Annotated in this window: 55 protein-coding genes, 2 tRNA genes and 1 pseudogene (2 of these 58 cut by a window edge); 21 read left to right on the plus strand and 37 right to left on the minus strand. The window is 66.6% G+C overall.

Annotation, left to right across the window (positions count from 1 at the left end):
• From ACN0T5_RS02815 to ACN0T5_RS02830, 4 genes are all read right to left on the minus strand, one after another.
• A protein-coding gene (locus ACN0T5_RS02815) for a CarD family transcriptional regulator (RefSeq protein ID WP_417767099.1) crosses the window boundary here: on the minus strand, positions 1-160 show its 5' end (the start). The gene continues 440 nt to the left of window position 1, outside the view; only the first 160 of its 600 coding nucleotides appear in the window; the start codon lies at positions 158-160; its stop codon lies beyond the left edge, outside the window.
• A 401-nt stretch (positions 161-561) separates the two neighbouring features.
• On the minus strand, positions 562-900 hold the full coding sequence (gene fdxA, locus ACN0T5_RS02820; RefSeq protein ID WP_417767100.1) for a ferredoxin FdxA: 339 nt from the start codon (positions 898-900) through the stop codon (positions 562-564).
• Positions 901-1,180: 280 nt separating this feature from the next.
• Positions 1,181-1,663 (minus strand): RNA-binding S4 domain-containing protein, encoded by a 483-nt coding sequence (locus ACN0T5_RS02825; RefSeq protein ID WP_417767101.1) that lies wholly within the window; start codon positions 1,661-1,663, stop codon positions 1,181-1,183.
• Positions 1,664-1,721: 58 nt separating this feature from the next.
• Positions 1,722-4,874, minus strand: coding sequence for a helicase-related protein (locus ACN0T5_RS02830; protein ID WP_417767102.1), 3,153 nt, complete (start codon positions 4,872-4,874; stop codon positions 1,722-1,724).
• Positions 4,875-4,927: 53 nt separating this feature from the next.
• Between ACN0T5_RS02830 and ACN0T5_RS02835 the strand changes: the two genes are divergently transcribed.
• From ACN0T5_RS02835 to ACN0T5_RS02845, 3 genes are all read left to right on the plus strand, one after another.
• Positions 4,928-5,056: a hypothetical protein gene (locus ACN0T5_RS02835; protein ID WP_417767103.1), complete on the plus strand. Its 129-nt coding sequence runs from the start codon at positions 4,928-4,930 to the stop codon at positions 5,054-5,056.
• A gap of 690 nt (positions 5,057-5,746) precedes the next feature.
• Positions 5,747-9,217: a pyruvate carboxylase gene (gene pyc / locus ACN0T5_RS02840; protein WP_417767104.1), complete on the plus strand. Its 3,471-nt coding sequence runs from the start codon at positions 5,747-5,749 to the stop codon at positions 9,215-9,217.
• A gap of 7 nt (positions 9,218-9,224) precedes the next feature.
• A complete protein-coding gene (locus tag ACN0T5_RS02845) occupies positions 9,225-10,433 on the plus strand; it encodes a winged helix-turn-helix domain-containing protein (protein ID WP_417767105.1) in 1,209 nt (402 codons plus the stop codon).
• Between the two features lie 27 nt (positions 10,434-10,460).
• Here ACN0T5_RS02845 and ACN0T5_RS02850 read toward each other — a convergent pair whose 3' ends face one another.
• Complete coding sequence (locus ACN0T5_RS02850) at positions 10,461-10,913, minus strand: host attachment protein (protein WP_417767106.1); 453 nt, start codon at positions 10,911-10,913, stop codon at positions 10,461-10,463.
• Between the two features lie 160 nt (positions 10,914-11,073).
• The gene (locus ACN0T5_RS02855; protein ID WP_417767107.1) at positions 11,074-11,514 is read right to left on the minus strand and encodes a low molecular weight protein-tyrosine-phosphatase; all 441 of its coding nucleotides are present in this window, start codon (positions 11,512-11,514) and stop codon (positions 11,074-11,076) included.
• A 194-nt stretch (positions 11,515-11,708) separates the two neighbouring features.
• Between ACN0T5_RS02855 and ACN0T5_RS02860 the strand changes: the two genes are divergently transcribed.
• Entirely contained in the window at positions 11,709-12,002 is a 294-nt protein-coding gene (locus ACN0T5_RS02860; RefSeq protein WP_417767108.1) for a 4a-hydroxytetrahydrobiopterin dehydratase, read from the plus strand.
• Between the two features lie 30 nt (positions 12,003-12,032).
• Here ACN0T5_RS02860 and ACN0T5_RS02865 read toward each other — a convergent pair whose 3' ends face one another.
• Positions 12,033-12,269 (minus strand): sulfurtransferase TusA family protein, encoded by a 237-nt coding sequence (locus tag ACN0T5_RS02865; protein WP_417767109.1) that lies wholly within the window; start codon positions 12,267-12,269, stop codon positions 12,033-12,035.
• A gap of 136 nt (positions 12,270-12,405) precedes the next feature.
• On the opposite strand from ACN0T5_RS02865, the gene ACN0T5_RS02870 reads away from it, so the two are divergent.
• The 6 genes from ACN0T5_RS02870 (at position 12,406) to ACN0T5_RS02895 (ending at position 16,767) form a co-directional block, all read left to right on the plus strand.
• Positions 12,406-12,957: a DUF924 family protein gene (locus tag ACN0T5_RS02870; protein ID WP_417767110.1), complete on the plus strand. Its 552-nt coding sequence runs from the start codon at positions 12,406-12,408 to the stop codon at positions 12,955-12,957.
• A 368-nt stretch (positions 12,958-13,325) separates the two neighbouring features.
• Positions 13,326-13,664, plus strand: coding sequence for a P-II family nitrogen regulator (locus ACN0T5_RS02875; protein ID WP_417767111.1), 339 nt, complete (start codon positions 13,326-13,328; stop codon positions 13,662-13,664).
• A 25-nt stretch (positions 13,665-13,689) separates the two neighbouring features.
• Positions 13,690-15,030: an ammonium transporter gene (locus tag ACN0T5_RS02880; protein WP_417767112.1), complete on the plus strand. Its 1,341-nt coding sequence runs from the start codon at positions 13,690-13,692 to the stop codon at positions 15,028-15,030.
• Positions 15,031-15,250: 220 nt separating this feature from the next.
• Positions 15,251-15,679: a hypothetical protein gene (locus tag ACN0T5_RS02885; RefSeq protein ID WP_417767113.1), complete on the plus strand. Its 429-nt coding sequence runs from the start codon at positions 15,251-15,253 to the stop codon at positions 15,677-15,679.
• A 20-nt stretch (positions 15,680-15,699) separates the two neighbouring features.
• Positions 15,700-16,239, plus strand: a complete 540-nt coding sequence (locus ACN0T5_RS02890; protein ID WP_417767114.1) for a GNAT family N-acetyltransferase — start codon at positions 15,700-15,702, stop codon at positions 16,237-16,239.
• 192 nt (positions 16,240-16,431) lie between these two features.
• Positions 16,432-16,767 carry a hypothetical protein gene (locus ACN0T5_RS02895; protein ID WP_417767115.1) on the plus strand — a complete coding sequence of 112 codons (336 nt, stop codon included), beginning with the start codon at positions 16,432-16,434 and terminating at the stop codon, positions 16,765-16,767.
• Between the two features lie 97 nt (positions 16,768-16,864).
• Here the strand turns inward: ACN0T5_RS02895 and ggt are convergent, their stop codons facing one another.
• A complete protein-coding gene (gene ggt, locus ACN0T5_RS02900; protein ID WP_417767116.1) occupies positions 16,865-18,457 on the minus strand; it encodes a gamma-glutamyltransferase in 1,593 nt (530 codons plus the stop codon).
• A gap of 226 nt (positions 18,458-18,683) precedes the next feature.
• Between ggt and ACN0T5_RS02905 the strand changes: the two genes are divergently transcribed.
• Positions 18,684-19,118: a GlcG/HbpS family heme-binding protein gene (locus ACN0T5_RS02905; RefSeq protein ID WP_417767117.1), complete on the plus strand. Its 435-nt coding sequence runs from the start codon at positions 18,684-18,686 to the stop codon at positions 19,116-19,118.
• A gap of 83 nt (positions 19,119-19,201) precedes the next feature.
• Here ACN0T5_RS02905 and phaR read toward each other — a convergent pair whose 3' ends face one another.
• Positions 19,202-19,813, minus strand: coding sequence for a polyhydroxyalkanoate synthesis repressor PhaR (gene phaR / locus ACN0T5_RS02910; protein WP_417767118.1), 612 nt, complete (start codon positions 19,811-19,813; stop codon positions 19,202-19,204).
• A gap of 339 nt (positions 19,814-20,152) precedes the next feature.
• Here phaR and ACN0T5_RS02915 point away from each other — a divergent pair, with 339 nt between their 5' ends.
• Positions 20,153-21,334 (plus strand): acetyl-CoA C-acetyltransferase, encoded by a 1,182-nt coding sequence (locus ACN0T5_RS02915; RefSeq protein WP_417767119.1) that lies wholly within the window; start codon positions 20,153-20,155, stop codon positions 21,332-21,334.
• Between the two features lie 150 nt (positions 21,335-21,484).
• Entirely contained in the window at positions 21,485-22,213 is a 729-nt protein-coding gene (gene phbB, locus ACN0T5_RS02920) for an acetoacetyl-CoA reductase (protein WP_417767120.1), read from the plus strand.
• Positions 22,214-22,355: 142 nt separating this feature from the next.
• Here phbB and ACN0T5_RS02925 read toward each other — a convergent pair whose 3' ends face one another.
• From ACN0T5_RS02925 to mtgA, 3 genes are all read right to left on the minus strand, one after another.
• Complete coding sequence (locus ACN0T5_RS02925; protein ID WP_417767121.1) at positions 22,356-23,588, minus strand: hypothetical protein; 1,233 nt, start codon at positions 23,586-23,588, stop codon at positions 22,356-22,358.
• A gap of 246 nt (positions 23,589-23,834) precedes the next feature.
• Positions 23,835-24,020, minus strand: a complete 186-nt coding sequence (gene rpmF, locus ACN0T5_RS02930) for a 50S ribosomal protein L32 (RefSeq protein WP_417767122.1) — start codon at positions 24,018-24,020, stop codon at positions 23,835-23,837.
• Positions 24,021-24,186: 166 nt separating this feature from the next.
• Positions 24,187-24,924, minus strand: coding sequence for a monofunctional biosynthetic peptidoglycan transglycosylase (mtgA, locus tag ACN0T5_RS02935; protein ID WP_417767123.1), 738 nt, complete (start codon positions 24,922-24,924; stop codon positions 24,187-24,189).
• A 376-nt stretch (positions 24,925-25,300) separates the two neighbouring features.
• Between mtgA and ACN0T5_RS02940 the strand changes: the two genes are divergently transcribed.
• Entirely contained in the window at positions 25,301-26,152 is an 852-nt protein-coding gene (locus ACN0T5_RS02940) for a polyprenyl synthetase family protein (RefSeq protein ID WP_417767156.1), read from the plus strand.
• A gap of 6 nt (positions 26,153-26,158) precedes the next feature.
• On the opposite strand, the gene ACN0T5_RS02945 is transcribed toward ACN0T5_RS02940, so the two are convergent.
• The 10 genes from ACN0T5_RS02945 to ACN0T5_RS02990 form a co-directional block, all read right to left on the minus strand.
• Positions 26,159-26,872, minus strand: a complete 714-nt coding sequence (locus tag ACN0T5_RS02945; protein ID WP_417767124.1) for a hypothetical protein — start codon at positions 26,870-26,872, stop codon at positions 26,159-26,161.
• 16 nt (positions 26,873-26,888) lie between these two features.
• A complete protein-coding gene (locus ACN0T5_RS02950; RefSeq protein WP_417767125.1) occupies positions 26,889-28,109 on the minus strand; it encodes an argininosuccinate synthase in 1,221 nt (406 codons plus the stop codon).
• Positions 28,110-28,275: 166 nt separating this feature from the next.
• Positions 28,276-28,722, minus strand: coding sequence for a cupin domain-containing protein (locus ACN0T5_RS02955; protein ID WP_417767126.1), 447 nt, complete (start codon positions 28,720-28,722; stop codon positions 28,276-28,278).
• A gap of 23 nt (positions 28,723-28,745) precedes the next feature.
• Positions 28,746-29,537, minus strand: coding sequence for a hydroxyacylglutathione hydrolase (gene gloB / locus ACN0T5_RS02960; protein ID WP_417767127.1), 792 nt, complete (start codon positions 29,535-29,537; stop codon positions 28,746-28,748).
• A gap of 97 nt (positions 29,538-29,634) precedes the next feature.
• Entirely contained in the window at positions 29,635-30,675 is a 1,041-nt protein-coding gene (locus ACN0T5_RS02965; protein ID WP_417767128.1) for a LacI family DNA-binding transcriptional regulator, read from the minus strand.
• Positions 30,672-31,529, minus strand: a complete 858-nt coding sequence (locus tag ACN0T5_RS02970) for an ABC transporter permease (protein ID WP_417767129.1) — start codon at positions 31,527-31,529, stop codon at positions 30,672-30,674. The genes ACN0T5_RS02965 and ACN0T5_RS02970 overlap by 4 nt, the downstream gene beginning before the upstream one ends.
• Positions 31,526-32,347, minus strand: a complete 822-nt coding sequence (locus ACN0T5_RS02975; RefSeq protein WP_417767130.1) for an ABC transporter permease — start codon at positions 32,345-32,347, stop codon at positions 31,526-31,528. The genes ACN0T5_RS02970 and ACN0T5_RS02975 overlap by 4 nt, the downstream gene beginning before the upstream one ends.
• Before the next feature lie 91 nt (positions 32,348-32,438).
• On the minus strand, positions 32,439-33,575 hold the full coding sequence (locus ACN0T5_RS02980) for an extracellular solute-binding protein (protein WP_417767131.1): 1,137 nt from the start codon (positions 33,573-33,575) through the stop codon (positions 32,439-32,441).
• Positions 33,576-33,608: 33 nt separating this feature from the next.
• Positions 33,609-34,766: an ABC transporter ATP-binding protein gene (locus ACN0T5_RS02985; protein WP_417767132.1), complete on the minus strand. Its 1,158-nt coding sequence runs from the start codon at positions 34,764-34,766 to the stop codon at positions 33,609-33,611.
• 303 nt (positions 34,767-35,069) lie between these two features.
• On the minus strand, positions 35,070-35,684 hold the full coding sequence (locus ACN0T5_RS02990) for a TetR/AcrR family transcriptional regulator (RefSeq protein WP_417767133.1): 615 nt from the start codon (positions 35,682-35,684) through the stop codon (positions 35,070-35,072).
• Between the two features lie 127 nt (positions 35,685-35,811).
• Between ACN0T5_RS02990 and ACN0T5_RS02995 the strand changes: the two genes are divergently transcribed.
• A complete protein-coding gene (locus ACN0T5_RS02995) occupies positions 35,812-37,275 on the plus strand; it encodes an MFS transporter (RefSeq protein ID WP_417767134.1) in 1,464 nt (487 codons plus the stop codon).
• Here ACN0T5_RS02995 and ACN0T5_RS03000 read toward each other — a convergent pair.
• Complete coding sequence (locus tag ACN0T5_RS03000; protein WP_417767135.1) at positions 37,267-37,647, minus strand: LysR substrate-binding domain-containing protein; 381 nt, start codon at positions 37,645-37,647, stop codon at positions 37,267-37,269. The two genes, ACN0T5_RS02995 and ACN0T5_RS03000, sit on opposite strands and share 9 nt — an antisense overlap.
• Here ACN0T5_RS03000 and ACN0T5_RS03005 point away from each other — a divergent pair.
• A pseudogene (locus ACN0T5_RS03005) lies at positions 37,599-37,784 on the plus strand (amidase family protein); the annotation flags it as partial. The gene ACN0T5_RS03000 and the pseudogene ACN0T5_RS03005 overlap by 49 nt on opposite strands.
• Here the strand turns inward: ACN0T5_RS03005 and ACN0T5_RS03010 are convergent.
• From ACN0T5_RS03010 to ACN0T5_RS03025, 4 genes are all read right to left on the minus strand, one after another.
• A complete protein-coding gene (locus ACN0T5_RS03010; RefSeq protein WP_417767157.1) occupies positions 37,724-37,876 on the minus strand; it encodes a hypothetical protein in 153 nt (50 codons plus the stop codon). The pseudogene ACN0T5_RS03005 and the gene ACN0T5_RS03010 sit on opposite strands and share 61 nt — an antisense overlap.
• Positions 37,877-38,067: 191 nt before the next feature.
• Positions 38,068-39,279, minus strand: a complete 1,212-nt coding sequence (locus ACN0T5_RS03015; protein ID WP_417767136.1) for an HlyD family secretion protein — start codon at positions 39,277-39,279, stop codon at positions 38,068-38,070.
• Entirely contained in the window at positions 39,276-39,758 is a 483-nt protein-coding gene (locus ACN0T5_RS03020; RefSeq protein WP_417767137.1) for a hypothetical protein, read from the minus strand. Before ACN0T5_RS03020 ends, ACN0T5_RS03015 begins: the two co-directional genes overlap by 4 nt.
• 535 nt (positions 39,759-40,293) lie before the next feature.
• Positions 40,294-40,370: transfer RNA gene (locus ACN0T5_RS03025), tRNA-Arg, on the minus strand.
• 491 nt (positions 40,371-40,861) lie between these two features.
• Between ACN0T5_RS03025 and ACN0T5_RS03030 the strand changes: the two genes are divergently transcribed.
• The gene (locus ACN0T5_RS03030; protein ID WP_417767138.1) at positions 40,862-44,101 is read left to right on the plus strand and encodes an EAL domain-containing protein; all 3,240 of its coding nucleotides are present in this window, start codon (positions 40,862-40,864) and stop codon (positions 44,099-44,101) included.
• A 129-nt stretch (positions 44,102-44,230) separates the two neighbouring features.
• Here the strand turns inward: ACN0T5_RS03030 and ACN0T5_RS03035 are convergent.
• Positions 44,231-44,305, minus strand: a tRNA-Gly gene (locus ACN0T5_RS03035).
• A gap of 263 nt (positions 44,306-44,568) precedes the next feature.
• Between ACN0T5_RS03035 and ACN0T5_RS03040 the strand changes: the two genes are divergently transcribed.
• The 4 genes from ACN0T5_RS03040 (at position 44,569) to ACN0T5_RS03055 (ending at position 47,468) form a co-directional block, all read left to right on the plus strand.
• On the plus strand, positions 44,569-45,072 hold the full coding sequence (locus ACN0T5_RS03040) for a prolyl-tRNA synthetase associated domain-containing protein (RefSeq protein ID WP_417767139.1): 504 nt from the start codon (positions 44,569-44,571) through the stop codon (positions 45,070-45,072).
• Between the two features lie 171 nt (positions 45,073-45,243).
• A complete protein-coding gene (trxA, locus tag ACN0T5_RS03045; protein ID WP_417767140.1) occupies positions 45,244-46,284 on the plus strand; it encodes a thioredoxin in 1,041 nt (346 codons plus the stop codon).
• A gap of 171 nt (positions 46,285-46,455) precedes the next feature.
• A complete protein-coding gene (locus ACN0T5_RS03050; RefSeq protein ID WP_417767141.1) occupies positions 46,456-47,136 on the plus strand; it encodes an LON peptidase substrate-binding domain-containing protein in 681 nt (226 codons plus the stop codon).
• A 92-nt stretch (positions 47,137-47,228) separates the two neighbouring features.
• A complete protein-coding gene (locus tag ACN0T5_RS03055) occupies positions 47,229-47,468 on the plus strand; it encodes a Trm112 family protein (RefSeq protein WP_417767142.1) in 240 nt (79 codons plus the stop codon).
• Positions 47,469-47,566: 98 nt separating this feature from the next.
• Here ACN0T5_RS03055 and leuB read toward each other — a convergent pair whose 3' ends face one another.
• From leuB to ACN0T5_RS03100, 9 genes are all read right to left on the minus strand, one after another.
• On the minus strand, positions 47,567-48,679 hold the full coding sequence (leuB, locus tag ACN0T5_RS03060; RefSeq protein WP_417767143.1) for a 3-isopropylmalate dehydrogenase: 1,113 nt from the start codon (positions 48,677-48,679) through the stop codon (positions 47,567-47,569).
• 102 nt (positions 48,680-48,781) lie between these two features.
• Positions 48,782-49,744 (minus strand): threonine/serine dehydratase, encoded by a 963-nt coding sequence (locus ACN0T5_RS03065; RefSeq protein ID WP_417767144.1) that lies wholly within the window; start codon positions 49,742-49,744, stop codon positions 48,782-48,784.
• Positions 49,745-49,786: 42 nt separating this feature from the next.
• Positions 49,787-50,569 carry a sulfite exporter TauE/SafE family protein gene (locus ACN0T5_RS03070; RefSeq protein WP_417767145.1) on the minus strand — a complete coding sequence of 261 codons (783 nt, stop codon included), beginning with the start codon at positions 50,567-50,569 and terminating at the stop codon, positions 49,787-49,789.
• 12 nt (positions 50,570-50,581) lie between these two features.
• Positions 50,582-51,376 (minus strand): helix-turn-helix domain-containing protein, encoded by a 795-nt coding sequence (locus ACN0T5_RS03075; RefSeq protein ID WP_417767146.1) that lies wholly within the window; start codon positions 51,374-51,376, stop codon positions 50,582-50,584.
• Between the two features lie 220 nt (positions 51,377-51,596).
• On the minus strand, positions 51,597-52,766 hold the full coding sequence (locus ACN0T5_RS03080) for a M20 aminoacylase family protein (protein WP_417767147.1): 1,170 nt from the start codon (positions 52,764-52,766) through the stop codon (positions 51,597-51,599).
• Positions 52,767-52,922: 156 nt separating this feature from the next.
• The gene (locus ACN0T5_RS03085; RefSeq protein ID WP_417767148.1) at positions 52,923-53,591 is read right to left on the minus strand and encodes a class I SAM-dependent methyltransferase; all 669 of its coding nucleotides are present in this window, start codon (positions 53,589-53,591) and stop codon (positions 52,923-52,925) included.
• A complete protein-coding gene (locus tag ACN0T5_RS03090) occupies positions 53,588-54,010 on the minus strand; it encodes an EVE domain-containing protein (RefSeq protein WP_417767149.1) in 423 nt (140 codons plus the stop codon). The genes ACN0T5_RS03085 and ACN0T5_RS03090 overlap by 4 nt, the downstream gene beginning before the upstream one ends.
• A gap of 3 nt (positions 54,011-54,013) precedes the next feature.
• Entirely contained in the window at positions 54,014-54,301 is a 288-nt protein-coding gene (locus ACN0T5_RS03095; protein ID WP_417767150.1) for a YciI-like protein, read from the minus strand.
• Between the two features lie 99 nt (positions 54,302-54,400).
• Positions 54,401-54,478, minus strand: the end of a protein-coding gene (locus ACN0T5_RS03100; RefSeq protein WP_417767151.1) for an NAD(P)H-dependent glycerol-3-phosphate dehydrogenase. 939 nt of this gene lie beyond the right edge of the window; 78 of the gene's 1,017 nt are visible here — the last part of the coding sequence; its start codon lies off the right edge, out of view; the stop codon is at positions 54,401-54,403.

Consider the following 54,478-nt stretch of genomic DNA (forward strand, 5'->3'; position numbering starts at 1 on the left):
TGTCCTGTTCGAAATTGATCACCAGAAGTTCAAGCGCGTATCCCGCGACGTTCTGTTCCTCGATTGCGGTGATCTGTCCAACGCCGTGTGCCGGGTAGACAATGTATTCACCAGTCTTGAAACCCTGTCTCTGCGCGGTCTTCTTCATCGTTGTTGCCATACGCCTATGCTACTCCTGCGCAGTTGCGGCCAGAAGCCGAATGGTGACGCCGGGGCGGCGTCGACCTGTCTACGGAGAAACGCACGTCCGCCAGCTCGTGGTCCACCACAAGCCGCCGGAGTCCGCTATTCGATGATCAGCCGACCGAACTCTAGCCTCGGATTCAGATCCTGGAGGGATGCCGCCTCCCTTCGCGGGAGGCGAAGGGTCCGCAACCATAAAAAAACCTCCGCTCGGAGGGGGAGACCGATGGTTCGATTACTGAGGAAAAGACTGTACCACAAAACTTGTGGATTTCCAAATATTGCAGCGCGGCCACGCACGACGCAGCGTCACCGCGGCCATGGCGGCCGCGATGCGGACGGGGACAGGCTCCGGGCGCCCGGAGCGGTCCGTCGGTTTCAGTCGCCGCTGCCGGGTTCGACCGAAAAATACTCTTCGTACTTGTTCGGCTTGCCGTCGAACGCTTCGGCTTCGGGCAGCTGCTCCTTCTTGACCGTGATGTTCGGCCATTTGGACGCGTACTCGGTGTTGATCTCGAGCCATTTCTCGAGACCCGGCTCCGTATCGGGCTTGATTGCGTCGGCCGGGCATTCCGGCTCGCAGACGCCGCAATCGATGCATTCGTCGGGATGAATGACGAGCATGTTCTCGCCTTCATAGAAGCAGTCGACCGGACAGACTTCGACGCAATCGGTGTACTTGCACTTGATGCAGTTGTCCGTGACGATATAGGTCATCGCAGTCCTCTCGCGGCAGTCCACCCGCTGCCGGTATCCGGCAGGCGGACGGTGCCCAACACAGTTCTGGCCTGGAGATCGGTCCGTTGCGCGGGGGGAAGGCGGGCGCAGCGGTCTGGCATCCGGGCAGGTCGTGGAAACTGGGTAACGGGTTTGCCAGCCCGCTTCAAGTTCGGAATATGTTGTCAATCATAGTACCCGGAGAACAATTTTCTCCTTCGCAGCGCGCAGGCGGGCGCGGTCCCGTGCAACGCCGGCCGCCGAATTTCGATGTCGTTTCCTACTCGTCGCCGCGTAACCGGTCGAGTTCGCGCCGCTGCCGCTTGGTCGGACGGCCGCTGCCGGGCTCGCGCCGGGCGGGTGCCGGCAGGTCGGCGCCAATCGTCGCAGCGGCACGTCCGGCCGGCGTCGCGGCATCTTGCGGGGACGTTGCGGCGGACGGGTCGGGCCGGGGTTGCAGGTCCTCGTAGAGCTGTTGGGCCTCCGGTGCGGGGCCGCGTCTGGCGCCCGGCGCTTTCACACGCAGCAGCCGCACATGGCCCGCCACCGCGATGGTCAACACATCTCCGGCCCGCACCAGCTTGGCAGGCGCGGTGGTCTTGTCCCGATTGACCCGCACATGCCCGCCGCCGACCAGCTTCTGCGCCAGGCTGCGCGACTTGACGATGCGGGCAAACCACAGCCACTTGTCGAGACGCTGGGGGGGACCATGCGCCGCGCCGGGTGCCGTTTCCGCATCCGGGCCGGGATCCTCGTCGCTCACCGTCCTCGCGCCTCCGCCATCCGGAGTTGCCGGCTCCGCCCGCGACGGAGCACGGCCGTCAGGTCTTGGGCTTCTTTTCGCCCGGCTTCTTCTCGAGATCGGCCTTCAGGGCAGCCAGCTTGGCAAAGGGCGAATCCGGATCGATGGCGCGTTCCGGCTTCGGTCCGCGTCCCCGGTTGCCGTCGGCCCTGTTGTTCTCCGGCCTTGGCCGCTCGCCGCGATTGCCGGGACCCTTGGGGCCGCGTGGCGCGCCGCGCTGGTCGCCGCCACGCCCCTGCTCCGGCCGGCCGTTCTGGCGGTTGCCGCCCTTTCCGTGACCGCGTCCCTTGCCCGCGCCACGGGGTGCCTGGCTTTCGCCTTCCCGTTCAGCGCCATCGCCGCGCCGTGTCCGCTGGCCGGCAGCCTGCGGGCGCCTGTCGCGGCGTCCCGGACGCCAGATCTCGATGGTGACGGTCTCCATGACCACATCGGGTGTGGCGGGGGATGCGTCATCCGCTCCGGCTTCGGCCTTCCCGCTTGCCTCGGCGTTGCCGGTTTCGGCGTCAAGCTCGGTGCGTGTCGCCGGGGGCTCGGCCTGTTCGTCCTGCGCGGTGGCGGCCGGCGTTGCCTCGGCTTCGGCGGCGGCGACCTCGGCGACGAGCGTCTCCGCGACGGGAGGCGCATCGGCCAGCGGTTCGGCGGCAACCTGAACGGCGCCCTCTTGCGGCGCGTCGTCACCGCCGGGCCCGGCATCGGCGGGCGCGGCTTCGACCGGCACCGGGCGCTGGATCTCGCGGGCCTCGACCCGGTATCCGAGTGATTTCAGCACGGCGGAGAAATCTTCGCCGGCGCAGCCGAGCAGCGAGGTCATCGCCACGGTGACGGTGAACCCGCCGCCCTCGGCAATCGCCCCTTCCGGGGGTTCGACACTGGCGTCGAGCGGCTTCCAGGAAAGCAGCGGCCGGATCAGGTCGGCGAGCCGCTCGAGAATGTCGATGCGCACCGCGCGCGGGCCGCAGACGCGGAAGCCGACGACCTTGTAGAGGTCCTTCGAGATCTCCGGATCGACGGTGATCGAGGTGCGTCCCGACGCCGACAGCTGCGGCAGCTCGGCAAGGCCCGGCATGTCCGGGGTGCCGTGCTTCAGTGCCCAGAGCTGCGCCAGCAGGCGGCTCGGTGCCGGCTTCAGCAAGGCGGGCACGAAGATGTGGTAGGCGCCGAAGCGCACGCCAAGGCGGCGCAGGCCGGCGCGCATGGTCTGGTCGAGCTGGCGCACGTCCTCGCCGATCTCGGAACGCTCGAGAATGCCGAGTGCTTCCACCAGACGGAAGGCGACGCCGCGCGCGAGGCCTTCAAGCCCCTCGCCCGTCTCCAGGTCGCGCAGCGGCTTCAAGGCCGTGTCGACATGGGTCTTCAGCCACAGGGTCAGGCGCTGGTCGACCTTTTCCCGGTCGGCCGGCTCCAGCGTTTCCTCGCAGAGCAGGATGAGGCCCGGGGCCAGCACGCTTTCGCCGGGGATCACCCGGGCGACGATTTCGCCGTGCCAGCGCAAGGCGCCGTCGGAGGCGAGGGCGAAGTCCTCGTTGGGACTGCGCGACAGCCTGTCGGCCCGCTGGGTCAGCTCGCTTGCCAGTGCCTTTTGCGCAGCGGCGCGCAAGGCCTTGACGTCGGGTCCGTCCGCGGCCGGGTCCGGCGCAAAGCGGAAGCCCTGTAACTGGCCGACATGCTGTCCTTCGACAAGCACGTCTCCTGCCGATGTGATTTCCGCTTCAAGCATCGCATTCTCTCTCAGCCGTCGCATCAATACGCTGGTCCGTCGGTCGACGAAGCGCTGTGTCAGCCTCTCGTGCAAGGCATCCGACAGACGGTCTTCTACGCCGCGCGTCACGCCTTGCCAATGGGCGGGATCCGCAAGCCAGTCGCTGCGGTTGGCAACAAAGGTCCAGGTGCGGATGTGCGCCATCCGGTTGGACAGGGTGTCGATGTCGCCGTCGACACGGTCGGCATAGGCCACCTGGCGGGCGAACCACTCGTCGGGAACAGTGCCGTCGCGGGTCAGGTGGCCGTAGATTCCGGCGATCAGGTCGGCATGGTTGGCCGGCGCGATCTTGCGGTAGTCGGGCACCTGGCACACGTCCCAGAGCAGGCGCACCCGCTCCGGCGTCGTGGTCACGCGGCGGATCGCCTCGTCCCGCACGGCATGGTCGAAGGCGGTTTCGTCGGCCGACGGCGGGGAGCGCGTCAGCCCCTGTTCGCGCGGCGGCTCGTCGAGCGAACGGCGCAACGTCTCGATCTGCGAGAAATCGAGCGCCCGGTTGCGCCACTGCAGCACTTTCAGCGTGTCGAAGCGGTGCGCCTCCAGTGCTTCCACCAGTTCGTCGTCGAACGGATCGACGCGGCCGGTGACGCCGAAGGTGCCGTCGCGCGTGTGCCGGCCGGCGCGGCCGCCGATCTGGCCCATCTCCGCCGGCGTCAGCATCCGGTACTGGTAGCCGTCGAACTTCCGGATGCCGGCGAAGGCGATGTGGTCGACATCGAGATTGAGGCCCATGCCGATCGCGTCGGTGGCGATCAGGTGCTGGACGTCGCCGTTCTGGAACAGCTCCACCTGGGCGTTGCGGGTGCGCGGGCTGAGCGAGCCGAGCACCACCGCTGCGCCGCCGTGCTGGCGGCGAATCAGCTCGGCGATCGCGTAGACCTCGGAGGAGGAAAAGGCGACGACGGCGGAGCGCGCCGGCAGGCGGGTGATCTTTTTCTGCCCCGAATAGGTCAGCATCGACATGCGCGGTCGGGTCACCACGTTGAGGCCCGGCAACAGGCGTTCCAGCAGCGGGCGGGCGGTCGCCGAACCGAGCAGCAGCGTTTCCAGCGTGCCGCGCATGTTGAGGATGCGGTCGGTGAAGACGTGGCCGCGCTCCAGGTCGCCGGCAAGCTGGACCTCGTCGATGGCGACGAAGTCGGTGCGAAGGTCGAGCGGCATCGCCTCCACGGTCGACACCCAGTAGCGGGCGCCGGCGGGAATGATCTTCTCCTCGCCGGTGACCAGCGCCACCTTCTCCTCGCCGATGCGGGCGGTGATGCGGCCGTAGACCTCGCGCGCCAGAAGGCGCAGCGGCAGGCCGATGACCCCGCTCTCGCGGGCGATCATCCGTTCGATGGCGAGATGCGTCTTGCCGGTGTTGGTCGGCCCGAGAACGGCCGTCACCGTCCGCGCACGCACGGAGGGCGGCAACTGCGCAGGGAAATCCTGCTCCGAAAGGGGCTGCGAACGTGAGGATTGGACCATTGTCTGGCGACGACGCTGTGCGGTTCCTGGCGACGGCGATACACGGTCCGGCGCGGGAGGGTGCGGCGGATCGCTGGCGTGTGCCGGCGGGCCTTGGCCTTGCCGGCGAGCAATGCCTTGTCTGGTAGCACAGACAGCGCCGGGCTGTCGCGCCCTCTTTTGCGACGCTCCGCAACCCTGGCGGGCACCGGCGGTCCCGGGCCGCCACGGGCGAATCGGACGCGTCGCCGAGCTGTGGTCCGGCCTGCGGGGCGGGGTTTCGGAGGGAGAACAGAACGAGTCCTGAACAAAGCCGGACCGAATCGACGACCTGCAGGGATTCAGGTTTCGTTCCCTACGACATGTTGTGTCCGGGCGGGAAGGCATGGCGAAATCGTGAATCGGCTCAATATCTTGGCCGGGCGCTGCCGCCGATTCGGCCGGGTGCGCCGGCCCGGCAGGATGTTTCGATAAGGTTAACCGGATGAATTGATTTCTATCGGTGGCGTTAACGTTTCGGCGAAACCGGGAACGAAGCCTGTCCGAATCGCTGATACGGCAATGTTTTTGTTTTGTTCCTGCGAGATGTTGTGCTTCCCTGCCACCATGCGTCCGTATGGTGGACGCGGATTCGATCGGGTCTTGCGCGCTCGCATAACGGATTTACCGCTGCGTGCCATTCTGGCACGTCGAACGGCCAGGCAGGCCGGGCAGAGGATGCGCCTATGGCCATGTCCGCCTGCTGCCACCTTCACATGCGGGGCTCTGGCCGCTAGAAGGCGGTGACGTTGAGGCACTGACGGGGGATGTGTTGCCCGGCAGTTTGAGGAGGGGTGCATTTGGCCATTCGCAAGATACTTGTCGCCAACCGGTCCGAGATCGCGATCCGCATTTTCCGTGCGGCGAACGAGTTGGGCATGCGTACGGTTGCAGTCTATGCCGAGCAGGACAAGCTGGCGCTGCACCGGTTCAAGGCTGACGAGGCGTATCAGATCGGACGCGGACCGCATCTTGCCGAGCCGCTCGGCCCGATCGAGGCCTATCTGTCGATCCCCGAAATCATGCGGGTGGCAAAGGCCGCGGGCGTGGACGCGATCCATCCCGGCTACGGCTTCCTTTCCGAAAGTCCCGAGTTCGCCGAGGCCTGCGCCGAGGCCGGCGTCATCTTCATCGGCCCCTCTCCGGAGACCATGCGCCGGCTTGGCAACAAGGTGGCGGCGCGCAACCTGGCGATCGAGGCCGGCGTTCCGGTGATGCCGGCGACCGATCCGCTGCCCGACGACATGGCGGAAGTCCGCCGCCAGGCCGCAGCGATCGGCTATCCGGTGATGCTCAAGGCCTCCTGGGGCGGCGGCGGACGCGGCATGCGCGTCATCCGCGACGAGGAGACGCTCATCCGCGATGTCGACGCGGCCAAGCGCGAGGCGAAGGCCGCCTTCGGCAAGGACGAGATCTATCTGGAAAAGCTGGTCGAGCGCGCCCGCCATGTGGAGGTGCAGATCCTTGGCGATGCGCATGGCAATCTCGTCCACCTGTTCGAACGCGACTGTTCCATCCAGCGCCGCCACCAGAAGGTGGTCGAGCGGGCGCCGGCTCCGTATCTGTCGGCCGAAGAGCGCACGCGGCTCAGTGACTATGGTCTGAAGATCGGCCGCGCCTCGGATTATCGCGGTGCCGGCACCGTCGAGTTCCTGATGGATGCGGACACGGGCGACTTCTATTTCATCGAGGTCAATCCGCGCGTCCAGGTCGAGCACACGGTGACGGAGGAAGTCACCGGCATCGACATCGTCAAGGCGCAGATCCGCATCGCGGCCGGCGCGATGATCGGCGATGCCGGCTCGGGCGTGCCGGCACAGGGCGACATCCGCCTCAACGGCCATGCGCTGCAATGCCGGATCACCACCGAGGATCCGGAACAGAACTTCATTCCCGACTATGGCCGCATCACCGCCTATCGCGGCGCCACGGGCTTCGGCATCCGGCTTGACGGGGGCACGGCCTATTCGGGCGCGGTGATCACCCGCTTCTACGATCCCCTGCTGGAGAAGGTGACGGCCTGGGCGCCCTCGGCGGAAGAGGCCGCGCAGCGCATGGACCGGGCCCTGCGCGAGTTCCGCATCCGGGGCGTTGCCACCAATCTCGTCTTCCTGGAAAACGTCATCGGCCATCCGGATTTCCGGGCGAACAGCTACACCACGCGGTTCATCGACGAGACGCCGGCCCTGTTCGAGCAGGTCACCCGCCGCGACCGGGCGACGAAGCTCCTCACCTATATTGCCGACGTGACCGTCAACGGCCATCCGGAGACCAAGAACCGGCCGCGTCCGGCGCAGGACGCCCCGGTGCCGCGCGCGCCGATCTACGACGGCGAGGTGAAGAAGGGCACGAAGCAGCTTCTCGACGAACTCGGGCCGTCGGGGTTTGCCGACTGGATGAAGGCGGAGCGGCGCGCGCTCGTCACCGACACGACCATGCGCGATGCCCACCAGTCGCTGCTGGCCACCCGGATGCGCACCTTCGACATCGCGGCGGTGGCGGAGGCCTATTCGCGCGGGCTGCCGCAGCTCTTCTCGCTCGAATGCTGGGGCGGGGCGACCTTCGACGTGGCCATGCGCTTCCTCACCGAGGATCCGTGGGAGCGGCTCAGGCTGGTGCGCGAGCGGGCGCCCAATGTCCTGTTGCAGATGCTTCTGCGCGGCGCCAACGGCGTCGGCTACGCGAACTATCCCGACAATGTGGTGCGCGATTTCGTCGCCCGCGCTGCGGAGAACGGGGTCGATCTCTTCCGCGTCTTCGATTGCCTCAACTGGGTGGAGAACATGCGCGTCTCGCTCGATGCGGTGATCGAGGCGGACAAGCTCTGCGAAGGCACGATCTGCTACACGGGCGATCTCAATGACAGTGCCCGGCCGAAATACGACCTGGCCTATTACGTCAGGCTGGCGAAGGAGCTGGAACGCGCCGGCTGCCACATCCTCGGCGTCAAGGACATGGCCGGGCTGATGAAGCCGGAGGCGGCGCGGCAGCTCTTCACCGCGCTGAAGCGCGAGGTCGGCCTGCCGATCCATTTTCATACCCACGACACGTCGGGCATTTCCGCCGCGACCGTGCTGGCCGCCGTCGAGGCCGGGGTGGATGCGGTCGATGCCGCGATGGACGCCTTCTCCGGCCTCACCTCGCAGCCGGCGCTGGGCTCGCTTGCCGCTGCCCTTCGCGACGGGCCGCGCGACACCGGGCTCGATCCGAAGGTGATCCGCGAGATCTCCTTCTACTGGGAGGCGGTGCGGGCCCAGTACCGGGCCTTCGAAAGCGATCTCAAGGCGCCGGCCTCGGAGGTCTACCTGCACGAGATGCCCGGCGGCCAGTTCACCAACCTGAAGGAGCAGGCGCGCTCGCTCGGCCTCGAGACCCGCTGGCACGAGGTGGCGCAGGCCTATCACGACGTCAACATGATGTTCGGCGACATCGTCAAGGTGACGCCCTCCTCCAAGGTCGTCGGCGACATGGCGCTGATGATGGTGGCGCAGGGGCTGTCTGTCGCCGATGTGCTGGCGCCGGACAAGGACGTCGCCTTCCCCGACAGCGTGGTGCAGATGATGCGCGGCGATCTCGGCCAGTCGCCGGGCGGCTGGCCGGCGGACATCCAGGCGCGGGTGCTGAAGGGCGAGAGCCCGATCACCGTGCGTCCGGGTTCGCTGCTTGCCGATGACGATCTGGAAGCGCGCCGCGCGGAGGCCGCCGAGAAGATCGGCACGGAGGTCGGTGATGCCGACCTTGCCTCCTATCTCATGTATCCCAAGGTGTTCACGGACTTTGCCGCCGCCCGCGATCTCTACGGTCCGGTCAGCGTGCTGCCGACCCCGGTCTATTTCTACGGGTTGCCGGCCGGCGAGGAGATCATGATCGACCTGGAGCCCGGCAAGACGCTTGTGGTGCGCACCCAGGCCGTCGGCGAGACGGACGAGAACGGCGAGCGCAAGGTGTTCTTCGAGCTGAACGGCCAGCCGCGCATCATCAAGGTGCCCGACAGGGCGCATGGCGCGGCCGGGGCGGCGGCGCGGCGCAAGGTGGAGGCAGGCAATGCCACCCATGTCGGCGCGCCGATGCCCGGCGTCATCTCCACGGTCGCGGTGAAGGGCGGGCAGAGCGTTGCCGCCGGCGACGTGCTCGTCTCCATCGAGGCGATGAAGATGGAGACCGCGCTGCATGCGGACCGGGCCGGCACGATTGCGGAAGTGCTGGTGACGCCCGGACAACAGGTCGACGCGAAGGACCTGCTGGTCGTCTTCGAGGCAGGCGGGGACTGAGCGCGGCATGGTGCTCAGGATCGCCGCCGCCGACCTGCGACGGGTGTTCCTGCACCTGCAGGGATTGTCCGACCCGCCGGCGCGGCGGGTCGGTCCGGGCGAGCTTTGCGATCTTGTCGACCGTCTCGGCTTCGTCCAGGTCGACAGCATCAACACCGTTACCCGCGCCCATCACCAGATCCTGTTCTCGCGCAACCAGACCTATCGCGAGAACGGGCTCACCCGGCTGCTGGAGCGCGACCGGGCCCTGTTCGAGAACTGGACCCATGACGCGGCGGTGATCCCGTCAAGCGCCTGGCCCTACTGGCGCCACCGTTTCGAGCGCCAGCGCGAGCGGCTGAAAGCGCGCTGGACCAACTGGCAAGGGGGCGACTTCCACGACGAGATCGACCGGGTGCGCGACCACATCGTCGAGAACGGTCCCTCGCGCGGGCGGGATTTCGACGGCGAGCGGGAACGCAAGGAGCCGGGCTGGTGGAACTGGCAGCCGGGCAAGACGGCGCTGGAATATCTCTGGCGCACCGGCGAGATCGCCGTCACCGCGCGGGAGAATTTCGCCAAGATCTACGACCTCGCCGAAAGGGTCATTCCGCGCGAGCATTTCTCCCGCGAGGTCAGCCACGCGGATTTCGTCGACTGGGCCTGCCGCGAGGCGCTTGCGCGGCTCGGCGTTGCGACGCCCGGCGAGATCGCCGCTTTCTACGATCTGGTCAAGCCGGAGGAGGCGAAGGCCTGGTGCGCAGCGCGGGTCGGCGACACGGTCCTGCCGGTGGAGGTCGATTTCGGCAGGGACATGCCCCGGCGGGCGGGCTTTGCCCGTCCCGATATCGAGGCGCTGGTGGCGGAGGCTCCCGAGCCGCCGGCGCGGGTGCGGACGCTCAGTCCCTTCGATCCGGTGCTGCGCGACCGCAAGCGGGCCGAGCGGCTGTTCGGCTTTTCCTACCGGATCGAGGTCTTCGTCCCGGCGCCGAAGCGCACCTATGGCTATTACGTTTACCCGATGCTGGAAAAGGACCGGCTGATCGGCCGGATCGACATGATCTGCCGGCGGGCGGAGGGCGAGCTTCTCGTCACCGCCTTCTGGCCGGAGCGCGGCATTCGCCTTGGCGAGGGCCGGCTTGCCCGGCTGGAGGCCGAGCTTGCCCGCATGGCCCGCTTCACCGGCATGGACCGCGTGCGCCTGGCCGATGGCTGGCGACGCGACCCCGCCGGCTGAGACGGGTCTTCCGTCAGTTCCTGCCCGTCAGTTTTTCGTGGTCAGGATCCGCTCGATTTCCTCGGGCGGGTGTTTGGTCAGCGTCTTGTCGACCTCGGCGACAACGCGCGAGGCGACCTCCTTGTGGAACTCCTTGCGCAGGTCTCCAAGGGTCATCGGCGGTGCCACGACGATGAGCTTGGAGAAGCGTCCCTTGTGGGCTTCCTTGTAGAGCACTGCGGCGATCCTGCCGGCGAAGCGATGCTTCTCGATCAGGTGCCAGTCGGTCGGCTCCATCGCGCTGCGGTTCGGACCGGGGCCGTCACTGCGCCGTCCGGGCGCGTCCGTGCCCTGCTCCGATGTCGCCGGGTTGTCCTGTTCCAGGACCCGGAGAACCTCGAGGTTGGGATAGTCGGCATCGCCCTGGTTGCGGAAGAACAGGGCTTTCTCGCCGTCTCCCACCAGTACCCAGCTGTCGTGCTCGATACGCAATCCGCTCATGATCGGGTCTCCTTCGCGAGTGTCGCCGATGCCGTGCGGCACCGGGTGCGCCTGCGAGCCAAAGCGCGTCGCAAGCGCGCGCCCCCGTCACTCCACGTAGGTATGCCTTCGCGGCTTTTGAATGGCTGTCGGTGAAAGGCTGGCGATGAAGGGCTGCCGGTCAGCGTCTGCCCGCGAGCTCCGCCAACAGCGCCGCGCATCCGCGCTCCAGCATCTCATGGACATCGGCGAAGCCGTCCGCGCCTCCGTAATAGGGGTCGGGAACGTCCCGATCGAGGAACCGGCGCAGCCGGGCGGGCGCACCGGCGGGCGCCAGGGCCTCCAGGTCCGCAAGGTTGGCGGCGTCCATCGCAAGGATCAGGTCGAAGCGCGAGAAATCCTCGGTGCAGACCTGACGGGCGCGCAGGGAGGAAATATCGATGCCGTGGCGCGCGGCGATGGCGATGGAGCGCGGGTCGGGCGCCTTGCCGACATGCCAGGCGGCGGTGCCGGCGCTGTCGACCTCCATGTCCGGCCGGTCGCCTGCCTGGGCGCGCAGGATGCCCTCGGCCAGCGGCGAGCGGCAGATATTGCCAAGACAGACGAAGAGGATGCGTGTCACCTTCGTGAGCTCCCTTGTCGTGCCCCTCGGGGCCGTGGTTGCGTTGCCGCCTCCGGCGGCGGTGGCTGTGTAGCCGCCTCCGGCGGCGGTGGCTGTATAGCCGCCTCCGGCGGCGGTGGTTGTCTTGCCGCGTCCCGCGTGTTCCCATCGCGGCGTCCGGATATCCCGGTGAAACGGAGGCAAGGAGACCGCTGATGACCGAGAAACTCGCCGGCAAGGCCCGCGCCGATGCCCTTGCGGCACTGCCCGGATGGCAGGAGGCGGAGGGGCGTGACGCGATCGCCCGAACCTTCACCTTCAAGGACTTCAACGAGGCCTTCGGCTTCATGACACGGGCGGCGCTTGTCGCGGAGAAGATGAACCACCACCCCGAATGGTTCAATGTCTACAAGACCGTCGAGGTGGTGCTGACGACCCATGATGCCGGCGGCCTCAGCGATCTGGACCTGCGTCTTGCGCGGGCCATGGACCGGATCGCCGGGGTCTGACAAGGCGCGTTTGACGCGGCGGCGAGGTTCTCAGCCGCGCTCAAGCGTGAAGACGTGGACCTCGTCGGGCCCCGTCTCGCGGGACACGAGCCGGTGGCCGGCTTCCTGGCAGAAATGGGGAATGTCGATCACCGACATCGGGTCCGTCGACAGGATGCGGACGCGCGCGCCGGGCTTCATCGCCGTCATCGCCTTGCGCGCCTTGAGCACCGGCAGCGGGCATTTCAGCCCCTTCAGGTCCAGCTCGTGGTCGACATCTTCGGTCATGCGGGGTCTCCGGCCCGGTTCTCGCGTCATTTTCCCGCCCCGCGTCGTATCCGTGGCGGCGGGAATTGTGCGGGTGTCGCAAGGGATGCAATGATCCGGTTCCCGAACCAAGTCCCGACAGGAGCATATGTCCCCGATGACCAGCGGCAAGCCCGATGCGACCGATATACTCGATTTCTGGTGGATGGCGGGACCGCCCAGGTGGTTCGCCCGCAGCGATGCGTTCGACGAGGAGATCCGAGACCGCTTCGGCACGCTGGTCGCGGCAGCGCGCGAGGGCGAGCTGGACGGCTGGGCGGAGGCACCGCACGGGGCGCTGGCGCTCCTGCTGCTGCTCGACCAGTTCCCCCGCAACATCTACCGGGGCGACCCGTTGGCCTTTGCCTCCGACGCGCGTGCCCGCACGATTGCCGGCAAGGCGGTCGAGAGCAGGTTCGACCGGGCTTTTCCCAAGCAGGCGCGCCCGTTCTTCTACCTGCCCTTCGAGCATGCCGAGGAGATGGCGGCGCAGGAACGCAGCGTCGACCTGTTCCGCCGTCATGGCGAACAGGAGGCCTATCTCTACGCCCTCGTCCATCTTGACGTGATCCGGCGCTTCGGCCGGTTTCCCCACCGCAACACGGTGCTCGGGCGGGTGTCGACCGAGGCGGAGAAAGCCTTCCTCGCGGATGGTGGTTTCAGCGCCTGAGCGGCGACTGCACAAAATATGTGCACATAATTTAGCCACATTCGGTCGCCGGATGTGGCTATTTTTTGTGCAATTAGGTGGGCGCCCCGACCGACTGTCACTCGGGTGCGGACGGTTCTCGGACACTTCGATCAAGCTTCTGTTTTTATTTATTTAATCGCAAATTTTCTGCCGCTTTCCGTGCCGCTTTCCGCGGCGCAACACGAGTTGGCACGCTCCTTGATACCTATGACCCGGCGTTAACCGGACCGGTCGTTTGCGCGGCATCACCGCCGTCGGGGTCCGCCGGCACAAGCCAGCAGCTGCTGACCGACGCGTTTGCGCGGCGGACCGGTGAAAGCGAAACAGGGAAAGGAACGGAAACGAGCATGAAAATCGTGATGGCGATCATCAAGCCGTTCAAGCTCGACGAGGTGCGCGACGCCCTCACGAGCCTCGGCGTCCAGGGTCTGACCGTGACCGAGGTCAAGGGCTATGGCCGGCAGAAGGGACATACGGAAATCTATCGCGGCACCGAATACGCCGTCAGCTTCCTGCCGAAACTGAAGATCGAGGTCGCCGTGGCCTCAGACCTCGCCGACAAGGTGGTCGAGGCCATCGCAGGCGCTGCCAAGACCGGCCAGATCGGCGACGGCAAGATCTTCGTCTACGCGCTCGACCAGGTTCAGCGCATCCGCACCGGCGAAACCGACGCCACCGCGCTTTGATCGATTCCGAGCAGAGGAAACCCCGATGAACACTCGTTTCAAGATCGCCGGAACGGCTTCGCTTGCGCTTCTCGCGGCGACCGGTGCGGCTCTCGCCCAGGACACCACGGCCGCGGCCGAAGCGCCGCAATACGCGCTCGCTTCCGAGACGGCCTATATCTTCAACACGCTGCTGTTTCTTCTTGGCGGCTTTCTGGTCATGTGGATGGCGGCAGGCTTCGCCATGCTCGAGGCCGGCATGGTGCGTTCCAAGAACGTCTCGATGCAGTGCCTGAAGAACATCACGCTCTACTCGACCGCCGGCCTGATGTTCTGGATCACCGGCTACAACCTCATGTATACGGGCGTTGACGGCGGCTACATGGGCTCCTTCGGCCCCTACGCGATGGACGCGGTCGGCGGCAATGCCCTCGACACCGGCTACTCGACGGCGTCCGACTGGTTCTTCCAGATGGTGTTCTGCGCCACCACGGCGTCGATCGTCTCCGGCACCCTGGCCGAGCGCATCAAGCTGTGGCCGTTCCTCATCTTCACGGTCATCCTGACCGGCATCATCTACCCGATCGCCGGCTCGTGGGAGTGGGGCGCGGGCTGGCTCGACGGCATGGGCTTCTCGGACTTCGCCGGCTCCACGCTCGTGCATTCCGTCGGTGGCTGGGCGGCGCTCGCCGGTGCCCTGGTGCTTGGCGCGCGTACCGGCAAGTACACGGCCAACGGCGTGCATCCGATGCCCGGTTCCTCCATGCCGCTTGCCACGCTCGGGACGTTCATCCTGTGGCTCGGCTGGTTCGGCTTCAACGGCGCCTCGCAGCTTGCCATGGGCACGATCGGTGACGTCACGGACGTGTCGCGCATCTTCGTCAACACCAACATGGCTGCTGCAGCCGGCGTCGTGGTCGCGGTGATCCTCACCCAGATCATGTACAAGAAGGTCGACGTGACGATGGCGCTCAACGGCGCGCTGGCCGGCCTGGTGTCGATCACCGCCGAGCCGCTGGCTCCGTCGGTGTGGCAGGCCGTGTTCATCGGTGCCGTCGGCGGCGTGATCGTCGTCTTCACCGTGCCGCTGCTCGACAAGCTGAAGATCGACGATGTCGTCGGCGCCATCCCGGTCCACCTCGTGGCCGGCATCTGGGGCACGCTGATCGTGCCGCTGACGAACTCCGACGCGACCTATGGCGTGCAGTTCATCGGCGTCATCGCCTACGGCGTCTTCACCTTCGTCTTCAGCCTGGTCATCTGGCTGGTGCTGAAATCGACCATCGGCATCCGCGTCACGCCCGAGGAAGAGGCGCTTGGCCTCGACAAGGTCGAGGTGGGCGTCGAGGCCTACCCGGAATTCGGTCAGGGCAGCCAGCGCGTCTGAGCCCGGCCGGCAAGTCTCCCGAAGCAGCCGTCGTGACCGGCGGCTGCACCTTGAAGCCCGGGGTTCGTCCCCGGGCTTTTTTTGCTTGGCCGACGGCCATTGCCGTTTGTGCCGCAAGGCGGCATCCTGCACCCCGCTTCGGGCGGCATGCACCTGCCCGGGCGTCCGGACATTTTTGATCCCGCCCGTCAGGCCAAGGGCAGAACGCAAGGACCATGGCATGCCGCTGATCGTCTCCTTCCCGCTCACCGTGGCGCCGCTTCTCGTCTACAACGTGCTTGCCTTCTCGCTGCTGGGCGATGCCGGCGGGGATCCGTGGCAGGCACCGGTGCTGACGCTGGAGCTTGTCTCCGGTGCCCGCTTCACCCTGGTGGTGGGCGACCTGATGATCATCGCCGGGCTGGTGCTGCTCTTCATCGAACTGCTCAAGGCGACCCGCACGGGCGTCGTCGCGCTCACCGACCACATCCTGTCGACGCTGGTCTTCATCGCCTATCTGGTCGAGTTCCTGACCGTGCGCGAGGCGGCGACCTCGGTGTTCTTCATCCTGATGTGCGTGACGCTGGTCGATGTCATCGCCGGGTTCTCGATCACCATCACCGGTGCGCGCCGCGACTTCGGCGTTTCCAACGGCGACCATCTGCGCTGAACCACCGGGCGGCTGTCGCCATGTTGCCGGACCTCTCGACCAGGCGGCTTTTGCTGCGGCCCCGGACGATGGCCGATCTTGATGCCTGCATCGCCATGGATCGCGACCCGGAGGTGACGCGGTTCATTCCCGGTCCCTGGGCGGATGCGCAGGCGCATGAGGCCTTCGTGCGGAACCGGGTTTTGCGCAACTGGGGGCCGGGGCTCGGCTACTGGTCGATCTTCGCAAGCGCCGCGCCGGGCTGTTTCCTTGGCTGGGTCCTGCTGCTTCCTGTTGATGGGGAGAAGAGAGGGGATGGCGATGAGGTCGAGATCGGCTGGCGGGTGGTGCGCGCCGCCTGGGGCCTTGGCTATGCCTCCGAGGCCGCCCTTGCCGTCGTTGCCCATGCCTTCGACACGCTCGGGCTTTCGCGGATCCTTGCGGAAATCGATCCCGGCAATGCCGGCTCGATCCGGGTCGCGGAAAAGATCGGCATGCGGCGCGATGGCGCTGTCCCAACCAGGGCCGGCGATGCCGTTTTCGTCATGACCCGGGACGATCTGCGCAGGACCCGCTTCTGAAACAGGGGCGGGTCTGGCCGCTCCGATCCCGCATCCCCTGTGTATTCCTCCCTGCAGAAACCGTGGAAAACCGGGCTTTTCGCGCGCTCTTCACCCAAAAGTTAACAAAACCTTACTCGCTGGCATGGCATTTGCGCTAAATTCTACGGCAACAAGGCCAATGTTCCAAATTGGCACGCCGAGGAGGCGAAGATGCGGATCGAACAGGGATATCGTCCCGCGAGGGGACCTGGAGAGACAGCGCGCAGGGCCCGCACCGAAACCGGTGCGGCATCTCAGGCCGACGCGTCGGCCAGCCGTGAGGTCGTTGCCGTCGATCCGGTCGCCGCTGTCAGGTCGGACCGCTTCTACGGCTTCCACCGGCCGAACGCCGCCTTCATCGCCCAGCTGATCGCCGCGCGCGAGCACCTGCCCCAGTCGCGGGCGCGGCGCCGCGCGGCGCCGACCGAGGCCATTGACGCCTATCGCGCCGTCGAGCGCCAGCCGCGCAAGCTGCATGCCGGCCGCGTCCTTGCCGTCAGCCTCTGAGCCAGCCGGCCAGCTGTCTGTTCGCCGCCAACGCAAAAACCCCGCCCGGCAGGCCGCCGCGCGGGGTTTCGTGTTTCGGGAAACGGTGTGAAACGGCTCAATAGCCGATGGCGCAGCCGTCCTTGCGCGGGTCGGATCCGCCGATGAGCATGCCGTTTTTCCGGTCGATGAGGATCGCCTGGGCACCGCCGATCGGTTCGTTCGACGGTGTCACCTTGTGGCCGAGTGCGCGCAGGCCCGCCACGGTTCCCTCCGGCACCCAGCGCTCGGCCTGCAGCACATGGGTCGTCTCGTCGAAGAACATGCGCGGCGCGTCGATCGCCTGCTGCGGGTCCATGCCGAAATCCACCATGTTGGTGAGCACATGGGCATGGCCGCAGGGCTGGTAACCGCCGCCCATCACGCCGAAGGAGAGGAACGGGCGTCCCTCCTTCATCACCATCGCGGGAATGATCGTGTGCAAGGGGCGCTTGCCCCCGTCGATGCAGTTGGGATGGCCCGGCTGCAGGCGGAAGCAGGCGCCGCGGTTCTGCAGCAGCACGCCGCTCCCGGGCGCGCAGATGCCGGATCCGAAATCCTTGTAGACCGAGTTGATCAGCGACACGGCCATGCCGTCGGCGTCGACCACGGACAGGTAGACCGTGTCCGAGGAGGGGCCGAGCAGGGCCGGGGGAATGTCGGTCATGCGCGCCGTCGGCGACATGCGGGCCGCGAGCCTGTCGAGATAGCTGTCCGCCAGGAAGGCGTCCGGGCCATGTTCCATATGCGCCGCGTCGGCGAGGAACAGGTCGCGCACCGAATAGGCGATCCGCCCGGCCTCAAGTTCGAGGTGGAAGCGCTCGGCGCCGACGGGATTGAGCGGGGCGAGGTCGAAGCGCTCCAGCAGGCCGAGCATGACCAGCGCGATGAAGCCCTGGCCGTTGGGCGGCAGCTCGACCACGTCGACGCCCCGGTAGTTGCGGCTCACCGGGGTCATCGGCAAGGCGGTCATGCCGGCAAGGTCGTCGAGCGTCATCAGCCCGCCCTTGGCGGCCAGCGTGTCGACGATGTCGCGCGCCACGTCGCCCTCGTAAAAGGCGGCCGCGCCCTCGGCGGCGATCTTCTCCAGCGTGCGGGCAAGGGCGGGATGGCGCATCACCGTGCCGACCTTCGGCACCTGGCCGTCAACGAGATACTCGGCGGTGGCGCCGGCATCGGCCGAGAGTTTCTCCCTGTTGCGGGCCCAGTCATGGGCAACGCGCGGGGCGACCGCGTAGCCGTCGCGGGCATAGGAGATCGCGCGCTTGAGGACGTCGGCAAGGGACCGCAGGCCGTGGGCGGCAAGGAGATCCTGCCAGGCTCGCACCGCGCCGGGCACGGTGACGGCATGCGGCCCGTGCGGATCGATCGCGGTGACGCCGAGTTCGGCAAGCCGGGCCGGGGTGGCGGCCTTGGGCGCGGGGCCGGAACCGTTGATGCCGGCAATCGTGCCGTCGGGCTTTGCGACGATGGCGAAGCAGTCGCCGCCAATGCCGGTCATCTGGGGTTCGACCACGGCGAGCACGGCGGCGGCGGGGACGGCCGCGTCGACCGCGTTGCCGCCGCCCTGCAGCACTTCAAGCGCGGCGGCGCTGGCCAGCGGATGAGAGGTCGCCGCCATCGCGTTGGGCGCGTAGGCGGTCGAACGTCCGGGGGCGTGGAAATCGCGCATGCTGGGCCTTCCTTCTTGGTGGCGGCTTGCCGGCAGGAAGCAGGCGGACCGCAAAGGCGGGAGGTGACGGGTGGTCCGGGCGACGAGGGCCGGGACGGAAGGTGGCGGGACCTATTGTTTCCGCATCAGAATGAGTGCTTATCGTTTTTGTCCGTTGGTTGGCAACCGGGACGCTGATAGCCATTTCACGGAACAGTACCGAAAGCCGACCGGGAGACCATATCCAATGAGCAAACTCACTCTTGCCCAGGCGGAAAAGATCATCGCCTCCGCCTTCGCCAAGGGGGCGGAGCTGTCCCTCAAGCCGCTCACCGTCGCGGTGCTGGATGCGGGCGGCCACATGGTGGCGCTGTCCCGCCAGGACGGCTCCTCGATCCTGCGTCCGCAGGTGGCCAGCGGCAAGGCCTTCGGCGCGGTTGCCGTGGGCGCCGGCTCGCGCTGGCTCGACGACAACGCCAAGACCCGGCCGCATTTCGTGCAGGCGCTGAACGGGGTGGCCGGCGGGGCCATCGTGCCGGTGCCGGGCGGCGTGCTGATCCGCGAATCGAAGGGCGGCGAGATCCTCGGCGCGGTCGGCATCACCGGCGACACGTCCGACAATGACGAGGCCTGCGCCATCGCCGGCATCGAGGCAGTCGGCCTGACGCCCGACCAGGGCTGATCCTCGCGGCCCGGCGTGCCGCCCGCAGCGGGCGACGGGTCAGGATCGTGGCGGGTTCCGGCGACCGGAGCCCGCCTGCCTGCTCAGCCCTTGCCGCCGTCGGCGATGGAATCGATCTTCTTCTGCATGTCGGCAAGCTGCCGCTTCAGCGCGTCGAGGTCGTCGGCGCTCGCTGCGGCCGGGCCCTTTGCCGGCTCGGCCGGCCGGGCCTGTCCTGCCTGCCCGTTTTCCTCGCCCTCCTTGCCCGCGCCGAAGGGCAGGAACATGCGCATCGCCCGGTCGAAGATCTCGGCGTTGCGCTTGACCTGGTCCTCGATCACGTCGAAGGCGGTGGTGCCAAGGGCATTGGACATCTGCTCGCGCATCCGGTCCTGTTCCCTGGTGAGCGAGGAGATGGAGAAGTCGAGATAGCTCGGCACCACGTTCTGCATGCTGTCGCCATAGAAGCGGATGAGCTGGCGCAGGAACGTGATCGGCAGCAGGTTCTGCCCCTTGTTCTCCTGTTCGAAGATGATCTGGGTGAGCACCGAGCGGGTGATCTCGTCCCCGCTCTTGGCGTCGAAGACCACGAAATCCTCTTCGGCCTTGACCATCAGGGCGAGGTCTTCCAGCGTCACATAGGTGCTGGTGCCGGTGTTGTAGAGGCGGCGGTTCGCGTATTTCTTGATGATTGTCGGCTCGGTCGTCTTTGCCATGTCGGTTTTCGGATCCCGGCTTTGCGCACCGTTCAGGACCCGGTGCGTCTTTCCTCCCAGCGGCGCCCGCGCGTGAACGCGCGCGCAACGTCTCCTGCACTGCACGATAAGCCAATCGTGGCCGGGCGCACCACCGTTTTGTCGACGGCGCCCGCGCGCGCCCTGTCCCGACGAAAGAATGACCCGCCGTGCGCCGGTTTTGCCCGGTGCGGCCGGGGGTCCCGGTTGACTACGGTCGCGCGGGCGTCTCTAGTTCGGGAGAAAGCGCGCGCGTGAAGCCAACGACAAAAGAGGGGACGCGCGCCACGGGAGGTCCGGATAGTCTCGGGAGATCATGAAATGAGCGCAGCCACCGACGTCGTCATTGTCAGCGCCACACGCAGCGCAGTCGGGTCCTTCAACGGAGCCTTCGCCAACACCCCCGCCCACGAGCTCGGCGCGGCCGTCATCCGCTCCGCGCTGGAGCGTGCCTCCGTCGCGGCGGCCGATGTGGACGAGGTCGTCTTCGGTCAGGTCCTCACCGCCGGACAGGGCCAGAATCCCGCCCGCCAGGCCGCCATCCTCGCCGGCATTCCCGACAGCGCCACTGCCTGGGTGCTGAACCAGGTCTGCGGTTCGGGCCTGCGCACCGTCGCCATCGCCATGCAGCAGATCGCGGCGGGCGATGCCTCGGTGGTCGTCGCCGGCGGCCAGGAGAACATGTCGCTGTCGCCGCACTGCGCCCATATGCGCGCCGGCTACAAGATGGGCGACTACAAGATGATCGACACGATGATCAAGGACGGCCTGTGGGACGCCTTCAACGGCTACCACATGGGCCAGACGGCGGAAAACGTCGCCGAGAAGTGGCAGATCTCCCGCGACCAGCAGGACCAGTTCGCCGTCGCCTCGCAGAACAAGGCGGAAGCTGCCCAGAAGGCCGGCCGCTTCAGGGACGAGATCACGCCCTTCACCATCAAGGAGCGCAAGGGCGAGCGCGTTGTCGAGGACGACGAGTACATCCGCCACGGCGCCAGCCTCGACGGCATGGCGAAGCTGCGCCCGGCCTTCACCAAGGACGGCACGGTGACCGCCGGCAATGCCTCGGGCATCAATGACGGCGCCGCCGCGCTGGTGGTGATGAGCGCCGCGGAAGCCGCCAGGCGCGGCCTGACGCCGCTGGCCCGCGTCGCTTCCTGGGCGACCGCCGGCGTCGACCCGACGATCATGGGCTCCGGCCCGATCCCGGCCTCGCGCAAGGCGCTCGACAAGGCGGGCTGGAAGGTCGAGGACCTCGACCTGGTGGAAGCCAACGAGGCCTTCCCCGCCCAGGCCGGCGCGGTCACCAAGCACATGGGCTGGAACCCGGACATCGTCAACGTCAATGGCGGCGCCATTGCCATCGGCCATCCGATCGGCGCCTCGGGCGCCCGCGTCCTGGTCACCCTTCTGCACGAAATGGCGCGCCGTGACGTGAAGAAGGGCCTTGCGACGCTTTGCATCGGCGGCGGCATGGGCGTGGCGCTCTGCGTCGAGCGCTGAGCGGGAAGCGCCGGTCCGGTTCGGAGGGACCGGACGCTTCTTGACACGGATCATGGCGGGAGACGACCGAACCGCCATGATCCATCGCATACCGGAAGAACAGGCCGCCGCCAGAGGCATCGGCGGCCTGCAACACGCGGGAGGAAATGCATGAGCAATGTGGCAATCGTGACGGGCGGAACGCGGGGCATCGGGGCGGCGATCTCGAAGGGCCTGAAGGACGCCGGCTATACGGGCGCGGCGCCCTGTGCGGGCCACGCCGCGGGGGGCGAGGCGCCCGAGGGCGAGGCGGGCAGGCATGTCTACAAGTGGGATGTTGCCGATGCCGCCGCCTGCCAGGACGGCGTCACCCAGGTCGTGTCGGATCTCGGCGCGGTCTCGGTGCTCGTCAACAATGCCGGCATCACCCGCGACGGCTGGTTCCACAAGATGGACTACGAGCAGTGGTCGGCGGTGATCCGCACCAATCTCGATTCCATGTTCACCATGACCCGCCCGGTGATCGACGGGATGCGCGAGCGCGGCCACGGCCGGATCGTCAACATCTCCTCGATCAACGGCCAGAAGGGCCAGCTCGGCCAGACCAACTATTCGGCGGCCAAGGCCGGCGTCATCGGTTTCACCAAGGCGCTCGCCTCGGAAAACGCCCGCAAGGGCATCACGGTCAACGCCATCTGCCCCGGCTATATCGACACGGACATGGTCGCGGCCGTGCCGGAGAAGGTGCTGGAGGGGATCATCGCCGGCATTCCGGTCGGGCGTCTCGGCCAGGCGGAGGAGATCGCCGCTGCGGTCGCCTATCTTGCCTCGAAACAGGCGGCCTTCATGACCGGCGCGGTGCTCACCATCAATGGCGGCCAGTATTACGCCAACGGCTGAGCGAGGCAGACACAGCCCGCACGAGCCGAGTTTCAGGGCTTCCGGTACGCCGGGAGCCCTTTTCGTTCCAAAGGCGGCAGACGACCGGGGGGCGGGCCGTCCTTGCAGGAAGGGACAGGCCGTCAGCCCTCGGCCGCCTTTGTCAGGGCAGCGATCGTGCCCAATGGCAGAGTTGCCGGGCCGCGGGCAGCGGCCCAAGCGTGAGCCGGTAGAAATCGAAGAGATCCGCTCGTTCGGACGCAAGAAAATAGCAGAAATGCAGCTTGAAGAAACGGAACCGCAGATGGCGGTAGCGCTCTGCCGACATCCGGTCCGGCACCTTCACGCTGAAACGCCTCGGCTCGCGGACATGGGGCGCCAGATGTGGTGCATAGGTCGCCACCGGCTCGGTTCTCCCGCAGCAAAGAACATCGTGGGGGGCGTAGACGTCGGTCCAGTCGAGATGTTTTGCCTGGGCCAGGCTCGCGACCGTGGCGCCGAAACCTCGATGCGCGCCGAAGCCGCCGACATAGGCGAATGCCGAACCCATTGTCAGAACGGTGACCTTGCCCTGTGTCGAACCGAAGTCCGGTCTGCGTTTCAGCACCACCTCCAGCGTGTAGAGCAGGACGAAGGTTCCGGAACTGTGGGCGACCAGGACGAGTTCCTCGTCCGGCTCGCATCGGCGGGCAATCTGGATGATCCGGTCGGCGAATTCGATGATTCGGGCCGTCATCTGCGGGTCTTCGTCGCGCGCCAGACGGCCGATGGAATACCAGTCATGGATCAGGTACCAGACGTAGGTCCAGCGCTCCACGAACCGGGTCGTCCAGTAAAGCAAGGCCATCCAGGCCAGACCGGACGCAACGCTCAGGACCGCGTGCAACGGGCCGGTTCCGGGAAGAATGAAGGGCAAAAGCAGCGTTGGCACGACCGACAGGATCAGGAAAACGAGGATTGCAACCATCGGATAGAGAAAGAAGAGGCCGTTCATCCAGTTGGCGCGCAGCCGTTCGCTGTAGCCGCCAGCCCGCGCGAACAGCGTGAGTGTACGCAAGGCCCCGGCAATAACAGCCCACAAGGGGCGCTGAAAATCGCGCCTGCCCAGATCCCGCCAACCCAGTAGCGAAAAGTCTGTCGTTACCGTGCCTTCGGGCCATGCGACCCTGCCGGTCCAGTCGAGGGACGATTCTCCCGATCCCGGCCTTGCGTCGGAAAACCCGCCCTCTACCGACCGGAGTGCACAAAAACGGGCCAGTTCTTCCCTGAGTTGACTGAGCACTGTCTCAGGCCGGCGCAGGTCGTAGCCTGGAATATAGACGACCCTGCGTTTGCGGATCGCCGGACTTCTACTGCTTTCCTGATCCATGCGGCCTTGGCAAACCGTGCTGATCATGCCGGCGAGAACCGTGCATGCGAATGAATCCGCTCAACGTCCAGAATTTGTGTCTGTTTTGCAAGGTGTTCCACCGTGTCTCCGGAACCTCCCGCAGGAGTGCGCAATGCCCGCGTGTCGTGGAGACCGTTGCCGGATGGAGCAGCTTCAGACGGCAAAAAGGCCGGTGCTTGCGCGCCGGCCTCTTCAATTCGCATGCTTGTCGCCGCGTGCGACGTCAGGCCCGCAAGGGCCGAGACATCACGCTCAGACGTCGTCCTTCGGCGCCAGGATCTGACGGCCCCGGTACATGCCGGTCTTCAGATCGACGTGATGCGGGCGGCGAAGCTCGCCCGAATCCTTGTCCTCGACATAAGTCTGCTGCCTCAGGGCGTCCGTGGAGCGACGCGCGCCGCGCTTCATGCGCGAGGTTTTTCTCTTCGGAACGGCCATTGTTCTTCTCTCCGTCGTGCAATAACCATCGGAACCCGGACCGGGTCAGCCCGGGGCGTGGGTCCGCACGGTGTGCAGGAATGGCGGGCTTATACCGAACCTTGCGCCGCTTTGCCAGCCCGAATGGCAAAAAATTTGGCCTGCGCGGAGCGATTCTTTTCCGCCCTCACGAGCCGAAACCCGGCAGGCAGCCGAGATGGGCGTCGATGGCCGACGCCCGGCCCCGGTTGATGCGCGCCAGCCGGTCGTGCCCGGGGCGCGGGCGGGCCGGGTTGCGGGCCAGCGGATTGGGCAGCGCGGTGGCAAGCCGGGCGGCCTCCGTGCGGCTGAGGTCGGCGGCCGGCTTGCCGAACCAGGACTGCGCGGCGGCCTCCGCGCCGAACACCCCCTCGCCCCACTCGGCGATGTTGAGATAGATCTCCAGGATGCGCCGCTTGGTCAGCATGGCGTCGAGCATCAGGGCGAGCGGCAGCTCCATCGCCTTGCGGACATAGTCCCGGTCGTTCCACAGGAACAGGTTCTTGGCGACCTGCATGGTCAGCGTCGAGGCGCCGCGCGGGTTCTCACCCTCGTTCAGCGCCTCGATCTGCTTGTCGAGCGCCTCCCAGTCGATGCCGTTGTGCTGGCAGAAGCGGGCGTCCTCGGACGCGATCACCGAGCGTATGAGATGCGGGGAGATCGCGTCGAGGCGCACATAGGTCCGCTCGACCCAAAGCCCGCTCACATAGCGGCCGAGCATCAGGGTGCTGACCGGCGGCACCACCGCATAAAGCAGCGTCAGCACGGGCGGCAGCAGCAGCAGGGCCAGCAGCCCCCGCAGCGCCCAGCGGCGCACCTGTCGTGCCAGCGAGATCCGCCTGCCCGTGTCCGCCTCTTCAGGGCCGGTCCGCTTGCGGCTCCTCATCGGCAGGGCGCCTGTGTCCGGCGCCGCGTCATGATCCTCGACTGTCCCGCCATCACGGTTCGCAAGCTCCCCGGCCACGTCTGCGCGCTGCGCCGCCCTGTCGGCCCCGCTTTCGTCCAGGGAGCCTTCGCAAGATGCCCTTCTGGTCAATACAGGCAGTGGCGGGAGCGCACAACTCGCCGCGCCGGATTGGAGCGTGAGGACATCCGCCCGGTCGATCCACCGGTTGACCTGCGGCCGGATTTTCGACACTGAAACCGGCAGGGGTGCCGCCCCGCCCGTATCGTTCCCGTCCAGCCGGAGCCCGAGCGTGACCGCCGACCTTGCCACACAACTTGCAACACAGCTCGCCGCGGATGCCGAACGGGTGGAGGCGATGCTCGCGGCCGTTCTCGTCGCGGAGCCGGGAGACGGGGAAAGCCCGCGTCCGGCACGGATCATCGAGGCAATGCGCCACGCCTGCCTTGGCGGCGGCAAGCGCCTGCGTCCGGCCCTGGTGCTGGCAGCGGCGCGGCTGTTCGGCCGCGACGACGAGGGCGTGGCGCTGGCCGGCGCGGCGCTGGAATGCATCCATTGCTATTCGCTCGTTCATGACGACCTGCCGGCCATGGACGACGACGACATGCGCCGTGGCCGGCCGACCGTGCACAAGGCCTTTGACGAGGCGACCGCCATCCTTGCAGGCGATGCGCTTCTGACGCTTGCCTTCGACCTGATCGCCGACCCGCGTGTAGATGCCTCGGCGGAGGTGCGGCTTGCCGCCTCGCGGGACCTTGCCCGCGCCTCCGGATTCGGCGGCATGGCGGGCGGGCAGATGCTCGATCTTGCCTCGGAACATCGCGAGCGCAGCGAGGCGGAGATCCGCCTGCTGCAGGCGATGAAGACGGGCGCCCTGATCCGTTATGGCGCGCGCACCGGTGCACGCCTTGCCGGTGCCGATGCGGACGACATCGAAACCCTGACCCGGTTCGGGGAAATCGTCGGTCTTGCCTTCCAGCTCGCCGACGACCTTCTCGACGTGGAAGGCGACGTGGCGCGGCTCGGCAAGGCGGCGGGCAAGGACGCGGCCGCCGGCAAGGCGACGCTTGTGGCGCTGAAGGGCGCCGACTGGACGCGGGCCGAGCTGCAACGGCTGGTCGGAGAGGCGGAGGCGCTGCTGGCGCCCTTCGGCACGCGGGCGGCGCCGCTTGTCGCGCTCGCTCGCTACGTGGCGGTGCGCGACCGCTGAGTCTGTTCAGCCGAGAAAGGCGGCCATGTGCAGGGCCGCGACCTCGGCGGACTGGGCGTGTTCGCGGCCAAAGGGGCAGGCGCGGCGGGCAAGGCAGCCCGTGTGGCAGGCGGCATCCGGCGTGGCCCGCAGATGGGCAAGGCAACGCGGCACGTCATAGCTTGCCGGCGGCAGGGCATCGGCCAGCGCACCCGCCGGACAGGCAGAAATGCAGGGTTTTTCCAGGCAGGTTTCGCAAGGGCCGGGCTCGGTGGCCGACGCGGTCGCCTCAATCGGCTCGGCCGACAGAAGCGCGGCGCGCAGGCCGATCCAGGGGCCGAACGCGCGATGCGCCAGGACGCCCATCGGCGAGGGCGAGAAACCGCCCGTTCGCAGCGCCCAGCGCTGGAATGGAAAATAGGGCGGTCCCTCGAAGGGAAAGACGATGCCGAGCCGGAACTCCGAGGCCAGGGCGGACAGCACCCGCCGCGTGTAGCGGTCGAGCGGGTCGGGCCTGTCGTCCGCCGCCTCCGGGCTTTTGCGAAACGGCGTGAAGAGCTCGTCGGAGAGCGAGCCGACGAGGGTGAGCGCGCGGGCCGGCCGGCCGTCCGCGACGTCGGGCAGATGATCGGCCGGGGTCGCTGCGAACCGGCCGAGCAGGCGGAAGCCGGCGCGGGCGAGGGCCGCGCCGGGATCTTCCCTGCCGTCCCCATCCCCGGCCCTACCCCGCGCCCCGCTCATCTTTCAGTGCATCGGTTCAGCGCAGGCGGTCGCGCTTGGCCAGGGTCCTGAGGCGCAGGGCGTTCAGGCGGATGAAGCCGGCTGCGTCCTTCTGGTCATAGGCACCGCGGTCGTCCTCGAAGGTGACGAGTTCCTCCGAATAGAGCGAATAGGGCGACTGCCGGCCGACGACGATGACATTGCCCTTGTAGAGCTTGAGGCGGACCTCGCCGGCGACCATTTCCTGGCTCTTGTCGATCAGCGCCTGCAGCATCTCGCGCTCGGGCGAGAACCAGAAGCCGTTGTAGATCAGCTCCGCATAGCGCGGCATCAGCTCGTCCTTGAGATGCGAGGCACCCCGGTCGAGCGTGATCGATTCCATCGCCCGGTGGGCGGTGAGCAGGATGGTGCCGCCGGGCGTCTCGTAGACGCCGCGCGACTTCATGCCGACGAAGCGGTTCTCGACGAGATCAAGCCGGCCGATGCCGTTGTCGCGGCCATAATCGTTGAGCTTCGCGAACAGGGTTGCCGGGGACATTGCCTCGCCGTTCAGCGAGACGGCGTCGCCCTTGTCGAAGCCGATGGTGATCTCGGTGGCGACATCGGGGGCATCCATCGGCGAGAGCGTGCGCTGGTGCACGTATTCCGGCGGCTCGACCCAGGGATCCTCCAGCACCTTTCCTTCCGAGGAGGAGTGCAGCATGTTGGCGTCGACCGAGAAGGGCGACTCGCCGCGCTTGTCCTTCGGCACCGGGATCTGGTGCTTCTCGGCGAAGTCGATCAGGTCGGTGCGCGACTTGAACGTCCAGTCGCGCCAGGGCGCGATCACCTTGATGTCGGGATCGAGCGCATAGGCGGACAGCTCGAAGCGGACCTGGTCGTTGCCCTTGCCGGTGGCGCCATGGGCGATGGCGTCGGCGCCGGTCTCGTGGGCGATCTCGATCAGGCGCTTGGAGATCAGCGGCCGGGCGATCGAGGTGCCGAGCAGGTAGACGCCCTCATAGACGGCATTGGCACGGAACATCGGAAAGACGAAATCGCGCATGAACTCCTCGCGCAGATCGTCGATATGGATTTCCTTGATGCCAAGCAGCTCGGCCTTCTTGCGTGCCGGCTCCAGTTCCTCGCCCTGGCCGAGATCGGCGGTGAAGGTCACCACCTCGCAGCCATATTCGGTCTGCAGCCATTTCAGGATGATCGAGGTATCGAGGCCGCCGGAATAGGCGAGCACCACCTTCTTGATGTCTTTGTGTGCCATGGGCTCCGTGGTCCAGTCCTGGGCAGGTTGTGGCGGGTCGCGGCGATCCCGCGCGCCATGAGGCGCCGGCGGGCCTTGAGCAGGCCGCCGGCGGGTTGAAATCCGGGCGCACTGTAGCCCTTGCGCGGCGGAGCGCAAGCGGGGAAACCCGCCTTTTCGGGCGGTATCAGCCGCGCGGAAGGGGACGCCAGCCAGGTGGCGCCATCTCGAAGCCGGCGAACTCGAACCCCGGCGCCACCGTGCAGCCGACGAGGGTCCAGCGGCCGAGGCTTTCCGCCGTTTGCCAGGCGCCGGCCGGCACGATCCCTTGCGGGCGCTGATGCGCGGCAAGGTCCGGCCCCAGATGCAGGGAACGGGCATCGTGGCCGTTTTCCGAAATCGTCAGCGCCAGCGGGCCGCCGGCATGCCAGTGCCAGATCTCGACGGCGTCCACCCGGTGCCAGGCCGAAAGTTCGCCGGCTTCCAGAAGGTAGTAGATCGCGGTCGAGCGGGCGCGGCCGTTGGCGTCGACCTCCGGGTCTCGAAACGTCTCGCGATAGTGGCCGCCCTCGGGATGGGGCTCGAGGCCGAGCAGCGCGATGATATCGGCGGCGGAAAGCGAGGCGTCGATCATCCGTCTTTCCTCTTTCGGGCCTGTCAGAAACTGTCCTTGCGGCGACGGATCTCGGCAAAGACCTCCGCATCGCTTGCGTCCGCCATGCCGAGGCTGGCGCGGACCGCCGGGTCGGCGGCGCGCAGGAAGGGGTTGGTGGCGCGCTCCGCCGCCATGGTCGTCGGCAGGGTGGGCAGACCCTTTTCGCGCAGTCCCTCGACCTCGCTGGCACGCGCGGCGAGCGCGTTGTTGTCGGGGTCGATGGTGAGCGCGAAACGGGCGTTGGAGAGCGTGTATTCGTGGCCGCAATAGATCCGCGTGTCGTCCGGCAACAGGCGGGCGAGCTTGTCCATCGAGGCCCACATCATTGCCGGGTCGCCTTCGAAAATGCGGCCGCAGCCAAGCGAGAACAGCGTGTCGCCGGTATGGGCGAAACCGATCGCCGGCGCCCACCAGGAAATCTGGTCGAGCGTGTGGCCGGGCGTTGCGATGGCCTTGAATTCGAGTCCGCCGATGACGACCTTGTCGCCGTCGGCAACGCCCTCGTCGACACCCTCGATGTCTGCCCGCGACAGGTCCGGGCCGATCACCTTCGCGCCGGTCCCGGCCTTCAGCTTCGAAAGCCCCTGGACGTGGTCCCAGTGGTGGTGGGTGACAAGGATATGGGTCAGCCGCCAGCCGGTTTCCTTCAGGACGGCCAGATACGGGTCCGCGTCCGGCACATCGATGGCGATCGTCGCGCCGCCGCCCTCGCCGGGCAGATGCAGGATCACGCCGAAATTGTCGTCGAGACAGGAAAACTGCCGAATATCGACGGTCGGGTTGGTGTCGCTCATCGTCTGTCCTCGTCCGCTGCCCGGGTCTTGTCGGGGCATGGTTAGCATCTTTCGCAGAACGATGGCAGGTGCGGGAACGTTCCCTCCGGCGGCCCGGTCAGCGGCTTCGCGTCGTGCCGCGCTCGATGAAAGCCGCCTCCAGGCGCAGCAGTCCGGGCGGCGCGTCCGGGTCGGCCAGGCGGCGTTCCAGGTGGGCAACGGCCGCCTCGGCCATCTTTTCCGGATCCTGGCGGAAGGTGGTGAGCCGGTAGGCGTCCCAGGCGGCCTCGGGGATGTCGTCGAAACCGATCACGGCGACATCATCCGGGATGCGCAGGCCGTAACGGTTGCGTGCCCGGTCGATCAGGCCGATCGCCATCAGGTCGTTGACGCAGAAGACCGCGTCTGGCCGGTCTCCCCGGTCCAGCCGGTCGAACAGTGCGTCGGCGGCCGCCTGGCCGCCGGCATAGGTGGCATCGCGTTCATGAGCGGCGGCGACCGTCATGCCGAGGGCGCGCGCTTCCCCGGTGAAAGCCTCCTCGCGCTCGGCCAGGCTCGGGGTGGCGCGGGCGACGCCGGCAAGCGCCAGATGCCGGTGGCCGCGCTCGACAAGGATCCGCGCGGCCATGCGTGCCGCGCCGGAATTGTCGATGCGCACGTGGTCGCAATCGGTTTCGGCGCGGCCGATCATGATCAGCGGCTGGCCGTTGCGGCGGGCCAGATCGACGAAGGTGGCGGGCGGCGAACCGGACAGGATGATCGTCGCCTCGGCGCGGTAACCGAACAGCGCCGCCTGGGCGGCGTGCAGCTCCTGTTCCAGGCTGCCGGTGTTGATCACCAGCGGCACGCTGCCGCGCAGCACCAGCGCCCGGGTCAGGGCCGAGACGAGATGGGCGCGAAAGCCCACTTCCGGTTTCGTGACGACGAGACCGACCAGGCGGCTGCGATTGGCGAGCAACCCGCGCGCCAGGTCGTTGACGTGATAGCCGAGCTCCAGCGCGGCCTGCATCACCTTGTCGCGCGTTTCCGGTGCGATGCTGGCGCCGGGGGTGAAGGCGCGCGACACGGCCGAACGCGACACGCCGGCCTTCTTCGCCACTTCCTGCGCGCTGGCGAAGCGGCGCGCAGCAGTGTTTTTCTCGCTTTTTTCGCGTTTCAATGGCCGACCTTCGACAGCACGTCGGATTTGAGGAACCGTTCGACGACAAGCATGAAAACAATGGACGGCACAAGGAGCAACAGCGCGGTGATGGATGCAACCTGATAATTTCCGCCGGCTCCGGCGGTGTAGAGCAGCAGCGGCAGCAGGTTGACGTCCGGCGCGCCGACGAAATAGCTGCCGGTGAACTCGTCGAGCGATTCCAGGAAGACGAAGACGGCGCTGGCGAGCAGCCCGGGCGCGGCAAGCGGCAGGGTCACGTCGCGAAAGCTGCGCAAGGCGCCGGCGCCGAGTGAGCGGGCCGCCTCCTCCAGTTCCCTGTCGACGGCGGAAAAGGCGGCGGTCGCGATCCACACGGCATAAACAAGCCCGTGGGTCACATGCACCAGCACCACGCCGGCGACCGTTCCGTTGAGGCCGATCTGGTAGAAGAGCCGGGCGATGTTGACGTAGACCGGCAGGTTGGGAAAGGCCTGCGGGATCAGGAAGGCGAGCAGGACGAGCGCCCGGAACGGCAGTTTCAGCCGGGCGAGCGCATAGCCGGCAGGAACCGCCAGCGCCAGCGCCAGGACCACCGTGAGGCTCGCCACCAGCACGCTGTTGGCCAGCGATTCCATGGCATTGCCGCGCGGCGAGAAGACCTTTGCCCAGTAGCTGACGCCGTATTCGAGCGGCAGGGTATGGGGGAAATACCAGCGTTCGGCGACGGTCCACAGAACGAGATTGGCGAGCGGCCCGAAGATGATGAAGGCCAGCAGCCCCAGCGCTAGGGCGCGCGGGATCCACCACAGGCCGGAGAGCGAAACGGCGAGGAGGTCGGGCGATGCCGTCGCCGGGCGGTGATCGGCGGTCATCCGCGGTCCCTCATGCTCTGGCGCAGGTAGAACCAGGCGACGCAGGCGGTCGCGGCGAGCGAGATCAGGCCGAGCGCGTTGGCAACGCCGTAGTCGCCGTAGGCGTTGATGCGGAAGGCGATGTCTGCGGTCAGCATGGTCGGCGACTGGGCGTTGATCATCAGCGGCACGGACAGCACCGACATCATCGTGACGAAGGAGAGCACCAGGGCGACCATCAGCGTGCGGGCCACCTGCGGCACCAGGATCTCGACCAGGATACGCAGCCGGGAGGCGCCGAGATTGCGCGCTGCCTCGATCGTGCCGCGGTCAACGGACGCCATGGCGCCGGCAAGCAGCAGGGTGACGAAGGGGGTCTGCTTCCAGACGAAGGCGATGACGATGCCGCGCCAGTCGAGGAAGCTGATCGCCTGCAGCGGGGTGATCAGTCCGGCGCCGACGAGAATGTTGTTCATCAACCCGTTCTTTGCGAGGAAGGTGCGCAGGACCTGGCCGACGACGATGAAGGGAATGAACAGCGGCCAGCGGTAGAGCCAGCGCAGGATGGCGACGGCGCGCGGGTTCTCGCCAAGCGTCAGGTAGCCGCCGATGGTGATCGAGACGAGGCCGATCAGGCAGGTCGACAGGCTGACGATCACCAGCGTGAAAAGGATGTCGGACCTGTAGAGGGCGAAGGACTTGACGAAATTGTCGAGGCCGAACCCGGTTTTCGTCTCGAAGGCGCCGGCGACCGAGAGGGCGAGCGGCAGCACGAAGAGAAACAGGATCACCGTCAGCGCGGGCAGGACGAGAAGCAATCCGAGGAAGCGTCTTTGCATGGGGTCGTCCGGTCGGTGAGGGCCGCCCGGGGTGAACCGGGCGGCCCTTGTCTGCCGATGTGGCGGTCGGATCGCGGCGGTCAGGCCGGGATCAGTTGGTTGCCTTGGCCTCGTAGGCTTCCAGGATCGCGTTGTTGTAGGGGGCGATCGGGAAGGGCTTGCCATAGCTGGCGAGGTCTTCCGGGGTCACGTCGGTGAACAGCTTGTTCCAGGTGTCCGCGTCGAGTTCGGCCTGGACATGCTGCGCGTCGATGCCCGGATACCAGTTGAAGCGCTTGACGATGCCTTCCGCCTGCACCTTCGGGCTGGTGGCGAGCTCGACGAACTTCTCAGCGAGGTCCTTGTTGGCGGCCTTTTCCGGAATCACGTAGTGCATCGGTTGACCGGGCATGCCGGGCGCCGGCAGCACCAGCTTGAATTCCGGCGGCAGCTGGCCGTTCGCCTGCCAGGAGTAGAACATGTCCACCCAGACCGGACCGACGGCGATCTCGCCGCGCGACAGGAGGTCGAGCGTGCCGGCATTGCCGGGGGTGAGCGTGGCGTTCTGCGTGAACTCCTTGAGGCTGTCGAAGGCCGCATCCCACTTCTGCGTTTCGGCTTCCTCGAAGGGGCCGTTCATCAGCTTGGTGGCGTCGCCCTCGCCGAAGGCATAGATCCAGCCCATCACGAAGCTGACGCCCGAGGCGCCGCCCTTGATGCCGTTGTAGCCGAACTGCTTCGGGTTTTCCTTCGCCCAGGCGGCGAGTTCGGCGTAGCTCTTCGGCGGGTTGGGCACCAGCGCCGGGTTGTAGGCGAGCGCCGTCTGGCTGTTGAACATCGGCATCACATAGCCGGCGACCCTGGCGCCGAGCGCCATGTCGGCATTGCCGCGGGTGACCAGCTTGCCGGTGGAGATGTTGTCGCGATAGGCGGCGAGATAGCCGCCCTCGATCATCGGACCGATGAACTTTTCATGGGCGACGGCGACATCCGTATCCCAGGTCTCGCTGCCGGCCTGCTTTTGCGCCTCGAAGCGCTCGACGATCTTCTGCGAGCCGGCATCGCCCGGGCCGGTGCCGACCGCGCGGACCGTGTGGCCCGGGTTCTGCTCCTCGAAGAGCGGGCCGAGATACTCGTTGATGTAATCGACCATGTTCTGGTCGCCCGCCGTGATGACGGTCAGTTCAGCCGCCGCGACGGGCGTCGACGCGAGGCCCAGCGCCAGGGTCGCCGAAAGAAGTTTCCGCATGTCGGTTCTCCGCTTTGTAGTCACCAGGGTCAGTCAGGTCTGCGATGCTTCCAGGACGCGGCCGCGCGGACCATCGTGCAAGGAACCTTCTGGCCGGCCCGGAACGGTGTCCGGCCGGTCGAAGAGGAACAGCGCCGGGGCCGGGATGCGGATGCGCACCGCCGCGCCTTGCGCGAAGGGTTCGGGGCCGTCGACGAGCAGCGTCGCCTCGCCGACGCGGACCGAATGGCGCCAGGCGCCTCCCGGATAGCTTGCCGTCTCGACGCGACCGAAAAGCTCCAGAGCGCCGTCGGTTGTCGCGGTGTCGCCGTGCCCGGCGGCTGCCAGCTCGGCGCCCTCCGGGCGAAAGCGCGCCTCCAGCGGTCCGTCGGTGAGCGCGCGCCCGTCGCGCGGCAGGTCGGCCTGTGCATTGTCGGGGCCGCCGGCGATCAGCACCCTGTCGCCGGCAACCTGCCCGGCGAGGTCGACCCGGTTCTCCGCGCCCATGAAGGCGGCGACGAAGGAACTGGCCGGGCGGTTGTAGAGCGCTTGCGGGCTGCCCTGCTGGGCGATGCGTCCGCGATCGAGGATGACGATGCGGTCGGCCATCACCATCGCCTCCTCGCGGTCATGGGTGACATGCACCGCGGTGATGCCGAGACGCTTCTGCAGGGCGGAAATGTCGTGGCGCACTTTCAGGCGGATGCGCGCGTCAAGATTGGAGAGCGGCTCGTCGAGCAGCAGGATGCGCGGGTCGACGGCGAGCGCGCGGCCAAGGGCGACGCGCTGGCGCTGGCCGCCCGACAATGCGGCCGGCTTGCGGGAGCCAAGGCCGGAAAGACCCAGGAGGTCCTCCAGTTCGCCGACGCGGCGGGCGATCTCGGCTTTCGAGCGACCGCGCAGCTTCAACCCGTAGCCGATGTTCTGCGCGACGCTCATGTGTGGCCACAGGGCGTAGGACTGGAACACCAGCGCCATGTCGCGCTTGTCGGGTGGCTGGCGGGTGACGTCGCGGCCGGCGACTTTGATGCGGCCGGCCGAAGGCCTTGCGAAACCGGCGATGGCGCGCAGCAGGGTCGTCTTGCCGCAGCCCGAGGCGCCGAGCAGGGCAACGAACTCGCCCTCCCCGATGGCGAGGTCCAGCCCGTCGAGCACCGTCGTTGCGCCGTATCCGGCCGAAAGTCCGGCAATGTCGAGGAAGCCCTGGTTCATCAGATCCGTTCCTTGCACAGCTGTGCAACCGAAGACGCAAACGCCTCAATCCCCGCGACGAAACGCAACATCCGACCTCCCGTGCCAAGGGGATGCCCTGACGGGAGACCGGTTGCGGCGCCGGTCGCGGGACGAGTGATAGGGGGCGTATGTAACGGCGGCATGACGGCGCAGGCCGGGGCGCGGATCCGAATATCGCAGGGCGCAAATTCGATAAAAAATCGTGCAATTTTTCGAAAATTCTTGCCGAAACCTGTCGAAAGCGGTTCGGGTTTTTCGGCGGACCCCGGGTCCGCGCAGGAGCTACCGCGCGCTTCTGGCCGCCATCGCCATGATGATCTCGTTGAGTTCCCCCTTTGCCGCCTCGATCGGGATTTCCCCGCGCGCGGCGGCATACGACAAGCCGTCGGCGGCCCCGAGCATCGCCCAGAAACCGGGCTGCCGGATCCCCTTGGCGCCAGTGAACGGGGCAAGCGCTTTTCGGCACTTCTCGATGAATGCCCGCTGATAGTCCTGCTTGACCGCTTCCAGTTCCGGGGAGCCGGCAAGCCCTGCGAGAACGCCCGGAATTTCGCGCCCCTGGGCAAGCACGCAATCGACATAGGAAGACGCGATGACCCTGGCCGTCGCCTCCAGCGTCGGCGCGGCGGCCTCGATCGCGGCGTCGATCACCTTTGTCTGGCGCGCATCGAAGTCCTGGTAGAGCGCGGTCAGCAGGCCGTTTCGCGTTCCGAAATGGTCATAGATCACCGGCTTGGTGACGCCGGCTTCGTCGGCCAGGCGCGGCAGTGTCAGGGCATCCGTGCCCTCCTCCCGCGCAAGCTGCCAGGCAACGTCGAGAAGCTGGCGGTACCGCTGATCGCGGCTGAGGCGAACACGCTTCGAGGCGGCCTGACGGTCATTCCGCATGCTTGACATCACTATATACCATTAGTAAGTTACCTCCAGTATATAGAGCCGCTTCTCCAAAAGCAACCATCCGCCGGCGTCCGTTCGGCGGCCGATGCAGCGTGCTCGCGCGCCGCACACAGAGGATTTGTACCCGATGACAGACATGACGCTTCCAGGCACCGAAAGCCGAAACGCCTGGCTGGGCCTTCTGGCTGTGCTTCCGCTCGTCCTTCTCGTCGCGATGGACGGCTCCATTCTCTATCTCGCCATGCCGCACGTGACCTCGGCGCTCACCCCGACGGCGGATCAGGCGCTCTGGATCCTCGACATCTATGGTTTCGTCGTCGGTTCGCTGCTGATCGCATTCGGCAACATCGGCGACCGCTACGGGCGGCTCAAGCTCATCATGACAGGTGCGGTGATCTTCGGCGCAGGGTCGCTTGCCGCGGCATGGTCGCACTCGCCATTGATGCTGATTGCCGCGCGGGCACTCATGGGGCTCGGAGGGGCGACGCTGTTGCCGGCCGGGCTTGCCATCGTCAGTGCCCTGTTCCCGGACCCGCGCCTGCGCGCGCGGGCCATCGGCATTTTCGCAGCCACCTTCGCGGCCGGCTTCGCCGTCGGACCGCTCATCGGCGGCATGTTGCTGCGACAATTCGAGTGGGGCGTTGTCTTCCTCATCAATGTCCCCGTCGTGCTCGCCTTCCTGCTTGCCGCGCCGATCCTGCTGCGCGAGGTGCGCTCGACGACCCGCGGCCGGATCGACCTGCCGAGCCTTTTGTTGTCGTTCCTCGGCATCCTGTTGTTCACCTGGTCGCTCAAGACGGCGGCCGCCGAGGGATTATCGGCAGCGCAATCGGCGGGCGGACTTGTCGGTATCGTGGCTCTCACGGCCTTCCTGCGCCGCCAGACCCGCATTGACCACCCGCTGGTGGACCTCGGTCTGTTCCGTGACAGGGTCTTCTCGATTGCGATCCTGACCGGGTTCCTGTCGCTGGTCGTCTGGTCCGCCGCCAGCTTCCTGTCGGGCATGTACCTGCAGTCCGTGCTCGGTTTCGACGTGTTCACGACGGCGCTTCTGACGTTGCCGGGAGCCGTCGTGCTGACGATGACATGCGTGGGCACGGCGCGCATCGTGGAGTGGATCGGGCGCAAGGCGGCCCTCGTCGCGACCTATTTGCTCATCAGCGCAGGCGTGTCGATGTTGTTGTTCACGAGCACCGAGGCAGGTGTCGTGGCCTTCATCGCTTCCACGATTGTTGCCGGCATCGGCTACGGCCTGTCGTTCAGCCTGGTTGCCGAGGTTGCGGTATCCGCGGTTCCGGCCGAACGGGCAGGCGCTGCCGGGTCCCTTGCCGAAACCAGCAATGAGCTGGGAAACGCGTTGGGCATAACCCTGCTTGGATCGCTGGCCGCCCTCAGTTTCCGGCTGCTTGGCCCGGGGGTGGCCGGAACGCTCGACGAAACGCTCGACCATGCAGGCATCACCCCGCAGGTTGCCGAGCAGGCCAGGGAGGCGTTTGTTGCAGGAATGCACATCGTCGTCGGTGTGAGCGGGCTGCTCACCCTTGTTGCCGGCATTGTTGCCTGGCTCTGGCTGCCGCGGACGCTACCGTAATGACAATCCACGAGGCGGGCCGCACGGGAGTGCGGTCCGGCAGTCGACGTTTTCGAGGAAGTGGGCGGTTTCTTCGAGAATCCACGACCTGAACGCGGCGATCTTTGGTTGGGCATGGCTCGCTGCAGGATAGACGAGATAGTAGGCGAATTCATCGAGGAGGACGGTATCTGCAAGTCGCATGAGGCGGCCCTCCCTGAGCTCCGTCTCAATCATTGCGGCGGGCAAAAGGCCTGCGTCTTGCCCACTCAGCACGGCTTTGAGAAGGAGACCCGAATCGTCGAACGATGGACCGCGAGGCGCCGGGACGCTCTCGACACCTTGCGATTGGAACCAAAGATGCCACCCCTTCCGTTCGGCCTTGTGCGGCAAACGGTCTTGCCGGCTTCAAACCAACCTGGGGCCGCGTCGGCCGCCGCGGCGTTTTCGAGCTTGCCGCGACTTTGGATCACGTTGGCCCGATGGCGCGTAGCGCGAGGGACTGCGCCCTGCTTCTGTCAGCCATCGCGATGATGATCTCGTTGAGTTCCGCCTTTGCCGCCTCGATCGGGACTTCCCCGCGCGCGGCGGCATACGACAAGTCGTCGGCGGCACCGAGCATCACCCGGAAACCGGGCTGCCGGATCCCCTTCGTGCCGCTGAAAGGGGCAAGCGCCCTTCGGCGGTTCTCTACAGTATCCCGAAAGCGGACGCACTCATCAGCGGGGAATGTCCGCAGTTGGCCAACAAGTTCAATTTGCTACGCCCTTGCGGATACCATCGATCATCGCGCCACAACCTTCTGCTGCCAACTCAATCTCCGCCGATCAGGCCTGTACCGGCGAAGAGCATGATCCAGACCTTCATCCGCATGATCAGTGCCTTTTCCAGCGCCCACGCCTGGATGATGCCACCCAGGAAGGTGCCCTGGAGCGAGCCGGAAATGTGGGTTGTGTAGGCCTGGACCAGGCATCTGGCGCCATCGACCAGCAGAGCGTTCTGTTCCGGATATTCGAGCCGGACATGCACGACCAGATCGCCGGGGCCACGACGGTCCGACGGCTGCATCAGGACGCCGGTCGGACCGATCTGACCGGTTGCGATAACGCCCTGGATGCGGACAATACGCGCCGCCAACACCGTGTTCGCCATGCTGCTGTTGATGTTGTTTTCGCAGGCAACCTCCGCCGGCATGCCGACATGCAGAACCGCGCTGTTGGTTTGGCTGAAGCCAGCGACGATTTCGATCGGATCGGTGTCGTCGCGGTCCGGCACGATGACCATCGCCGGATTGACCGAGAACTGTGCGGCGCGGGCACCGACATTCAACGAAAGCTGCTCGATCCGGCCATTGACCGCCGAATAGACCCTGGTCTTGTCGAGATTGACCTTGGCCTGATCGAGGGCTGCTTCAGCAGACGTCAGCTCGGCGGGCAGAACCTGATCGAGCTGTACCTGCAGCGCCTCCATCTTGGAGCTGGCGGCGTTCACATTGGCGGCGGCCTGCTCCTGTGCGGCCTTTGCGTTCTCGTACCTGTTCAGCGTGTAGGCGGGCGACTTCTTGTCCTTGAGGTCCTGCTGTTCCGACAGGATCAGGTTGGCGTTGTCGAGAGCCGCCTTCTCCCTGGCGAGATCGGCCGCGGCTGCCTTGATCTGCGCCTTGACAACATCGATTTGGCTGTTGACTTCGCCGACCGCGGCCTGGGCGGTCGCGACCGCCGCCTTTTCGCTGTTGTCGTCGACCGTGAAGAGGAGATCACCGGCCTTGACCGTCTCACCGGCCTTGACTGCCACCTCGGTAACCGTGCCGCCGCGTTCGGTGACGATCGGCACGACACGGTAGGGGATCAGCGCATTTGGGGTGTCCGGATGATAATACTCGACCGTGAAGATCAGCGCGACGAACAGCACAATCCAGACGAACAGCGCGCGGTGGACGTTGTAGAGCGTCACGGGGCGGCCCCGCCAGCGCAGATAGGCTATGCGCAGCAACAGTGGAAAGCAGGTGATCAGGAGCTCAATCATGCGCTTGCTCCTTTTTCCTCGACCGGTGCCTGCAGATTCGCAACGGCCTGTTCCGCTTTGGGGTGCTCTTTGGCAGCGGTCGTCTCATTGACAGGCGGCGCGTTCTCGCCGGCTGCTGTTTCCGGTTCCGGCAACGGCTCGTCCACGGCCGGTTCCGGCTTCATCCAAAGAACGACGTCATAGGCGAAGGCGGCAAAAATCAGGGTCAGCGGCAATAACAGGCTCACGTCTCGCAAGGGCGGCACCAGGTCATAGGCGAGACCGATCACCAGCATGGTCGGGATCGTGGTGCGGATCGGCGTCTTCGATCCCTTGTGCTCGGCGTAGCGGTCGAAAACGGCATAGAGGTAGATCACCAGTAACAAAACCAGCAGCAGCGTAATCAGCCCCGCGGTGGCAAAGCCGTCGCTGGCGCCAGGCGCGACCCAGGAATCCGGTGGCGGGTCCAGCGTCGGGGCCGTTGTCGACGTTGTGCTCATGAATTCTCCCATGCCGAATGCTCGATGACCGAGCGTCGCCGCGCGCATGATGACTGCAGGAATTATCGATTGAAACAAGAAATTGCGGTTCTGACCAAGGACACGCTGGCTTGAATTGGCTCTATGTCAGCATGACCCACACCTTCCTAGGCCGGGACCCTGCCCCAAACAACCGCAATGATGTTTGAAACGCACCGAGATTGCCGAAGGCCAATTGGTTCAAGTTTCGCGGATCACCCGAGCCTCGAGCGATGGCGAAGAAAACCACGCGGGCTTGAACCGGGCATGCCACACCTTGCAAGCCTCTGTTCGTGGATGATGGACGTTTCGGCAGCCATCGCTCTCAACGAAACGAAACTTGCCTGTTCCCTCCCGGCCCGATTAGGTCGCTAGACAGGGAACCTAGCTACAGTGTCTGGTGCAACAAGCGTTGTTGCCCAATGCAGATGTCAAAATGGCTAGTGAGACCGCTTGGTTCCGGTGGACGCCACCTATCAAAAGTGAAATTCATCAACGGACCAAGTTATTGAAATATTGGTGATCCCGACAGGATTCGAACCTGTGACCCTCAGATTAGGAATCTGATGCTCTATCCTGCTGAGCTACGGGACCATTGACGGTGCCGGTCGCGACCGGCCTGCATGTCGTTCGCGCTTGATAGCAAACTGGTGCGAAAAATCAATTTCAATAGGGTGGGCGCGGTGAGGTCGACGAGGCCGCCCCGCGCCCACCCTTTTGCTGCGGCGGGTGTGCAGGCAACCCGGCCCGGCGCTGTCGTCCCTTTCGCGTCTTGCGGCATTGGAGGTTTTCGAATCCGCAGAGGCCTGTAACCTTTCGGACACTGAAACCTGCCTTTGCAGTTTCACCGGCTACAGCACAACACCTGGTTGTTGTAGAGTGCGCGGATCGAAGACAGTATCGGGCCGCACGGTCTGCAAGCCACACGGCAAACGGGTGGCAGGGCGACGTGCCTATCAGAGGGGTTCGGGAAGCGTGGCGAGACGGGTTCGCGATCTCCGAGCGACAGGATCGAACCGGAGACGGCTTTGCGTTTCGCCGGAGCGTGTCCGGCGTCCGGAACCATATCCCGACGAGGCGAGATAATGGACCGGCTGGACGCCATTCCCGCGGACGCAACCGGCATTCTGGACAGTAACCGCAGCCTCGTCGCGGCGCTTGACTGTCTCCCCCAACCTGCCTGGATCTTCGACAGGTCGGGCCGCTACGTCTTCCAGAACCGGATCGACCGGGAAACCCACGGCGATGCAACGGGCCTGTTGCCGAGCGAGGCGGGCCTGGGGCCGGATGATGGCCGCGAATGGACGGCGATGCATCTGCGGGTCATCGCCGGCGAGCGGGTTCACTACAGCCGCGAGATGGCGACCTCGCGTGGCCGCGTGGTGTCCGAGACGTCCATCGAACCGATCGTTCTGGACGGGGTGATTGTCGGGGGCGTCGGCGTGTCCGTCGACCAGACCGAACGAAGCGATGCCGTCCGCCGGCTCAACGAAACGCATCAGCGTCTTCAGGATTTCGTCGCGGTCTCGTCCGACTGGGTGTGGGAGACCGATGCAGAACACCGGTTCACCAGCATCATGGGCAACCGGGCGCGGGTGGGGGGCGACTTCAGCGACTGGCTGGGCCGAACGCGCTGGGAGATTGCCGGCGCGGATCCGGCCACCGACCCCTTGTGGCAGGGCTATGCGGATACCGTCGCGCGGCGCCAGCCTATCGTCAATTTCGTGTTTCCCGCCATTCGCACCCACGCCGGTCCGGCGTGGGTGGAGACCAACGGCCTCCCGCGATACGGGGCTGACGGCGCGTTCCTCGGCTACCGGGGGGTTACACGTGACGTCACCATGCGCGAACGCCTGGCCGAGCAGCTCAGGCGCTCGGACATCGTCATCCAGGCGACCAACAACGCCGTGGTGGTCTGCGACCGGGACGGTCTCGTGCAATGGGTCAACCCGGCGTTTGTCCGCCTGACCGGTTTCCGTCCCGAGGATGTTTTCGGCCGGAGGCCGGGTGATGTTCTTGAATGCCCGGAGACCGACCGGCATACGGCGGAAGAAGTTCGCGAGGCGGTGGATGCCGGGCGCGCGATCCGCACCCAGATCCTCAACCGGTCCCGCGACGGCAGGCGCTTCTGGCTGGATGTGGACATCCGTCCGATCCACGCTGCCGACGGCACGCTTGAAGGCTTTATCAGCGTTCAGAGCGATGTCACCGAGCTCATCGAAACGCAGGCGCGCACACGCGCGCTGGTGGAAAATGTTGCCGCAGGTATCGTGCGTCATGACGCAGCCGGCACCATCATCAGCGCCAATGCCGAAGCTTGCCGGCTGCTCGACCTCTCCGAGAGCGAGGTGATCGGGAGAAAAATAACGGATCCGCGCTGGCAGACGGTCTTTCCGGATGGTCGGCCGTGTCCCGTGGAGAGCCTGCCCGGGTCGATCGTGATGCGTACCGGCAAACCGGTGCGGGACGAAATCATGGGCATCCGGCTGGCGGATGGAAAGACGCGCTGGATCCGGGTGAATGCGCAGCTGGTTTCGTCTTCCTTTTCCGATGACCTGGAGATGATCGTCAGTTTCGTCGATGTGACGCAGGACGAGGAGCAGCGCCGGGCGCTGGAGGAGGCAAGGGAGCTGCTGCACGATATTATCGAGACCATCCCCGACGCGATTGCCGCTTATGATCACGATGACCGGTTGATCCTGTTCAATCAGGCCTATCGGGATTTCTACAATCGCTGTTCCGGTGTCATCCGCGAGGGCGCCCGGTTCGAGGACATCCTGCGCCACGGCGTGTCCGTCGGCCAGTATGCCGGGGTCGGGGTGACGGCGCAGGAGAAGGAAGCCTGGATGAAGGAACGGCTCGCCATCCACCGCGATCCGCCGTCCAGTCCGAGCATCCAGTTCCTTTCGGAAGGGCGTTGGCTGCTGGTCAATGAAAGGCGCTCGCAAAGCGGGGTCATCGTCGGCGCGCGCACCGACATCACGGCGCTGAAGCAGGCGGAACTGGCGATCCGCCGCACCGCCGAGACGGACGGACTGACGCAGCTTGCCAACCGCTCGGTGATGATGCGCGAACTTGATGCGGCGCTGTCCGGCGACCGCGCTCGCGACCGGTTCGGTGCGTTCATCATCATCGACCTCGATCATTTCAAGCTGGTCAACGATACGCTCGGCCATGATGTGGGGGACACGTTGCTGGTGACGGTCGCGCGCCGTCTTCTGCGTCATGTGCGGCGCAGCGATGTGGTCGCCAGGCTCGGCGGCGACGAATTCGCGGTGTTGCTGACCGGCCTTGGCGACGAACTGTCGATCGAACGGATGGTCCAGAAACTCCACAAGGCGCTGACCGCCCGCGTCCATCTCGGCGGGCGGATGATCCGCCCCGGAATCTCGATGGGAATCACGATGTTTCCCACCGATGGCGACACGGCGACCGATCTGGTCAAGAACGCCGATATCGCGCTCTACCAGTCGAAGGCGCGGGGACGCAACGACTGGACGATGTTCAATCCGCAACTGCGCCGCCGGCTGGAGCGGCGCCACGAAATCAGCGATGCGCTGCGGGCCGCGATTGCCGCGAACGACATCACCGTCGCCTTTCAGCCGTTGCTTGAACTCGCCGGCAGGCGGGTCGTCGGCTTCGAGGTTCTCGCCCGCTGGCAGCACCGGGGCGAGGCGATCAGCCCGGCCGAATTCGTCGGCATCGCCGAGGATATCGGGCTTGGTGGCCTGCTGGGCCGGTCGATCATGGAGAAGGCTTTCGCCGCGGTTGCGCGATCGCTTGCCGAAGGGCACGATCCCGGCCATATCGCGATCAACCTGGCGACGTCGCAGCTGAAGGACGGGGAATTCCCGCAAGAGGTTGCCGAAGCGCTCCACAGACACGGGCTGTCGAGCGACCGGCTCGAGTTCGAGGTGACCGAGAGCGTGCTGCTCGACCGCGCGGCCGAACGGGTCGCCGAGACGCTGAACCAGCTCAGAGGCATGGGCATCAGCCTGTCGCTTGACGATTTCGGCACGGGCTACGCCTCGCTCACCCATCTCAAGCGCTTCCCGGTTTCACGGCTGAAAATCGACCAGTCCTTCGTTCGCAATATCGGCATTGCCGATGATGACGCCGCGATCGTGCAGACCATTGTCAGCCTGGCGCACAGCCTTGGCATGACGGCGGTCGCCGAGGGTGTCGAAACGGTGGAGCAGATGCGGGTTCTGGAGGCGTTCGGTTGCGACATCGCTCAGGGCTATCTGATCGGACGCCCCTCGCCGCAACTGGCCTGGGCCCCGCAAGAGCATCTGCAGCCGCTGGTATCCGGCCAGTCTGCCTGAAGCGCCTGCCCGAAATGCCTGCCGTGGTGCCTGAACATGGCGCGCAACAGAGGCACGATTCCGGCTGATGCGGCTTCGCCCTGGGACCGGCGCCCAAAGGCCCGGGAAACACTGTCGGAAGAGATGATCTGGAGCGGGCGATGGGATTCGAACCCACGACCCCAACCTTGGCAAGGTTGTGCTCTACCCCTGAGCTACGCCCGCGTCCACTGGTGGCAGCCGGTCGGGACCGGCGCCTGAGGTGGGCTGTATATGGACCAAGGCGAAGCGGATTGCAACAGTGTTTTTTGCCTTCGCCAGAAAGCTCGCCGGCTGTGGATCGACAGTGGATTTATCCCCTTGCGGCGCGGCTTTCAGGGCCCTGACTTGTGCCCCCGCCATCGCCTCGGCTAGGGTCCGCGTCCGACGCCTTTTCATCGCCTTGCCGGCGGCAAGCCGGCGATGCGACAGACAGATCAGGACCCCCGATGCCCGCCAGCCGCGAAGATCTTTTCGCCTTCCTCTCCGCGTCCGGAATCTCGGTTTCGACGCGGGACCATCCCGCAGTCTTCACAGTCGCCGAATCGACCGCGATTCATGAGGAGATTGCAGGGGGCCACACCAAGAACCTCTTCCTGAAGGACAAGAAGGGTTCGATTTTCCTTGTCGTCGCGCTGCATGATGCGGAGATCGACCTGAAGACCATTCACCAGAAGATCGGCGCGCAGGGACGGGTGTCCTTCGGCAAGCCGGACCTCCTGATGGAGGTGCTCGGGGTGGAGCCCGGTTCGGTCACGCCCTTTGCGCTGTTCAACGACCGCGAGGAACAGCGGGTGACCGCCGTTTTCGATGCGGCGATGATGGAGGTGGACCCGCTCAATTTCCATCCGCTGGAGAACACCGCGACGACGACGGTCACGCGCGACGGGCTGATCGCCTTCGCACGGGCATGCGGCCACGAGCCGCTGATCGTGGCGGTTTCGGGCAACTGACCCCGCAGACGCGCGCGGCGTTTGAATTTTGCTGCGCGTGCGCCCATGTTAGGCGCGAATTGGCGCGACAGGAATGCGCGACAGATGAACCGCAGACCGGCCAAGCGGCTTGAAGAACAGGCGCGTCACGCCCGGCAGGATGGCGACGCGCGCAATCGGGGACGATGAGCAATGAGCAATGACGGATACTCGGTCGGGGGCAGCTTCGGCGGATCCTTCGGTGGCGCAGGCTACGGATCGGGCCAGGCCTCCGGTCAGGCGCCCGGTCAGCCCGCCGCCCCCGCAGGTCAGCCCGCATCCGGGCTGATTGATCCGCAGGGCCAGGCGATGCCGGCATCCGGCGCCGAGCTGATCCGCGACGTGACCACCCAGAGCTTCATGAGCGACGTCATCGAGGCGTCCCGGCAACAGGTGGTGCTGGTCGATTTCTGGGCGCCGTGGTGCGGTCCCTGCAAGCAGCTGACGCCGATCCTGGAAAAGGTCGTGCGCGATGCGCGCGGCGCGGTGGTGCTGGCCAAGATGAACATCGACGAGCATCCGGAAGTTGCCGGCCAGCTCGGCATCCAGTCGATCCCCGCTGTCATCGCCTTCAAGAACGGCCAGCCTCTGGACGGCTTCATGGGAGCCCAGCAGGAGAGCCAGATCAAGGCCTTCATCGAGCGTGTCGCCGGACCGATCGGGCCGAGTGACGCGGAGCAGGTGCTGGGCGAGGCGGAGGCCGCGCGCGAGGCGGGCGATCTGGCGCGTGCCGCCCAGCTCTACGGGGCGGTGCTGTCGATGGAAGCGGAGAACGGGGCGGCGATCGGCGGGCTCGCGCAGTGCTATGTTGCGGCCGGCGCGCTCGACAAGGCCCGCGAGGTCCTCGATGCCGCACCCGAGCCGGCGGCCAAGGATCCCGCGGTCAGCGCCGCGCGGGCGGCGATCGACCTTGCCGAACAGGCCGAGGCGCTGGGCGACCTGACCGAACTGGAAACGCGCATCGCCGCCGACCCGGCCGACCATCAGGCGCGGTTCGACCTTGCCGTGGCGCTCGGGTCGGGCGCGGACCGCCAGCAGGCGGTCGACCATCTGATCGAGATCGTGCGCCGGGACCGGAGCTGGAACGAGGACGGGGCCCGCAAGCAGCTCCTGCAGTTCTTCGAGGCGTGGGGAGCCAAGGAGCCGGCGACCGGTTACGGCCGCCGCAAGCTCTCCGCCGTGCTGTTCAGCTGACAGGCAACCGGGTCGCCTGCTGTCGCGGCAGGCGGCCCGGTTTCGCACGCGGTGTCGCCGGACGGGTGGGCGCCGGCTGTCTCCTTTCCCATATAGACAGGAAAGGCCAGGGGCAGGTCCGTCCTGACGGCTGCCGCCTGCCGCACAGACCGCTTGGAGAGTGATCCCGCGATGCTTGCCGGAAACGCCACTTATTCTGCCCCGGACGATGTGCCGGTCACGGTGCCGCTGTTCCCGCTGACGGGCGCCGTGCTGCTGCCCAAGGCGCAGATGCCGCTCAACATTTTCGAGCCGCGTTATGTGGCGATGATCGATGCGGCGCTGAAGGGCGACCGTGTGGTGGGGATGATCCAGCCGGATTTCACCGTCAGCGGAACGACGGGTGACGAGACGCCGCCGCTCGTTTCCATCGGGTGTCTGGGTCGCATCGTCGCCTATCAGGAGACGGGCGACGGCCGCTATCTGGTGACGCTTACGGGCATTACCCGCTTCACCTTGATAGAAGAGCTGGAAACCGTCACCCCGTATCGGATCGGCCGGATATCGGTTGAGGATTTCACGGTGGATTTCGATACGGGACGCGGCGAGAGCGCTGTCGACCGGGAAGGCCTGGTCAAGGCGCTTCGCATCTATCTGGACGCCAATGACCTGGAGGCGGACTGGGAGAGCATCGACCGCGCGTCGACGGAGGTGCTTGTCAACGCCCTGTCGATGATGAGCCCCTACGGCCCGGCGGAAAAGCAGGCGCTGCTGGAAGCGCCCGACCTGCGCACGCGGGCGGAGACCCTGGTGGCGCTGACGGAAGTGGACCTTGCCCGGCGCGAGGGCGACGACGGCATGATCTTGCAATAGAGACGGCCGCGTGGCAGCTATCGGAACGATGGCATCCCGGAACGTGAACGACGATCCGGGACCGCCGGGCCCCAATGCCGGAGACCCTTGCCATGGCAACCGATACCGCTGCCGGAACCGGGAACGACAGCAAGCCCGAGGCAAAGCATGTGCTCGATCGCAAGCTTCTCGAGCTGCTGGTCTGTCCCTTGACCAAGACGACACTGGAATATGACGCCGAGCGCCAGGAACTGATCTCGCGGGCGGCCAAGCTCGCCTATCCGATTCGCGACGGCATCCCGATCATGCTCCCCGACGAGGCGCGCGCGCTTGAGGATGACGCCACGGCGTGAAGCCCGGCCCGCGCCCTGACCGGCGGGACGAACGATCAAGAAAGCCCGGCGCCGCAGGAACGGCGCCGGGCTTTTTGGTATGTTCGCGCGAGCGGTTGTCAGGCGCTCAAGGCGTCCAGTTCGGCGACGATGGCATCGCCCATTGCGGACGTGCTGATCGTGGCTTCGCCCTTGCCGGCGATGTCGCGGGTGCGCAGGCCCTTGTCGAGTGCCGCGGAGATCGCCTTTTCGAGCAGGTCGGCCTCGGCCACGAGCTCGAAGGAATAGCGCAGGCACATGGCGAAGCTGGCGATCATGGCGATCGGATTGGCCGCGCCCTGACCGGCAATGTCCGGGGCTGAACCATGCACCGGCTCGTAGAGTGCCTTGCGCTTGCCGGTTGCGGGATCGGGCGCGCCGAGCGAGGCGGAGGGCAGCATGCCGAGCGAGCCGGTGAGCATGGCCGCCACATCCGAGAGCATGTCGCCGAACAGGTTGTCGGTGACGATCACGTCGAACTGCTTGGGCCAGCGAACGAGCTGCATGCCGCCGGCATCGGCAAGCATGTGCTCCAGCGTGACGTCCTGGTAGCCGTCGGCATGGGCCTGGGTGACGACCTCGTTCCAGAGCACGCCGGACTTCATGACGTTGCGCTTCTCCATCGAGGTGACCTTGCCGCCACGGGTGCGGGCAAGCTCGAAGGCGGCGCGGGCGATGCGGTCGATCTCGTAGCTCTCGTAGACCTGGGTATCGACGGCGCGCTTCTGGCCGTTGCCGAGTTCGGTGATCTCCTTCGGCTCGCCGAAATAGACGCCGCCGGTGAGTTCGCGCAGGATCAGGATGTCGAGGCCCTCGACCACGTCGCGCTTCAGCGAAGAGGCGTCGGCAAGCGCGGGATAGCAGATCGCCGGGCGCAGGTTTGCGAAGAGCTGCATGTCCTTGCGCAGGCGCAGCAGGCCGGCCTCGGGGCGCACGTCATAGGGAACGCCGTCCCACTTCGGTCCGCCGACCGCGCCGAACAGAACCGCGTCCGCGGCCATCGCCTTGTCCATCGCGGCGTCGGAGATTGCCTTGCCATGGGCATCGTAGGCCGCACCGCCGACAAGATCCTCTTCCGTCTCGAAGCTGACCGTGCCGCGCGCGTTGAACCAGGCAAGGACCTTCTTCACCTCGACCATGATTTCCGGGCCGATGCCGTCGCCGGGCAGGAGAAGAAGCGTGTGGGTTGTCATGGGGCGTATCCTCGTTCGTTGGAAGCGTGAAACCTGTTTTCCGCTTCTGCTAGAGCCTCGCGATGCGGATGGCAAGCCGTTGCGGTGGCGCCTCGTCGCCGGTTACGGGGCGGCGAGCGTGTCGAGCGCGACATTGCCGCCGCAGACCAGCACGCCGACCCGTTCGCCCGGCGCAGGCCTGTAGGCACTGGAGGTGAGCGCGGCGAGCGCCGTCGCGCCGCCGGGTTCTGCAACCGTCTGCAGGTCGCGCCAGAGCCGCGTCTGCGCGTCGCGGATGGCATCGTCACTGACCAGAACGCTTGCCCCGATGCGTGTTGCGCAGATGGCGTGGACGAGGTCGCCGCAGCGTTTCGCGCCGAGACTGTCGGCAGCGAGACTGTCGACCGTGACGTCGACCGGAGCGCCGGCGGCAAGGGCCGCATGCAGGGCGCAGGACCCCTCCGGCTCGACGGCGACGACCTTGACCCGGCCCTCGAGCCACAGTGCGCAGCCGGAAATCAGCCCGCCGCCGCCGACGGCGATCAGCACCGTGTCGAGATCGGGCACCTGTTCCAGCCATTCCAGCGCCGTGGTGCCCTGTCCGGCGATGGTCTGTGCCGCATCGTAGGCGTGAATGTCCATCGCGCCGGTTTCGGCACGGTGCCGGGCGCAGGCCTCGGCCGCGTCGGCGTAGCGCGCGCCGCCCACATGCAGGCGCGCGCCCGCGGCGCGGATGCGGGCGATCTTGGCGGGCGAGGAGGTTTCCGGCACGAAAATGTCCGCCGGCAGCCCGAGCGTGCGGGCCGCATGAGCGACAGCGGCACCGTGATTGCCGCCGGAAGCGGCCGCGACGCCTGCTTCCGGCACGTCCGAGGACAGTAGCGTGTTGAAGGCGCCGCGGGCCTTGAATGAGCCGGAATGCTGCAGCTGTTCCAGTTTCAGCGAGACGGAGATGTCGAGCCCGAAGGACCCGGCACCGCTGTCGATCACCGGCGTGCGCCGGACATGGCCGGCGATCCGGCTGGCGGCGGCCTCGATGTCGGCGGGTGTCACCGGAAGGCCGGATTGCGGGGTCGGTAGGGTCATGGAAAGGATCCTTGATTCAGTCGGGGTCCGGACGAGGGGACGTCAGGCGGTAAAAAGGTCGGCAAGCCCGCGCAGCAGAAGGCTGCCGGCGAGCAGCGTCATGACAAGGCGGAAGCCGGTTCGAAACGTTGATTCGGGCATGCGCGCCAGCAGCCTGGTGCCTGCAAGCGTGCCGAGGAAACCGCTGGCGATCATCATGAGGACGAGGCCCAGCCACGGCGCGAAGACGAAGCCGAGCAGGCCGAAGACGACGATCTTGAAGACATGCATCACCAGCGCGGTGACCGCCTGGGTGGCAACGAAGGCCTGTCGCGAAAGGCCGATGGCTGAAAGGACCGCGCCGCCGATCGGGCCGGTGGCACCAAAGATCATGCTGAGACCGGTCGCGATGAAGCCGGCGCCGGCCATCGCCCGTTTCGGGGCGCGGTCGAAGCGCGGCGAGGTGCCCCAGACCATCCACAGGATGAACAATCCAAGGCCAAGGCGCACGGCGGCCGCCGGCAGGGAGACGGAGACGGCGCCGCCGGCGAGGGCTCCGGCCGACGCGCCGAGCATGAACCACAGGGCCGCCGGCCAGTTGACGTGCTTCAGCAACACGAGCGCGCGGCCGGCATTGGAGCCCATCTGGACGACACCGTGCACGGGCACCAGGGCCGGGATCGGCATTGCCTGAGCCATGATGGCGATCAGCATCATGCCGCCGCCAAGGCCGAAGGCGGCGGACACCGCCGAGGTGACGAAGCTGACGAGCACCAGCAGGACCTGCGCCGCAACGGACATGCCGGGTGCTGCGAGAAGGCCGGGAAGCTCGGAAAATTCGGCCATCTCCGGGTTGCCTCAGGGCCAGCGGGTGCGGGCATATTCCATCGCCTCGCGCAGTTCGAGCTGACGGGTGGAGTTGCCGCTGCGGACATAGAAGCGGGTCTTGCCGGCATCTTCCAGATAGACGGCGCGCGGCGCCGGCTGGACCAGCACCATGCAGATGTCGCGGCCCTCGACACTGGTGAAGGTGGTTTGCAGCGCCGGGCAGAGATCGCCGCCGAGAAGCCGTGTGACGATGTCGGCGATGGCGCGCTCGAAGCCGTCCCGGTTGCCATGGCGCAGCGTCGCGTAATCGGCCTCGAGGCCGAACAGGGCGCCATCGTCGGCGACACCGATCAGCAAACGGCCGCCGCGAGCGTTGAAAAAGCCGGCAATGGTCTTGGCGATCACGCTCTCCAGGGCCTTGTTGACGCGCTGTTCCTGGATGTCCCAGCGCATGGTCGACTTGAACTCGACGCTCGCCGTCTCGCCGCCCCGGATCAGCGCGGGGATCTCGTCGCCATGGATCTCGCGAAAGAAGCGGATGCCGCGCGAGAGATCCAGGTAGGCGCGGGTGAAGAAACCGAAGCCGAGGCCCACCAAGGCTCCCACCAGGGCGAAGGCGACCGCCATGTGCAGGTGGCGCGGCACGACGAGAAGCAACAGCCGGTCGGTCAGGAATGCGGTCAGCGTAGGCGCCTCGGGCACCAGCGCGCTGTACTCGATCCAGGTTATGGCAAGCACGGCAGGGTGTATCACGACCACCCCGATCAGCGCGCCGGCGAGTGCGTAGGCGGTCAGCAGCGACAGTCGGGAGACGACAGGGGGCATGGACGCGAGGTCGTTGGCGCCGGGTCGTGGGCGCGTGGTTGCAAGTATGGGCGCGCGCGAGCCCGCGCGATCTCCGGATGCAGGATCGCGCCCGTCTCGAAAGGAGCCGGGCACGGGCGCCTGCAGAACGCCCGGGCAACCCGCGCCCGGGCAGGCGCAGGTTGTCCGAAAGGGCAGCGCGGGAAAGGGTTCCGTTCCCCGCGCTTGTCACGCGATGGCGTCAGCCCGCCGGCATTGCCGTCTCGACAAGCTTCACCCAGTAGGAGCAGCCGACCGGGATCAGTTCGTCGTTGAAGTCGTAGGCGGGATGATGAAGCATCGCGCTGTCGCCGTTGCCGGCGAAGATGAAGGCGCCGGGACGCTCCTGCAGCATGAAGGAGAAATCCTCGCCGCCCATCGTCGGGGCGACGTCGGTCACCACATTGTCGGCACCGGCGATGTCGCGGGCAATGCCGACGGCGAAGTCGGTCTGCGCATCGTGGTTCACCGTGATCGGGTAGTCACGGATGTAGTTGACGCTGGCCTTGGCGCCGAAGGCGGCGGCGATGGTCGGCACGATCTCCTTCAGCCGCTTTTCGGCAAGGTCGCGGACATCGGCGTCGAGCGTGCGCACCGTGCCGCGCAGCACGGCCGTCTGGGGGATGACGTTGTCGGTGAAGCCGGCGTTGAAGGTGGTGATCGAGACGACCACGGACTTCAGCGGATCGACATTGCGGCTGGCGATCGACTGGACCGCCTGGACGATGTGGCTGCCGACGAGAATGGTGTCGACCACGTCGTTCGGCTTGGCGGCGTGGCCGCCGACGCCCTCGATGTCGATCTGGATCCGGTCGGCGGCGGCCATGATCGAGCCCGGGCGGATGTGGAACGTGCCGACCGGCGCGCCCGGCATGTTGTGCATGCCGTAGACTTCCTGGATGCCGAAGCGGTCCATCAGCCCGTCGTCGATCATCGCCTTGGCGCCGGCGCCGCCCTCTTCCGCCGGCTGGAAGATGACCACCACGGTGCCGTCGAAGTTGCGGGTCTCGGAAAGATACTTGGCCGCGCCCAGCAGCATGGCGGTGTGACCGTCATGGCCGCAGGCATGCATCTTGCCCGGAACGGTCGAGGCATAGGGCTTGCCGGTGATCTCGTCGAGCGGCAGTGCGTCCATGTCGGCGCGCAGGCCGATGACCTTGCCCGACCCGGTGCCACGGCCCTTGATCACGCCGACGACGCCGGTGCGGCCGATGCCGGTGGCGATCTCGTCGACGCCGAAGGCCTTCAGCTTTTCAGCGACCACTTCCGAGGTGCGGTGCGTGTCGTAAAGCAGTTCCGGATGGGCATGAATGTCGCGACGCCACTCGGTGATTTCCTCGGAGAGGTCGGCGAAACGATTGATGATCGGCATGACGGTCCTCGAAAGCTGTCGGATGGGGCGGAGTGCGGCGAAATTGCCGACATGGCCGCGAAGAGGGCCGTATCTGACGCCGAAAACGGGCCGTCGCGCAAGTCCCGGCGATGATTTCGAGTGCCCCTTCCGCCGGATTTCGCGCACGCCGCTGCGTCAAGCGGAGGCGGGCGCGCGCAGTTCGAACACGCTGGAGCGCTTGATCCCGAAATCCTCCAGCGACCGGTTCACCGGTACGTCATAGGTGGCGAGGCATTCAAGCCGCTCCCGGGGCAGGTATGTCCGGCCGGGATCGCCGACCAGGACCCGCGACCCGGCGGCCAGTGCCTGGTCGGCCCAGGCGAGCACCCGGGTCGCCATCGGCTTTTCGTAGAAGACGTCGCCCGTCAGGACCACCTCCGCCTCCGGCGGCGGAAGGGCGAGCGGGTCCTCGCCGGACAACTCGAAGGCGACGCCGTTCAGCTCCATGTTGAGGCGGGCGGCGGCGAGCGCGAAACGGTCGATATCGCAGGCGGTGACCGATGCGGCGCCGGCCATCATCGCGGCGATCGCGACAAGCCCCGACCCGGTGGCGAAGTCGTGGACGCTGCGCCCGGAGACCGTACCCGGATTGTCGAGCAGGTAGCGGGCGAGCGCCTGCCCGCCGGCCCAGGCAAAGGCCCAGAACGGCGGCGGCAGGCCGATGGCGCCGAGATCGTCCTCGGTCTTCTGCCAAAGGGCCACCGCCTCGTCGGCGAGATGCAGGCGGATTTCCGGCGCGTGCGGCACCCGGTGGACCCGCGTGTTCGCCAGTACGAAGGCGCGCGGATCGGGCAGCGGCGTCATGCGTCGGCGACGCCGCCCATTTCGCAGACGATCTTCCACTCCTCTTCCGTCACCGGCTGCACCGACAGGCGCATCGAGGTGACGAGCGACATCTGCGCAAGCCTCGGCTCGGCCTTGACGTCGGCGAGCGTCACCGGTTTGGGCACGTCGCGGACCGCCTTGATGTCCACGCATTCCCAGCGCGGATCGTCGGTCGTCGTGTCGGGATGGGCAAGGGCGCAGACCTCGACGATGCCGACGATCTCCTTGCCGTCATTGGAATGGTAGAAGAAGCCGCGATCGCCGAGCTTCATCTCGCGCATGTTGTTGCGTGCCTGGTAGTTGCGCACGCCGTCCCACTGTTCGCCGGCCTCGCCCTTCGCCTTCTGCTTCTCCCAGGACCACTTGTCCGGTTCGGACTTGAACAGCCAGTAGCGCATGGGTCAGCTCTCCGGATTCTTGATGACCCAGTTCCACGGGCGGATCTCGACGCTCTCGAACAGGCCGGCGCGGGCATAGGGGTCCTCGGAGGCGACGGCGAGCGCCTCGTCGCGATTGGCGGCCTCGATCACCACCAGCGAGCCGGTCATGCCGCCGTCGTCGTCGAGAAAGGGGCCGGCGGCCTTGAGCTTGTCGCCCATGGCCTTGAGAAAGGCGAGGTGGTCGGCGCGGTTGTCGAGACGGATCTGCAGGGCACCGGGCTTGTCGGTGCAGATCAGGGCGTAGAGCATGGCGGTCCTTCCTGATTTCTTCTGAAGCACAAAACTACTGTGCGGCAATAGATAACCGGTTCGCCGGCGGCCGCAAGCCGTCGCCCGTGCGGGGCGCGATCACGCTTCGCGGCGCAAGGGGCGGGTCATCAGGCTGGCCAGCGCCGCGTCGAGACCGATGCGCCCCTCAAGGACGGC

This window comes from Stappia sp., assembly GCF_048261845.1.
GTDB lineage: Bacteria > Pseudomonadota > Alphaproteobacteria > Rhizobiales > Stappiaceae > Stappia.

Bases quoted from the DNA above. Each gene is read 5' to 3' on its own strand.
- phaR (WP_417767118.1), bottom strand. From the start codon at position 19,813: ATGGCAAAGACGACCGAGCCGACAATCATCAAGAAATACGCGAACCGC.
- fdxA (WP_417767100.1), bottom strand. From the start codon at position 900: ATGACCTATATCGTCACGGACAACTGCATCAAGTGCAAGTACACCGAT.
- ACN0T5_RS02895 (WP_417767115.1), top strand. From the start codon at position 16,432: ATGCGGATCGAACAGGGATATCGTCCCGCGAGGGGACCTGGAGAGACA.
- ACN0T5_RS02875 (WP_417767111.1), top strand. From the start codon at position 13,326: ATGAAAATCGTGATGGCGATCATCAAGCCGTTCAAGCTCGACGAGGTG.
- ACN0T5_RS03020 (WP_417767137.1), bottom strand. From the start codon at position 39,758: ATGAGCACAACGTCGACAACGGCCCCGACGCTGGACCCGCCACCGGAT.
- ACN0T5_RS03050 (WP_417767141.1), top strand. From the start codon at position 46,456: ATGCTTGCCGGAAACGCCACTTATTCTGCCCCGGACGATGTGCCGGTC.
- ACN0T5_RS03010 (WP_417767157.1), bottom strand. From the start codon at position 37,876: ATGCTCGGTGCCGCCGACGACTTGTCGTATGCCGCCGCGCGCGGGGAA.
- ACN0T5_RS03080 (WP_417767147.1), bottom strand. From the start codon at position 52,766: ATGCCGATCATCAATCGTTTCGCCGACCTCTCCGAGGAAATCACCGAG.
- ACN0T5_RS02995 (WP_417767134.1), top strand. From the start codon at position 35,812: ATGACAGACATGACGCTTCCAGGCACCGAAAGCCGAAACGCCTGGCTG.
- ACN0T5_RS03090 (WP_417767149.1), bottom strand. From the start codon at position 54,010: ATGCGCTACTGGCTGTTCAAGTCCGAACCGGACAAGTGGTCCTGGGAG.
- gloB (WP_417767127.1), bottom strand. From the start codon at position 29,537: ATGAGCGACACCAACCCGACCGTCGATATTCGGCAGTTTTCCTGTCTC.
- ACN0T5_RS02870 (WP_417767110.1), top strand. From the start codon at position 12,406: ATGACCAGCGGCAAGCCCGATGCGACCGATATACTCGATTTCTGGTGG.
- ACN0T5_RS02990 (WP_417767133.1), bottom strand. From the start codon at position 35,684: ATGTCAAGCATGCGGAATGACCGTCAGGCCGCCTCGAAGCGTGTTCGC.
- ACN0T5_RS02970 (WP_417767129.1), bottom strand. From the start codon at position 31,529: ATGACCGCCGATCACCGCCCGGCGACGGCATCGCCCGACCTCCTCGCC.
- phbB (WP_417767120.1), top strand. From the start codon at position 21,485: ATGAGCAATGTGGCAATCGTGACGGGCGGAACGCGGGGCATCGGGGCG.
- ACN0T5_RS02845 (WP_417767105.1), top strand. From the start codon at position 9,225: ATGGTGCTCAGGATCGCCGCCGCCGACCTGCGACGGGTGTTCCTGCAC.
- ACN0T5_RS02880 (WP_417767112.1), top strand. From the start codon at position 13,690: ATGAACACTCGTTTCAAGATCGCCGGAACGGCTTCGCTTGCGCTTCTC.
- ACN0T5_RS02885 (WP_417767113.1), top strand. From the start codon at position 15,251: ATGCCGCTGATCGTCTCCTTCCCGCTCACCGTGGCGCCGCTTCTCGTC.
- ACN0T5_RS03065 (WP_417767144.1), bottom strand. From the start codon at position 49,744: ATGACCCTACCGACCCCGCAATCCGGCCTTCCGGTGACACCCGCCGAC.
- ACN0T5_RS02940 (WP_417767156.1), top strand. From the start codon at position 25,301: ATGCTCGCGGCCGTTCTCGTCGCGGAGCCGGGAGACGGGGAAAGCCCG.
- mtgA (WP_417767123.1), bottom strand. From the start codon at position 24,924: ATGAGGAGCCGCAAGCGGACCGGCCCTGAAGAGGCGGACACGGGCAGG.
- ACN0T5_RS02850 (WP_417767106.1), bottom strand. From the start codon at position 10,913: ATGAGCGGATTGCGTATCGAGCACGACAGCTGGGTACTGGTGGGAGAC.
- ACN0T5_RS02975 (WP_417767130.1), bottom strand. From the start codon at position 32,347: ATGCAAAGACGCTTCCTCGGATTGCTTCTCGTCCTGCCCGCGCTGACG.
- ACN0T5_RS03075 (WP_417767146.1), bottom strand. From the start codon at position 51,376: ATGCCCCCTGTCGTCTCCCGACTGTCGCTGCTGACCGCCTACGCACTC.
- ACN0T5_RS02945 (WP_417767124.1), bottom strand. From the start codon at position 26,872: ATGAGCGGGGCGCGGGGTAGGGCCGGGGATGGGGACGGCAGGGAAGAT.
- ACN0T5_RS03085 (WP_417767148.1), bottom strand. From the start codon at position 53,591: ATGACGCCGCTGCCCGATCCGCGCGCCTTCGTACTGGCGAACACGCGG.
- rpmF (WP_417767122.1), bottom strand. From the start codon at position 24,020: ATGGCCGTTCCGAAGAGAAAAACCTCGCGCATGAAGCGCGGCGCGCGT.
- ACN0T5_RS03095 (WP_417767150.1), bottom strand. From the start codon at position 54,301: ATGCTCTACGCCCTGATCTGCACCGACAAGCCCGGTGCCCTGCAGATC.
- ACN0T5_RS03070 (WP_417767145.1), bottom strand. From the start codon at position 50,569: ATGGCCGAATTTTCCGAGCTTCCCGGCCTTCTCGCAGCACCCGGCATG.
- ACN0T5_RS03015 (WP_417767136.1), bottom strand. From the start codon at position 39,279: ATGATTGAGCTCCTGATCACCTGCTTTCCACTGTTGCTGCGCATAGCC.
- ACN0T5_RS03055 (WP_417767142.1), top strand. From the start codon at position 47,229: ATGGCAACCGATACCGCTGCCGGAACCGGGAACGACAGCAAGCCCGAG.
- ACN0T5_RS02950 (WP_417767125.1), bottom strand. From the start codon at position 28,109: ATGGCACACAAAGACATCAAGAAGGTGGTGCTCGCCTATTCCGGCGGC.
- ACN0T5_RS02890 (WP_417767114.1), top strand. From the start codon at position 15,700: ATGTTGCCGGACCTCTCGACCAGGCGGCTTTTGCTGCGGCCCCGGACG.
- ggt (WP_417767116.1), bottom strand. From the start codon at position 18,457: ATGCGCGATTTCCACGCCCCCGGACGTTCGACCGCCTACGCGCCCAAC.
- ACN0T5_RS02925 (WP_417767121.1), bottom strand. From the start codon at position 23,588: ATGATCAGCACGGTTTGCCAAGGCCGCATGGATCAGGAAAGCAGTAGA.
- ACN0T5_RS02860 (WP_417767108.1), top strand. From the start codon at position 11,709: ATGACCGAGAAACTCGCCGGCAAGGCCCGCGCCGATGCCCTTGCGGCA.
- ACN0T5_RS02955 (WP_417767126.1), bottom strand. From the start codon at position 28,722: ATGATCGACGCCTCGCTTTCCGCCGCCGATATCATCGCGCTGCTCGGC.
- ACN0T5_RS02905 (WP_417767117.1), top strand. From the start codon at position 18,684: ATGAGCAAACTCACTCTTGCCCAGGCGGAAAAGATCATCGCCTCCGCC.
- ACN0T5_RS02915 (WP_417767119.1), top strand. From the start codon at position 20,153: ATGAGCGCAGCCACCGACGTCGTCATTGTCAGCGCCACACGCAGCGCA.
- ACN0T5_RS02865 (WP_417767109.1), bottom strand. From the start codon at position 12,269: ATGACCGAAGATGTCGACCACGAGCTGGACCTGAAGGGGCTGAAATGC.
- ACN0T5_RS02985 (WP_417767132.1), bottom strand. From the start codon at position 34,766: ATGAACCAGGGCTTCCTCGACATTGCCGGACTTTCGGCCGGATACGGC.
- ACN0T5_RS02980 (WP_417767131.1), bottom strand. From the start codon at position 33,575: ATGCGGAAACTTCTTTCGGCGACCCTGGCGCTGGGCCTCGCGTCGACG.
- ACN0T5_RS03030 (WP_417767138.1), top strand. From the start codon at position 40,862: ATGGACCGGCTGGACGCCATTCCCGCGGACGCAACCGGCATTCTGGAC.
- trxA (WP_417767140.1), top strand. From the start codon at position 45,244: ATGAGCAATGACGGATACTCGGTCGGGGGCAGCTTCGGCGGATCCTTC.
- leuB (WP_417767143.1), bottom strand. From the start codon at position 48,679: ATGACAACCCACACGCTTCTTCTCCTGCCCGGCGACGGCATCGGCCCG.
- ACN0T5_RS03040 (WP_417767139.1), top strand. From the start codon at position 44,569: ATGCCCGCCAGCCGCGAAGATCTTTTCGCCTTCCTCTCCGCGTCCGGA.